At 68.7% G+C, this 55,168-nt stretch carries 59 protein-coding genes (1 of these 59 cut by a window edge); 39 read left to right on the forward strand and 20 right to left on the reverse strand.

Features of this window, described 5'->3' with window-relative positions:
- Window positions 1-278 precede the first annotated feature (278 nt).
- From AC36XV_RS00450 to AC36XV_RS00470, 5 genes are all read left to right on the forward strand, one after another.
- Window positions 279-986 carry a hypothetical protein gene (locus tag AC36XV_RS00450; protein ID WP_492201711.1) on the forward strand — a complete coding sequence of 236 codons (708 nt, stop codon included), beginning with the start codon at window positions 279-281 and terminating at the stop codon, window positions 984-986.
- Window positions 987-1,117: 131 nt separating this feature from the next.
- Window positions 1,118-2,512: an FAD-dependent oxidoreductase gene (locus AC36XV_RS00455; protein WP_492201712.1), complete on the forward strand. Its 1,395-nt coding sequence runs from the start codon at window positions 1,118-1,120 to the stop codon at window positions 2,510-2,512.
- Window positions 2,513-2,516: 4 nt separating this feature from the next.
- A complete protein-coding gene (locus tag AC36XV_RS00460) occupies window positions 2,517-3,395 on the forward strand; it encodes an aldo/keto reductase (protein WP_492201713.1) in 879 nt (292 codons plus the stop codon).
- Window positions 3,396-3,419: 24 nt separating this feature from the next.
- Window positions 3,420-3,851 carry a hypothetical protein gene (locus AC36XV_RS00465; protein WP_492201714.1) on the forward strand — a complete coding sequence of 144 codons (432 nt, stop codon included), beginning with the start codon at window positions 3,420-3,422 and terminating at the stop codon, window positions 3,849-3,851.
- A 25-nt stretch (window positions 3,852-3,876) separates the two neighbouring features.
- Window positions 3,877-4,665 (forward strand): SDR family oxidoreductase, encoded by a 789-nt coding sequence (locus AC36XV_RS00470; protein ID WP_492201715.1) that lies wholly within the window; start codon window positions 3,877-3,879, stop codon window positions 4,663-4,665.
- A gap of 49 nt (window positions 4,666-4,714) precedes the next feature.
- Here AC36XV_RS00470 and AC36XV_RS00475 read toward each other — a convergent pair whose 3' ends face one another.
- Genes AC36XV_RS00475 through AC36XV_RS00485 form a run of 3 tightly spaced genes read right to left on the reverse strand, consistent with a single transcriptional unit; the run spans window position 4,715 to window position 8,411 of the window.
- Window positions 4,715-5,410: a cyclase family protein gene (locus tag AC36XV_RS00475; RefSeq protein WP_492201716.1), complete on the reverse strand. Its 696-nt coding sequence runs from the start codon at window positions 5,408-5,410 to the stop codon at window positions 4,715-4,717.
- A complete protein-coding gene (gene kynU / locus AC36XV_RS00480) occupies window positions 5,407-6,717 on the reverse strand; it encodes a kynureninase (protein ID WP_492201717.1) in 1,311 nt (436 codons plus the stop codon). The genes AC36XV_RS00475 and kynU overlap by 4 nt, the downstream gene beginning before the upstream one ends.
- Complete coding sequence (locus AC36XV_RS00485; protein ID WP_492201718.1) at window positions 6,714-8,411, reverse strand: N-acyl-D-amino-acid deacylase family protein; 1,698 nt, start codon at window positions 8,409-8,411, stop codon at window positions 6,714-6,716. The genes kynU and AC36XV_RS00485 overlap by 4 nt, the downstream gene beginning before the upstream one ends.
- Before the next feature lie 251 nt (window positions 8,412-8,662).
- Between AC36XV_RS00485 and AC36XV_RS00490 the strand changes: the two genes are divergently transcribed.
- From AC36XV_RS00490 to AC36XV_RS00510, 5 genes are read left to right on the forward strand one after another with little or no spacing between them, the layout of a single operon-like run.
- Entirely contained in the window at window positions 8,663-10,252 is a 1,590-nt protein-coding gene (locus AC36XV_RS00490) for a M20/M25/M40 family metallo-hydrolase (protein WP_492201719.1), read from the forward strand.
- Between the two features lie 34 nt (window positions 10,253-10,286).
- Window positions 10,287-11,480 carry a nicotinate phosphoribosyltransferase gene (locus AC36XV_RS00495; RefSeq protein WP_492201720.1) on the forward strand — a complete coding sequence of 398 codons (1,194 nt, stop codon included), beginning with the start codon at window positions 10,287-10,289 and terminating at the stop codon, window positions 11,478-11,480.
- Window positions 11,473-12,501: an isochorismatase gene (locus tag AC36XV_RS00500; RefSeq protein ID WP_492201721.1), complete on the forward strand. Its 1,029-nt coding sequence runs from the start codon at window positions 11,473-11,475 to the stop codon at window positions 12,499-12,501. Before AC36XV_RS00495 ends, AC36XV_RS00500 begins: the two co-directional genes overlap by 8 nt.
- A gap of 5 nt (window positions 12,502-12,506) precedes the next feature.
- Window positions 12,507-13,280, forward strand: coding sequence for a class I SAM-dependent methyltransferase (locus AC36XV_RS00505; RefSeq protein ID WP_492201722.1), 774 nt, complete (start codon window positions 12,507-12,509; stop codon window positions 13,278-13,280).
- A 7-nt stretch (window positions 13,281-13,287) separates the two neighbouring features.
- Complete coding sequence (locus AC36XV_RS00510; protein WP_492201723.1) at window positions 13,288-13,839, forward strand: GNAT family N-acetyltransferase; 552 nt, start codon at window positions 13,288-13,290, stop codon at window positions 13,837-13,839.
- On the opposite strand, the gene amrS is transcribed toward AC36XV_RS00510, so the two are convergent.
- Window positions 13,830-14,954 carry an AmmeMemoRadiSam system radical SAM enzyme gene (gene amrS / locus AC36XV_RS00515; protein ID WP_492201724.1) on the reverse strand — a complete coding sequence of 375 codons (1,125 nt, stop codon included), beginning with the start codon at window positions 14,952-14,954 and terminating at the stop codon, window positions 13,830-13,832. The two genes, AC36XV_RS00510 and amrS, sit on opposite strands and share 10 nt — an antisense overlap.
- A gap of 125 nt (window positions 14,955-15,079) precedes the next feature.
- On the opposite strand from amrS, the gene AC36XV_RS00520 reads away from it, so the two are divergent.
- Complete coding sequence (locus AC36XV_RS00520; protein ID WP_492201725.1) at window positions 15,080-15,538, forward strand: GNAT family N-acetyltransferase; 459 nt, start codon at window positions 15,080-15,082, stop codon at window positions 15,536-15,538.
- 66 nt (window positions 15,539-15,604) lie between these two features.
- Window positions 15,605-15,880, forward strand: a complete 276-nt coding sequence (locus AC36XV_RS00525) for a helix-hairpin-helix domain-containing protein (RefSeq protein ID WP_492201726.1) — start codon at window positions 15,605-15,607, stop codon at window positions 15,878-15,880.
- Window positions 15,881-15,940: 60 nt separating this feature from the next.
- Here the strand turns inward: AC36XV_RS00525 and AC36XV_RS00530 are convergent, their stop codons facing one another.
- Together AC36XV_RS00530 and AC36XV_RS00535 are read right to left on the reverse strand one after the other, a co-directional pair.
- Complete coding sequence (locus AC36XV_RS00530) at window positions 15,941-17,362, reverse strand: FAD-binding oxidoreductase (protein WP_492201727.1); 1,422 nt, start codon at window positions 17,360-17,362, stop codon at window positions 15,941-15,943.
- Window positions 17,363-17,562: 200 nt separating this feature from the next.
- A complete protein-coding gene (locus AC36XV_RS00535; protein ID WP_492201728.1) occupies window positions 17,563-18,243 on the reverse strand; it encodes an O-methyltransferase in 681 nt (226 codons plus the stop codon).
- Window positions 18,244-18,353: 110 nt separating this feature from the next.
- Between AC36XV_RS00535 and AC36XV_RS00540 the strand changes: the two genes are divergently transcribed.
- The 6 genes from AC36XV_RS00540 to tpiA all read left to right on the forward strand — a co-directional run bounded on the left by AC36XV_RS00540 (window position 18,354) and on the right by tpiA (window position 22,813).
- Window positions 18,354-18,719 (forward strand): cupin domain-containing protein, encoded by a 366-nt coding sequence (locus tag AC36XV_RS00540; protein WP_492201729.1) that lies wholly within the window; start codon window positions 18,354-18,356, stop codon window positions 18,717-18,719.
- Between the two features lie 70 nt (window positions 18,720-18,789).
- On the forward strand, window positions 18,790-19,875 hold the full coding sequence (locus AC36XV_RS00545) for a bifunctional transcriptional activator/DNA repair enzyme AdaA (RefSeq protein WP_492201730.1): 1,086 nt from the start codon (window positions 18,790-18,792) through the stop codon (window positions 19,873-19,875).
- A gap of 135 nt (window positions 19,876-20,010) precedes the next feature.
- The gene (locus AC36XV_RS00550; protein ID WP_492201731.1) at window positions 20,011-20,493 is read left to right on the forward strand and encodes a nuclear transport factor 2 family protein; all 483 of its coding nucleotides are present in this window, start codon (window positions 20,011-20,013) and stop codon (window positions 20,491-20,493) included.
- Window positions 20,494-20,528: 35 nt separating this feature from the next.
- Window positions 20,529-20,792, forward strand: coding sequence for a hypothetical protein (locus AC36XV_RS00555; RefSeq protein ID WP_492201732.1), 264 nt, complete (start codon window positions 20,529-20,531; stop codon window positions 20,790-20,792).
- Window positions 20,789-22,030 carry a serine hydrolase domain-containing protein gene (locus tag AC36XV_RS00560; RefSeq protein ID WP_492201733.1) on the forward strand — a complete coding sequence of 414 codons (1,242 nt, stop codon included), beginning with the start codon at window positions 20,789-20,791 and terminating at the stop codon, window positions 22,028-22,030. The genes AC36XV_RS00555 and AC36XV_RS00560 overlap by 4 nt, the downstream gene beginning before the upstream one ends.
- Before the next feature lie 12 nt (window positions 22,031-22,042).
- Window positions 22,043-22,813 carry a triose-phosphate isomerase gene (gene tpiA, locus AC36XV_RS00565; protein WP_492201734.1) on the forward strand — a complete coding sequence of 257 codons (771 nt, stop codon included), beginning with the start codon at window positions 22,043-22,045 and terminating at the stop codon, window positions 22,811-22,813.
- Here the strand turns inward: tpiA and AC36XV_RS00570 are convergent.
- The 11 genes from AC36XV_RS00570 to AC36XV_RS00620 all read right to left on the reverse strand — a co-directional run bounded on the left by AC36XV_RS00570 (window position 22,810) and on the right by AC36XV_RS00620 (window position 30,361).
- On the reverse strand, window positions 22,810-23,082 hold the full coding sequence (locus tag AC36XV_RS00570) for a EutN/CcmL family microcompartment protein (protein WP_492201735.1): 273 nt from the start codon (window positions 23,080-23,082) through the stop codon (window positions 22,810-22,812). The two genes, tpiA and AC36XV_RS00570, sit on opposite strands and share 4 nt — an antisense overlap.
- On the reverse strand, window positions 23,082-23,402 hold the full coding sequence (locus AC36XV_RS00575; RefSeq protein WP_492201736.1) for a EutN/CcmL family microcompartment protein: 321 nt from the start codon (window positions 23,400-23,402) through the stop codon (window positions 23,082-23,084). The genes AC36XV_RS00570 and AC36XV_RS00575 overlap by 1 nt, the downstream gene beginning before the upstream one ends.
- Window positions 23,399-23,983: a BMC domain-containing protein gene (locus tag AC36XV_RS00580; RefSeq protein ID WP_492201737.1), complete on the reverse strand. Its 585-nt coding sequence runs from the start codon at window positions 23,981-23,983 to the stop codon at window positions 23,399-23,401. Before AC36XV_RS00580 ends, AC36XV_RS00575 begins: the two co-directional genes overlap by 4 nt.
- 43 nt (window positions 23,984-24,026) lie before the next feature.
- A complete protein-coding gene (locus tag AC36XV_RS00585; RefSeq protein WP_492201738.1) occupies window positions 24,027-25,493 on the reverse strand; it encodes an aldehyde dehydrogenase family protein in 1,467 nt (488 codons plus the stop codon).
- Between the two features lie 2 nt (window positions 25,494-25,495).
- Complete coding sequence (locus AC36XV_RS00590; RefSeq protein ID WP_492201739.1) at window positions 25,496-25,795, reverse strand: EutN/CcmL family microcompartment protein; 300 nt, start codon at window positions 25,793-25,795, stop codon at window positions 25,496-25,498.
- 112 nt (window positions 25,796-25,907) lie between these two features.
- Window positions 25,908-26,234, reverse strand: coding sequence for a BMC domain-containing protein (locus tag AC36XV_RS00595; protein WP_492201740.1), 327 nt, complete (start codon window positions 26,232-26,234; stop codon window positions 25,908-25,910).
- 51 nt (window positions 26,235-26,285) lie between these two features.
- Window positions 26,286-26,924 carry a beta-carboxysome protein CcmP gene (gene ccmP / locus AC36XV_RS00600; RefSeq protein ID WP_492201741.1) on the reverse strand — a complete coding sequence of 213 codons (639 nt, stop codon included), beginning with the start codon at window positions 26,922-26,924 and terminating at the stop codon, window positions 26,286-26,288.
- Between the two features lie 10 nt (window positions 26,925-26,934).
- Window positions 26,935-27,606 (reverse strand): deoxyribose-phosphate aldolase, encoded by a 672-nt coding sequence (gene deoC, locus AC36XV_RS00605; RefSeq protein WP_492201772.1) that lies wholly within the window; start codon window positions 27,604-27,606, stop codon window positions 26,935-26,937.
- 185 nt (window positions 27,607-27,791) lie between these two features.
- Window positions 27,792-28,544: a ribose 5-phosphate isomerase B gene (gene rpiB, locus AC36XV_RS00610; RefSeq protein WP_492201742.1), complete on the reverse strand. Its 753-nt coding sequence runs from the start codon at window positions 28,542-28,544 to the stop codon at window positions 27,792-27,794.
- A gap of 49 nt (window positions 28,545-28,593) precedes the next feature.
- Window positions 28,594-29,325 carry a TetR/AcrR family transcriptional regulator gene (locus AC36XV_RS00615; protein ID WP_492201743.1) on the reverse strand — a complete coding sequence of 244 codons (732 nt, stop codon included), beginning with the start codon at window positions 29,323-29,325 and terminating at the stop codon, window positions 28,594-28,596.
- A 295-nt stretch (window positions 29,326-29,620) separates the two neighbouring features.
- Window positions 29,621-30,361, reverse strand: coding sequence for an SOS response-associated peptidase (locus tag AC36XV_RS00620; protein WP_492201744.1), 741 nt, complete (start codon window positions 30,359-30,361; stop codon window positions 29,621-29,623).
- Between the two features lie 170 nt (window positions 30,362-30,531).
- Between AC36XV_RS00620 and AC36XV_RS00625 the strand changes: the two genes are divergently transcribed.
- On the forward strand, window positions 30,532-31,119 hold the full coding sequence (locus AC36XV_RS00625) for a hypothetical protein (protein WP_492201745.1): 588 nt from the start codon (window positions 30,532-30,534) through the stop codon (window positions 31,117-31,119).
- A 22-nt stretch (window positions 31,120-31,141) separates the two neighbouring features.
- On the opposite strand, the gene AC36XV_RS00630 is transcribed toward AC36XV_RS00625, so the two are convergent.
- The gene (locus tag AC36XV_RS00630; RefSeq protein WP_492201746.1) at window positions 31,142-33,751 is read right to left on the reverse strand and encodes an AsmA family protein; all 2,610 of its coding nucleotides are present in this window, start codon (window positions 33,749-33,751) and stop codon (window positions 31,142-31,144) included.
- A gap of 295 nt (window positions 33,752-34,046) precedes the next feature.
- Between AC36XV_RS00630 and AC36XV_RS00635 the strand changes: the two genes are divergently transcribed.
- The 14 genes from AC36XV_RS00635 (at window position 34,047) to AC36XV_RS00700 (ending at window position 45,337) form a co-directional block, all read left to right on the forward strand.
- On the forward strand, window positions 34,047-34,601 hold the full coding sequence (locus AC36XV_RS00635) for a sigma-70 family RNA polymerase sigma factor (protein WP_492201747.1): 555 nt from the start codon (window positions 34,047-34,049) through the stop codon (window positions 34,599-34,601).
- The gene (locus AC36XV_RS00640) at window positions 34,598-34,888 is read left to right on the forward strand and encodes a zf-HC2 domain-containing protein (protein ID WP_492201748.1); all 291 of its coding nucleotides are present in this window, start codon (window positions 34,598-34,600) and stop codon (window positions 34,886-34,888) included. The genes AC36XV_RS00635 and AC36XV_RS00640 overlap by 4 nt, the downstream gene beginning before the upstream one ends.
- A 169-nt stretch (window positions 34,889-35,057) precedes the next feature.
- Window positions 35,058-36,128, forward strand: coding sequence for a zinc-binding metallopeptidase family protein (locus AC36XV_RS00645; RefSeq protein ID WP_492201749.1), 1,071 nt, complete (start codon window positions 35,058-35,060; stop codon window positions 36,126-36,128).
- 31 nt (window positions 36,129-36,159) lie between these two features.
- Window positions 36,160-36,867 carry a metal-dependent transcriptional regulator gene (locus AC36XV_RS00650; protein WP_492201750.1) on the forward strand — a complete coding sequence of 236 codons (708 nt, stop codon included), beginning with the start codon at window positions 36,160-36,162 and terminating at the stop codon, window positions 36,865-36,867.
- 1 nt (window position 36,868) lies between these two features.
- Window positions 36,869-37,108 carry a hypothetical protein gene (locus tag AC36XV_RS00655; RefSeq protein ID WP_492201751.1) on the forward strand — a complete coding sequence of 80 codons (240 nt, stop codon included), beginning with the start codon at window positions 36,869-36,871 and terminating at the stop codon, window positions 37,106-37,108.
- Between the two features lie 8 nt (window positions 37,109-37,116).
- Window positions 37,117-37,938 carry a PHP domain-containing protein gene (locus AC36XV_RS00660; RefSeq protein ID WP_492201752.1) on the forward strand — a complete coding sequence of 274 codons (822 nt, stop codon included), beginning with the start codon at window positions 37,117-37,119 and terminating at the stop codon, window positions 37,936-37,938.
- 68 nt (window positions 37,939-38,006) lie between these two features.
- Window positions 38,007-38,978: a thioredoxin-disulfide reductase gene (trxB, locus tag AC36XV_RS00665; RefSeq protein ID WP_492201753.1), complete on the forward strand. Its 972-nt coding sequence runs from the start codon at window positions 38,007-38,009 to the stop codon at window positions 38,976-38,978.
- Window positions 38,979-39,114: 136 nt separating this feature from the next.
- Window positions 39,115-39,477, forward strand: a complete 363-nt coding sequence (locus AC36XV_RS00670; protein ID WP_492201773.1) for a HesB/IscA family protein — start codon at window positions 39,115-39,117, stop codon at window positions 39,475-39,477.
- A gap of 93 nt (window positions 39,478-39,570) precedes the next feature.
- Window positions 39,571-40,227, forward strand: coding sequence for an MBL fold metallo-hydrolase (locus AC36XV_RS00675; protein WP_492201754.1), 657 nt, complete (start codon window positions 39,571-39,573; stop codon window positions 40,225-40,227).
- A gap of 178 nt (window positions 40,228-40,405) precedes the next feature.
- Window positions 40,406-41,554 carry a DHH family phosphoesterase gene (locus tag AC36XV_RS00680; RefSeq protein WP_492201755.1) on the forward strand — a complete coding sequence of 383 codons (1,149 nt, stop codon included), beginning with the start codon at window positions 40,406-40,408 and terminating at the stop codon, window positions 41,552-41,554.
- Window positions 41,551-42,837, forward strand: a complete 1,287-nt coding sequence (gene coaE, locus AC36XV_RS00685; protein ID WP_492201756.1) for a dephospho-CoA kinase — start codon at window positions 41,551-41,553, stop codon at window positions 42,835-42,837. The genes AC36XV_RS00680 and coaE overlap by 4 nt, the downstream gene beginning before the upstream one ends.
- An 11-nt stretch (window positions 42,838-42,848) precedes the next feature.
- Window positions 42,849-43,838 (forward strand): DHH family phosphoesterase, encoded by a 990-nt coding sequence (locus tag AC36XV_RS00690; RefSeq protein WP_492201757.1) that lies wholly within the window; start codon window positions 42,849-42,851, stop codon window positions 43,836-43,838.
- Window positions 43,839-43,956: 118 nt separating this feature from the next.
- On the forward strand, window positions 43,957-44,481 hold the full coding sequence (locus tag AC36XV_RS00695) for a hypothetical protein (protein WP_492201758.1): 525 nt from the start codon (window positions 43,957-43,959) through the stop codon (window positions 44,479-44,481).
- A 118-nt stretch (window positions 44,482-44,599) separates the two neighbouring features.
- The gene (locus AC36XV_RS00700; protein ID WP_492201759.1) at window positions 44,600-45,337 is read left to right on the forward strand and encodes a cytochrome c biogenesis CcdA family protein; all 738 of its coding nucleotides are present in this window, start codon (window positions 44,600-44,602) and stop codon (window positions 45,335-45,337) included.
- Between the two features lie 27 nt (window positions 45,338-45,364).
- On the opposite strand, the gene AC36XV_RS00705 is transcribed toward AC36XV_RS00700, so the two are convergent.
- Complete coding sequence (locus AC36XV_RS00705; RefSeq protein WP_492201760.1) at window positions 45,365-47,119, reverse strand: ABC transporter ATP-binding protein; 1,755 nt, start codon at window positions 47,117-47,119, stop codon at window positions 45,365-45,367.
- Window positions 47,120-47,331: 212 nt separating this feature from the next.
- Here AC36XV_RS00705 and AC36XV_RS00710 point away from each other — a divergent pair, with 212 nt between their 5' ends.
- Window positions 47,332-48,147, forward strand: coding sequence for a hypothetical protein (locus AC36XV_RS00710; protein WP_492201761.1), 816 nt, complete (start codon window positions 47,332-47,334; stop codon window positions 48,145-48,147).
- 34 nt (window positions 48,148-48,181) lie between these two features.
- On the opposite strand, the gene ggt is transcribed toward AC36XV_RS00710, so the two are convergent.
- Window positions 48,182-49,939 (reverse strand): gamma-glutamyltransferase, encoded by a 1,758-nt coding sequence (gene ggt, locus AC36XV_RS00715; protein ID WP_492201762.1) that lies wholly within the window; start codon window positions 49,937-49,939, stop codon window positions 48,182-48,184.
- A gap of 137 nt (window positions 49,940-50,076) precedes the next feature.
- On the opposite strand from ggt, the gene AC36XV_RS00720 reads away from it, so the two are divergent.
- The 5 genes from AC36XV_RS00720 to AC36XV_RS00740 form a co-directional block, all read left to right on the forward strand.
- Window positions 50,077-50,736 carry a porin family protein gene (locus AC36XV_RS00720; RefSeq protein ID WP_492201763.1) on the forward strand — a complete coding sequence of 220 codons (660 nt, stop codon included), beginning with the start codon at window positions 50,077-50,079 and terminating at the stop codon, window positions 50,734-50,736.
- Window positions 50,733-51,692: a hypothetical protein gene (locus AC36XV_RS00725; protein ID WP_492201764.1), complete on the forward strand. Its 960-nt coding sequence runs from the start codon at window positions 50,733-50,735 to the stop codon at window positions 51,690-51,692. Before AC36XV_RS00720 ends, AC36XV_RS00725 begins: the two co-directional genes overlap by 4 nt.
- Before the next feature lie 22 nt (window positions 51,693-51,714).
- The gene (locus AC36XV_RS00730) at window positions 51,715-52,485 is read left to right on the forward strand and encodes a potassium channel family protein (RefSeq protein ID WP_492201765.1); all 771 of its coding nucleotides are present in this window, start codon (window positions 51,715-51,717) and stop codon (window positions 52,483-52,485) included.
- A 70-nt stretch (window positions 52,486-52,555) separates the two neighbouring features.
- Complete coding sequence (locus AC36XV_RS00735) at window positions 52,556-53,458, forward strand: cation diffusion facilitator family transporter (protein WP_492201766.1); 903 nt, start codon at window positions 52,556-52,558, stop codon at window positions 53,456-53,458.
- Window positions 53,446-55,168: the 5' portion of a sigma-54 interaction domain-containing protein gene (locus AC36XV_RS00740; RefSeq protein ID WP_492201767.1), read on the forward strand. Its footprint extends 413 nt past the window's final position; 1,723 of the gene's 2,136 nt are visible here — the first part of the coding sequence; its start codon is at window positions 53,446-53,448; its stop codon lies off the right edge, out of view. Before AC36XV_RS00735 ends, AC36XV_RS00740 begins: the two co-directional genes overlap by 13 nt.

A 55,168-nucleotide genomic window follows, 5' to 3' on the forward strand; every position in this document is an offset into this window, starting at 1 on the left:
AGATCGGTCGCACGTCCCACTACGTCACGGCCAGCGTGGAGAACTTCACGGATGAGCTGTACGCCGAGTTCTCGAATGCGGCGTTCTTCCGTCCCCAGCCGCGAAGGACCGTCCTGATCGGTTGGTCGACGACCTTCTGAGCCGGCTGGCCGAGGTCGGCATGTAGAGACGCCGGGTCCCGCCCCCGGGGCGGGGCCCGGTCTCACGCTTTGCCGCGAGGGCGGACGACCCTCCGCTCGCATGCGGCGCGGAGCCCTCGAGAAACGAGGAAGAGATCCATGCGCAGCTTCGTTCACTTCATTCCGATCGCGACCAGCGTGTTCTCGATCTGGTTCGGCTTTCTGCTGGTCCGCCGGTACCGGGAGCGCGGTGGCATGCACCACTTCTGGTGGGCGATCGGCGCCTTCGCGTACGGGGCGGGGACGATCACGGAGTCCCTGACGACGCTGATCGGGTGGCACGAGCCGATCTTCCGCGCCTGGTACATCTCGGGGGCGCTGTTCGGCGGTTTCCCGCTCGCCCAGGGCACCGTCTACCTTCTGTTCAACCGGAAGACGGCCGATCGCCTGACGGCCGCCGTGCTGAGCGTAGCCCTCGTGGCTTCGGCGTGCGTGCTGCTCAGCCCGGTCGACACGGCCCTCGCCGAACCGCACCGGCTCTCCGGTCGCGTGCTGGAGTGGAGCTGGGTGCGCGGCTTCAGCCCCTTCATCAACCTGTACGCGGTGATCTTCCTGGTCGGAGGGGCCGTCTACTCGGCACTGAAGTATCGGAAGGTGCCCGACATGTCTCACCGCGTGATCGGGAATTGGCTCATCGCGGTGGGTGCGATCCTGCCGGGCATCGGCGGCTCCTTCACCCGGTTCGGGCACGTCGAGGTCCTGTACGTGACCGAGCTTCTCGGCATCGTGCTCATCTACTTCGGATACCGGTTCAACGTACGCGGCGGCCGGCAGAGCGTGGCGGAGGGGCAGAAGGCGGCCGCCTGACGGCTCGCTCGGCCGCGTTGACGGGCGAGGGGCGCGAGAAATAGAGTACGACGGTCGCTCGAGCACGCCCCGGGCCGGCGCAGCCGGGCCGCGCGTGCGGTGTCCCTCGCCTGGAAGGCCGCACTCGTTTCGTGAGCAATCCGTCCGGAATTCCCGCACCGCCTCTTCGCGTCGCCGTCGTCGGGGCCGGTCCGGCCGGGTTCTTCACCGTCGAAGCGCTGCTCAAGAACGCGGCGATGCCGGTCTCCATCGATCTGTTCAACCGGCTCCCGACCCCGTACGGGCTCGTGCGCGACGGTGTGGCCCCCGATCATCAGTCCATCAAGAAGGTCACGGACCGCTACGATCGAATCGCCGCCGATCCGGCGGTGCGCTACTTCGGCAACGTGACGTTCGGGGTCGATCTGAGCCGGGAAGATCTGCGAAGGCACTACCACCAGGTGGTCTACGCGGTCGGCGCGCAGGCCGACCGACGCCTCGACATCCCGGGCGAGGACCTCGAGGGCAGCCATCCGGCGACGGAGTTCGTGGCGTGGTACAACGGACACCCCGACTTCGCGGACCGCGCCTTCGATCTGGGCCACGAGCGGGCCGTAGTGGTGGGGAACGGGAACGTGGCGGTCGACGTGGCCCGGATTCTGGTCACGGACCCCGAGATCCTGGCTTCGACGGACATCGCCGACCACGCCCTCGAAGCGCTTCGGAAGAGTGCGGTGCGGGAAGTCGTGATGCTCGGCCGCAGGGGGCCGGCGCAGGCGAAGTTCACCAGCGTGGAGCTCAAGGAGCTGGGCCGTATCCCGGACGTGGACGTGATCGTGGATCCGGGGGACCTCGCGCTGGACGAGGCGAGCGCACGGGCGGCCGCGGCGAGCCGGGTCGCGACCCGGAACCTCGAGATCCTGCACGAGCTGGCGGGCCGGACGCCGTCGGGCTCGGGGCGACGACTGGTGCTGCGGTTTCTCTCGTCTCCGGTGGAGATTCTCGGTCGGGCGGAACGGGTCCGAGGGGTCCGGATCGAGACGAACCGACTGGTGCCCACCGGCACGGGCTACCTGCGCAGCGAGGGGACGGGAACGACGGAGGAGGTGAATGCCGGCCTCGTCCTTCGCTCCGTCGGGTATCGCGGGGTACCGCTCTCCGACGTTCCCTTCGATCCCGAGCGGTGCGTGATTCCGAACGTCGCCGGGCGGGTGACGGAGGCCACCGGAGGAGAGGTCGTGCCGGGGGAGTTCGTGGCGGGCTGGATCAAGCGGGGCCCCAGCGGCATCATCGGAACCAACAAGCCGGATGCCGCGGAGACCGCTTCGTCGATGCTCGAGGATGTGGAGCAGGGCCGGGTCCGGCAGCCGGAAGACCCGGCGCCCTCCGCCATCGAGGCGCTTCTCGCGTCCCGTGACGTGCGCTTCGTGACCTTCGAGGACTGGCGCCGTCTCGACGAGGTGGAGATCGCGGCGGGTGCGGCGACCGGCCGGCCGCGCGTGAAGGTGGTTCGAGTCGAACGAATGCTGGAGATCATGGGGAGGTGAGCGGGTGATACGAGAGGTGCGGCTGGGCCCGGGAGCCCCGGAGGTCACGTGCGTCGGATTCGGCGGGATGCCGCTGTCCACGTCGGGCCGGCCGGAGGCCTCGCAGTCGATTCGCGTGCTGCATGCGGCCCTGGACGGGGGCATGACGCTGATCGACACGGCCGACGTCTACTGCCTGGACGATGACGACATCGGCCACAACGAGCGGCTGATCGCGCGGGCGCTCCGGGAGTGGTCCGGCGACCGCGACGGCGTCGTGGTGGCGACGAAGGGCGGTCTCCGGCGGCCCGGTGGACGGTGGGAGAGAGATGCGCATCCGGATCGGCTGAAGTCGGCATGCGAGGCATCCCTGCGGGCGCTCGGGACGGAGACGATCGATCTGTATCAGCTGCATGCGCCGGATCCCGCCGTGCCGTTCGAGGAGAGCGTGGGCGCCCTGGCGGACCTGCGCGCGGAGGGCAAGATCCGTGCGGTAGGTCTGTCGAACGTCTCGGTGGAGGAGATCGAGCGGGCCCGTCGCATCGTCACGGTCACCAGCGTGCAGAACCGCTTGAACCCGTTCTTCCGGGAAGCGGTCGAGGACGGCGTGGTCGAGCACACGGAGCGCGAGGGAATCGGGTTCCTGGCCTACAGCCCGGTGGGTGGCGGTCGCCTGAACCGCAAGCTGCCCGACCACCCGGTGGTGTCGGAGATCGCGGCGAGGCACGGGGCCTCTCCGCACGCGGTGGTGCTGGCGTGGGTCCTCGCCCGGGGAGAGAACGTCATCGTGATTCCGGGAGCCCGCACGGTGGACCACGCCGAGGACTCGATCGCCGCGGCCGGGCTCCGGCTGACGGCGGACGATCAGCAGGCGATCGAGACGGCAGCGTTCTCGATCGATTGACCGGTTCGAAACAGGGAGGTGGACATGAGACTTCTTCCGATCGTCGCCTGCGTCGTTCTCGGGGCATCGGCGGCCTGCTCCGGGAACCCGATGCCGGGCGACAGCGACTACCCCTACAACCTGTCGGGCGAATACGACGTCTCCTTCGATGCCATGGGCGCCGAGTACGCGGGCCCCGCGAAGCTGACCACCTCGCCGGGGGGGCTCGTGTACGGCGTGCTCGACCTGCAGGGCCCGGAGCGCGTCGCCGGTAACCTGGAAGGAGAGATCTCCGGAGACACCCTCACGTTCAACTCGAATTACGAGCGGGGTGGCGGGTGCACCGGCGTCCTGAGCGGCGAGGGACGGATCACCGAGGGTGGAGCGTCGGTCGCGGGCGTCTCGGTGATCGACGACGACTGCACCGGAGACCTGTTCGACGCGGCCTTCAAGTTCACCCGGCAGTCGACGGAGTGAGGTCCGGCGCACGGAGGAAGGTCGAATGGGGGATCTGAGCGGCAAGAGGGCCGTGGTGTGCGGAAGCACTCGCGGCATCGGCCGTGCATGCGCGGAAGAGCTGGCCGGCCGGGGCGCGGATGTGATCCTGGTGGCCAGGGACGAGGCGGCGTTGCGCGAGGCGGTCGACGCTCTGCCCCGGCCTCACGGGGAGGGGCACTCGTGGGTGAGAGCCGACTTTCGGGATGTCGACGAGGTGCGCCGAGCCGTCACGGAACACCTCGAAGCGACAGGGCCGGCCCACATCCTGGTCAACAACACCGGCGGCCCGCCTCACGGACCGATCATCGAGGCGGACCCCGAGGACTTCCTCGCCGCCCTCTCGGCACACGTGGGCTGCGGTCAGGTCCTGGTGCAGGCGATGCTGCCGGGCATGCGCGAGGCCGGATACGGACGCGTGATCAACATCGCGAGCATCTCGGTGATCGCGCCGATCCCCGGCCTCGGCGTGTCCAACACGACGCGGGCGGCCGTGGCCAACTGGGCACGCACGCTGGCCCACGAGCTCGGTCCCCTCGGGGTGACGGTGAACACGGTCCTTCCGGGGTACACGGCCACGGGCCGTCTCGAAGAGCTGGCCGAGTCGATCGCGAAGGCGCAGGGATCTTCGGTGGAGCAGGTGGAAGCGGGCTGGCAGGGCGGGATTCCCCTTCGACGCCTGGCGCGACCATCCGAGATCGCTGCGGTGGTCGGATTCCTCGCCTCGCCCGCCGCGTCTTACGTGACGGGCGTGAACCTGCCCGTGGACGGAGGTCGCACGGCGGCGTCCCGCTGACGGCCGCCACGATCCGTGGCACCGGGGCGCGGCCGGGCGCTCGGGCCCGTCACGCGCCTTCCGGGGACCGGTGGGGATCGGCCCGGAGCACGGCCCGCACGGGGCTTCCATCGAAGCCCACGAGACGGAGCGGAAGAGCGATGAGCTCGTACCGTCCCGGCGGTACGTGACCCAGCACCACGCCTTCGAGAATGTCCAGATCGTGCCGCCGAGCGGCCGCGTGAGCCGGCAGGTCCTTCGAGTCGGATGGATCGATGCTGGGGGTGTCGATTCCGATCAGCTTCACACCTTCCGTGCCGAGCCAGTCGACGAGCTCCGGGTCGAGGGCCGCGAAGTCCGGGTTGAAGATCTTCGGATCGGGATACGATCCCGTCGAGATCAGGACCCTGGGGACATCCAGGCGGGCACCTTCGGGACGGTCGGGCCCGGCGGCGAGGGCTTCGAGCAGGCGCTCCCGCGTAACGAGACCTCCGGGGCCGACGCTCGGCCGGACCACCCGGCAGCTTCCCACGAACGGCCACAGCGGTCGCGCATCGATCGACTCCCCGTCCGGGTCGTAGTGTACCGGCGCATCGACGTGCGCGCCGAGGTGGCAGGTGGCCCGGAGGGTGGACAGGGTGATCGCGTCGCCCCGGCCTCCATCCAGGAGCACTTCCCGGCTCATCGGCGTGTCTCCCGGAAACACGGCCGTGCCGGGGCTGAGGGGCGGGCTGATGTCGTAGAGTCGCGGCTCCGATGCGCTCACGCGGCTTCCCCCAGGGCCTCTCGAAGCGCCTCCGCGGTGTGCCACAGCTCGCTGAATCGACTGTACAGCGGGGCTGGAGCGAGGCGAAGCACGTCGGGCTCCCGGTAGTCACCGATGATGCCCGACCGGTACAGCCGCTCCAGCACGGTCTTCGCCGTGCCCGCGATCCGCACCGAAATCTGCGACCCTCTGCCCTCGAGCTCGGCTGGCGTGATGATCTCGGCTCCCTCGCCGACCCTCGTCTCGATCAGCCACTCGAGGTAGGTCGTCAGTCGCCTGGACTTCGCGACGATCCGGTCCATGACCGCCTCGTCGAACAGAGACAGGGCGGGCTCGAGGGGGGCCATGGCCAGGACCGGCGGGGTGCTGAGCTGCCAGCCGATCGCGCCCGGACGGGCCCGGAAATCCGGATCCAGCTGCATTCGGAACCGGGTCGACGGATCGTTTCCCCACCAGCCTCCGAGGCGATCGAGCTCGTCGACCCTGTCCGCGTGTCGGCGGTGAACGAAGATCCCGGCCGGAGCGCCCGGTCCGCCGTTCACGTACTTGTAGTGGCACCACACGGCGAAGTCGACGTCCCAGTCGTGAAGCGCGAGCTCGACGTTTCCGACGGCGTGCGCCAGGTCCAGGCCGACCACGGCGCCGTGCCGGTGTCCGGCCTTCACGATCCGTGGCATGTCCAGCCTCTGGCCGGTGAGGAAGTTGACTCCGCCGATCAACACCAGGGCCACCTCCCCGGACCGTGCTTCCAGGGCCGCCTCGATCGCGGATTCGTCGATCCGGCCGGCGTCGTCCGGTGGTCCGACCTCCAGCAGGCAGCGCCCCGGATCGAGGCCGTGCCAGCGAAGATGGGTTTCCACGGCGAAGCGGTCGCTCGGAAAGCAGGGACGCTCGATCAGAATGGCCCTCCGGCCGCCGGCCGGTCGGAAGAAGGTGGCGAGCATCAGGTGGAGGTTTACGGTCAGGCCGTTCATCACCGCTACTTCGCTTGCCGATGCTCCCACCAGCCGGGCGAGCGGCGGTCGAACTCGCTCGTCGAGGTCGTACCATCGATCCGGTTCCTCGAACCAGCCATCCACCCCCCGCTCCGCCCACCGCGTCAGGGCTCGCTGCAGTGCGCCGCGAGCCTCGAGCGGGAGGGGCCCGAGAGAGTTGCCCGCGAGGTAGATGAGCGGCCTGTCGTCCCGAGACGGGAGCTCGAAGCGCTCCCTGAACCCGGCCAGCGGATCCGAGGCATCGAGCTCGCGGGCGAAATCCAGCCCCTCGCGGAACGGCGGACCCGAGGGGCTCGGGACGTCAGACCTCACTCGCCCGTCCAGCCGGGACCCCGCACCACGCGGCCGGCGAGGGCGCCCGTGTGCTCTCCGTCGCGAACGGTCAGCACCCCGTTCACCAGCACGAAGCGGACGCCTTCGGCGAGCTGGTGAGGCTCGGCGAAGGTGGCGCGGTCCACCACCGTCTCCGGATCAAAGATCACGACGTCCGCGAAATACCCGGGGGCGAGCCTGCCCCGCCGCTCGATGCCCAGGTGGGCGGCCGGTTGAGAGGTCAGTTTCCGTATCGCCTCCTCGAGCGGAAGGATCTCCTCGTCCCGTACGTACCGACCGAGCAGACGGGCGAAGTTGCCATAGGCCCGAGGGTGCGGGTTCGATTCCAGAAAGACGCCTTCCGGCGCCAGCGCTTCCGCATCGGACCCGAAGCTCATCCACGGCAGCGCGATCTTCCTGCGAACGTTCTCTTCGGACATGAGGAAATAGACGGTCCCCACGTCGGCCCCGTTCTCGATCAGCAGATCCATCGCGGCCTCTTCAGGCGTGGTGCCGCGCTCCTCGGCCACCTCCGCCAGCGTTCGGCCGGTCAGGGGCTTCAGGTCCGGATTCCGGAACCCGACCAGGAGCACCTTGTCCGCCGATCCCGCCGCCAGATACAGATTCTCCCATTCGTCGGTCGGGGTCGTCATCTCGACGGCCACGCGGCCGCGGATCTCCGGATCCTGCAGGCGCTCGATCCAGGCCTGATCCCCGCCCTCCTGCACCCACGGGGGCATGGCGGCGTCGAGACCCGTAGCGCCGGCCGTGTAGGTGTACATGTCGGCGGTGATTCGAAGTCCCTCCGCGCGAGCCGCCTCGATCCGATCGATCACCTCCTGGAGGCGCGGCCAGTTCTCCCGACCGGCGGCCTTCAGATGGTAGATCTCCGCGGGTACACCGGCTTCCCGGGCGATGGTGATCAGCTCCTCGACCGCCGGGAGAATCGAATTGCCCTCGCTGCGGATGTGCGAGATGTACATGCCTCCGTACTCGCCCGCAGCCGAGGCGAGCTCGACCAGCTCCTCGGTGCTCGCGTAGAACGCCGGTGCGTAGATGAGCGAGGACCCGAGACCGAGGGCGCCGCCCTGCATCGCCTCGCGCACCAGCGCCTTCATCCGTTCCAGTTCCTCCGGCGTGGCCGGACGGTCCTCGTAGCCGACCTCGTGAATCCGGACGGTGGTCGCGCCCACGAACGAGGCCACGTTGGGCGACACTCCGCGCTCCGCGAGGTGGTCCAGGTACTCGGCCAGGGTGGTCCAGGCGACCTCGAAACGGACGTCCCCCTGGTCTTCCCGCATCTCGGCCTTCATGGCCTCGTTGAGGGGGCCCATGGACCACCCCTCTCCCATGACCTCGAGCGTGACGCCCTGCACCAGGTCGCTCAGGCCACGGCCGTCCTCGAGGAGCGACTCGTTGGCCCAGGAGAGCATGTTGACGAAGCCGGGAGAGACCGCCATCCCCTCGGCGTCGATCTCCGTGAGACCGCGCAACTCGGTCTCGCCACCCGCTTCCCTCGCGACGATCGCGGTAATCGTGTCTCCGTCGATCGCCACGTCGGCCGCGTACGGCGCGCTCCCGGAGCCGTCGTAGACCCATCCGCCTCGAATGACGATCTCGTGAGCCGGCGGATTCGAGCACGATGAGAGCACGAAGAGCAGGGCCAGCCATGGGAAGGCACGCCGACCGAACATGAACACCTCGGGGCCAGGGAATCGGAACTGGACGTCGAACCCGTCCACCGAGGACGGGTGACGCACGGCTCCGGCAAGGTAGCCCCGCGAAGCCGAACGGCGCGAGGGGCGGAGCCCGCTCGCCGCGGGCCTTTTCACTGGACGCGCAACCGGCTTGGATCTATTCTGCGTCGTTTCACGGCCGGTACCGCTCCTCCCCGCGTGGCGCGGACGGCCGATCCAGCGAGTTGAGTGAGACAGTGGAGTCGATAATGCATGTGAAGAGGGCGGTTTCGGCCAGCTTGGCGATCGCGGCGTGGATGGCCGCGGCACCGGTCGCGGCGCAGGATTTTCCGACCGACGATCCGGTGCTCGAATCGATCTGGGCGGAGGGGATGGAAGACTCGAACGCCTGGAGCATCGGCCAGGCCCTGCTGGATTCGATCGGTCCGCGGCTGACCGGCACCCCGGCGGTGGACCGGGCCAACGATTGGGCGGTCGAGATGCTGGCGGGGTGGGGGGTCGAGGCCCGGGTGGAGGACTACGGCACCTGGAAGGGATGGGAGCGGGGCACCACCCACGTCGACCTTCTCGAGCCGCGCGTGCGCTCGCTCGACGCCATGCTCATGGCGTGGAGCCCCGGCAGCGGCGGGACGGTCGAGGGGGGTGTGGTGGCCTTCCCCGACGTTGCGGATGCGGCCGGATTCGACGCGTGGCTACCGTCCGTGGAGGGTAACTTCGTCGCCCTCGCCATGCCTCAGCCCTCCTGCCGGCCTCTGTCGAGCTACGAGGAGTACGGCAGCGAGGATCTCGTGGAGTCGGTGCGGGAGAAGCGGCGCGAGATGCAGGTCGCCTGGGGAACGCGGATGGAGGCGACGGGCTACGAGCCGGCCGAGATTCTCCAGGCGATCGAGGAGGCCGGGGCGCTGGGCGTGCTGTGGTCCGACTGGAGCGGCGGCTGGGGCGCGCGTCGGGTCTTTGCCCTCAATACGCGCTTCGGGGCCGCCACACGGACGATCCCCGCCCTCGATCTGAGCTGCGAGGACTACGGGCTCGTGTGGCGGCTGGCGAGCCAGGACCAGGCCCCCCTGCTGAGGGTCGATGCGGAGGCCGAGCTCAGGGCCGACGTGCCGGTGGGGAACGTGATCGGGGAAATTCCGGGAGCCGAGCTGCCGGACGAGTACGTGGTCCTCTCCGCGCACTTCGACTCGTGGGATGGTGCCTCGGGTGCGACGGACAACGGCACGGGCAGCGTCGTGATGCTGGAGGCCATGCGCATCCTGTCGGAGGTGTATCCGGCTCCCCGGCGAACGATCCTGATCGGACTGTGGGCCAGCGAGGAACAGGGTCTGAACGGATCCCGCGCCTTCGTTCGCGACCATCCGGAAGTCATCGAGGGTCTGCAGGCCGCGTTCAACCAGGACAACGGCACGGGCCAGATCGTCAGGGGCTCACCGATGGGCATCGTGAGCGCGTCGGCCAACCTGGCCGACTGGATGGCCCGGGTCCCGAGGTCGATCAGCGGCGAGGTCGATCTGTCCTTCCCGGGATCGCCGAGCGGCGGCGGGAGCGATCACGCGTCGTTCATCTGTGCTGGAGCTCCGACGTTCGGTCTCGGCTCCAGCAGCTGGGACTACTTCGCCTACACGTGGCACACCAACCTGGACACCTTTGACAAGATCGTCTGGGACAACATCCGGGCGAACGCGACCCTGGTGGCGATGCTGACGTATCTCGCCTCCGAGGACGATCGCGTGCCCAGGGACGAGAGGGCCACCGTCGTCGACTTCCGGACCGGCGAGCCGCGCGAGTGGCCGGCGTGCGAGGACGGTGCCAGGGAGACCACGGAGCGGTATCGCTGAGCCCGACGAGGAATAGCGAGGACGTGAGCGAGCCATGACGGAAGACCGGGCCCTGCTGTTCCACGAGGAGCTCACCCGCTTCCCGGCGGAGCTGTTCCAGTTCGATCCCCGAATCCGGGACGGGTGGCTGTCGGACCGCTACTTCGTGCGAACCGCTCGCACGCTGGAGCACGCCGGCCTCGATCCGATCGTCAACCTGCAGTTCTTCGCCAAGCGCCACGGCATGCTCGCGGGGACCTTCGAATGCGTTCGCATGCTGCAGTCGCAGCTCGCGGCCGGGTTCGACCATCGCGACCTGGTCGTGGAGACGCTGCACGACGGTGATCGGATCGAACCCTGGGAGGTCGCCTTCCGCATTCGTGGGCGATACCGGGCGTTCGCTCACCTCGAGACCCCCCTGGACGGGGTGCTCGCCCGGCGCAGCCTGATCGCGACCAACGCGGCGCGTGCCGTGGAGGCGGCCCGAGGGGTGCCGGTCATCTATTTCGCCCCGCGTCACGACGACTGGCGCATCCAGACGCCCGATGGGTACGCCGCCCGGGTCGGAGGAGGCGGCGACGTGTCGAGCGACGCCGGCGCCTCGTGGTGGGGCGGTGAGGGCGTGGGCACGATGCCTCACGGGTTGATCGCGGCGTTCGGTGGCGACGTGGTGGGCGCCACGCTGGCGTTCGCCCGCTACGTGAGGGATGAGGAACCGCGCGTGCCGATCGTCAGCCTGGTGGACTACCGGAACGACTGCGTTCGGGACTCGCTCGCCGTGGCGAGAGCCATGCGTGAGGAGTTCGGGGACGGAGTGCTGTACGGGGTGCGCCTCGACACGAGCGGAAAGCTGGTCGACCGGGCCCTGATGGAAGATCCCGACCTGTGGGGCAAGGAAAGCCTCGCCGGGGTCAATCCGCACCTCGTCCGCAAGGTGCGGGGGTCCCTCGATGCGGAAGGCTTCGACTACGTCGGCATCATGGTCTCCGGAGGGTTCACGCCCCGCAAGATCCAGCGCTTCGCCGATCTCGGACTCCCGATCGCGGCGTACGGGGTGGGCAGCTCGATCCTCGGCCACGGTTGCGAGGAGGATGGGGTGGTCACCGACTTCGACTTCACCGCGGACGTGGTCGAGGTGGACGGCCGTCCCGAGGCCAAGGTGGGTCGGGGCGTATGGGAGAACCCGCGGCTGATCCCGGTGGACTGGACGCTGCTCGAGCGGCTCGATTCGGAGGTGAACGGTGGCTGAACTGCCGATTCCGGGACATTTCGACGATTCCCGGACGGGCGAGATCTGGCGTGTCGACTATGCGGCCAGGGCCGCGGAGGCGGAGGCGTGGGCGGAGGCCCACGGGATCGGGCACCCGTCGGACGACGACCCGACGATCGGCCTCCTCCTCGTCGATTGCCAGAATACGTTCTGCATTCCCGAGTACGAGCTCTTCGTCGCGGGTCGGACGGGGCGAGGGGCCGTCGAGGACAATACTCGACTCTGCCAGTTCATCTACCGCAACCTCGGTGCGATCACGGAGATCACGGCGACCCTGGACACGCATACCGCGCTCCAGATCTTCCACCCGGTCTTCTGGCTCGACGAAGAGGGGCATCACCCGATCGGAGGACAGACGGAGATCACGGTCGCCGACGTGGAGCAGGGGCGGTGGCGGCCCAATCCGGCCGTGGCCGGATCCCTGGCGGGCGGGGACGAGGAGTGGTTGAACCGGTACGCACGGCACTACGTGCGACGGGTCACCGAGGGACGCTACCCGCTCATGATCTGGCCCTACCACGCGATGCTCGGAAGCATCGGGCACGCGCTCGTCTCGGCGGTGGACGAGGCCGTGTTCTTTCACAGCATCGCGCGCCAGACGGCGGCCCGGTTCGAGGTGAAGGGAGACACTCCGCTGACGGAGAACTACTCCGTGTTCAGCCCCGAGGTGACGCTCGGCCCGGCCCGCGAGCGGATCGCCTCTCCCAACCTCGAGCTGTTCGACCACCTGATGTCGTTCGATGCGATCGTCGTGGCGGGGCAGGCGGCCAGCCACTGCGTCGCGTGGACGCTGCACGACCTCCTCACGGCGATCCAGGCGAGGGACCCCGAGCTGGCCGGGCGGATCTACATCCTCGAGGACTGCATGTCGTCCGTCGTGGTTCCCGACGTGGTGGATTTCACGGAGGATGCCGAGGAAGCGCTCGAGCTGTTCGAAGGGCATGGAATGCACCTCATCCGGTCCACCGAGCCGATCCACTCCTGGATGGAGCGGAGCTAGCCGACATGGAAGATCGAGATCGGGCCGCTGCGGGCGATGATTGGCATGCGGAGGATCGCTTCTGGGAGGCCGCCGCGGCCTCCCTGTTCGACGATCAGGCCTGGCAGGCGGCGGACGCGGACGCGGAGCGCCTGTTCGAATGGCTCGGGCTGGAGCCGGGATCGTCGGTCCTGGATCTCGGGTGCGGGCCCGGACGCTACGCGCTCCCCCTGGCACGCCTCGGCTGCGACGTAACGGGGGTCGACCGGACGGAGGCCTACCTCGCGGAAGCGCGCAGGAGAGCAGAGGAGGGCGGGTGGAACGTCGAGCTCGTCCGGGCCGACATGCGGGAGTTCAGCAGACCCGGGGCGTTCGACGTCGCCATCAGCATGCGGACCTCGTTCGGGTACTTCGAGGACCCCGGGGACGATCTCGAGGTGCTCGAGAGGGTCCTCGAGAGCCTGCGTCCGGGCGGGATCCTGTTGATCGACACGATCGGCAAGGAAGTGCTGGGTCGGATCTTCCAGGCGCGGGACTGGAAGCGTGTCCACGATGAAGTATGGCTGTTCGAGCGCCGCCCGGTGCGGGCCTGGTCGTGGATGGAGAGCACCTGGATCCGGATTCGGGAAGGGTCCAGGGAGGAGTTCGAGATCGGACACCGCCTCTACTCGGCTTTCGAGCTCGGCACCCTGACCCGGGCCGCGGGCTTCGCGGAAAGCGCGGCGTACGGGGACTTCGAGGGCGGGCCGTACGACGAGACCGCGTCCCGTCTCGTCGTGCTGGCGCGGAAGCCGGAGTGAACGACCCGTGTATCTCGAGACCCCCCGACTCCGGCTGCGCGAGCTGAGGGAAGAAGATGCCGGGCGGCTCGCCGACATCTTCGCCGATCCGACGGTCGTGGAGTACTCCGGAGGTCGGTCGCCCTCCTTCGATGAGGTGCGCGACGGCATTCGCCGGCACATCGCCGGCTACGAAGAGCGGGGCTTCGGCCTGCTCGCCGCGGAGCTCCGGGAGACCGGAGAGCTGGTGGGCCGGGTCGGCTTCCTGGGCACCGACGTGGATCCCTCGGCCGACGCCGAGCTGCACTATCATCTGGCGCCCGCGGCGTGGGGAAACGGACTCGCCACCGAGGCGGCACGCGCGGTGCTCGAGTGGGCGTTCGAGACCGGGCGCCTGAGACGGGTGGTGGCGGTGATTCATCCCCGGAATCACGCATCCCGTCGGGTGGCGGAGAAGTGCGGCCTGCGGTACTGGAAGGAAATCCACCTGGCCGATTCGACCCTCTTCCACCTGTATCGGCTCGATGCCCCCGCCAGGAGCGGGCCAAGCACGGTCGCGGTTTCGGAGGGTCAGCGGTAGGCGGAGACCCGGACCGGTCGCCGCCGGTTTCCCCACCTGCCGGGCCGCGCCTCGAACACGCCGGGACACCGGACGCCGCACCGGTCACAGATGCCGTCGGCCTGCAGTGCCCACGTGACGATGTCGTACCCTCGCCTGCCGATGATCTCCGAGCCACAGCGCGGGCAGCGGGTGGACTGCCCCGATCGGTCGAGTACGTTTCCCGTGTAGGCGAAGCGGATGCCTTCCTCGAGGGCAATCCGGCGAGCGCGGAGCAGGGTGGCCGCCGGAGTAGGAGGGGTGTCCCGCATTCGCCAGTCGGGGTGAAAGGCGGTGAAGTGCATGGGCACGTCCGGGCCCAGCTCCTCCCTCACCCAGCTCGTCATCGCGTGAAGCTCCCGGTCCGAGTCGTTCTCTCCCGGAATCAGCAGGTTCGTGATCTCCAACCAGGTGTCGGTCTCGTGACGAACGTACCGCAGGGTGTCGAGAACCGGTGCCAGCCGTCCGGCGGCCAGCTTCCGGTAGAACGCGTCCGTGAACCCCTTGAGGTCGATGTTGGCGGCGTCCATCCAGCGGTAGAATTCGGCCCGGGGCGCCTCGCACACGTAGCCCGCGGTCACGGCCACGGTACGCACGCCCCGATCGCGGCAGGCGGCGGCCACGTCGATCGCGTACTCGTGGAACACGACCGGATCGTTGTAGGTGAAGGCCACGGAACGGCATTCGAGGTCGCACGCCGCCCGCGCGATCGCGCGCGGACTCGCCTCCTCGGCGAGGGTGTCCATCTCCCGTGACTTGCTGATGTGCCAGTTCTGACAGAACGAGCAGGTGAGGTTGCATCCGGCGGTTCCGAAGGACAGAACGGCCGTTCCCGGAAGGAAGTGGTGGAGCGGCTTCTTCTCGATCGGGTCCACGCAGAAGCCGCTCGAGCGGCCATACGTGGTCAGCACGATCTGGCCGCCCCGGTGGGCCCGCACGAAGCAGAGGCCGCGCTGGCCCTCCCGCAGCCGACACAGACGTGGGCAGAGGTCGCACCGGATGCGGCCATCCTCGAGCCGCGCCCAGTGACGCGTGGCCACCCCCGTCGTCACCCCGGGCGACCCGTTCGTGCTCACGTCGTGCGGCTGACTGTCCATACGCTCTCAACGTAACCTCCGGCCGGTTCGAGGGCCTCTGTTGGACCGGCGGCGATTGTGCGACAATGACAGCCCGTACCTCCGGAGGCGGGGGAGAACAGGGACCGCGACAGGAAAGAGGAGTCATGGCCAGGGCACCCGGCGAGATCCGCATTCGGAACGCGACACCCGACGATGCGGGGTCCATCGCCAGGCTTTCGGGCGAGCTGGGCTATCCCACGACCGCCCCGGATGCCCGTCGACGTCTGTTCGACATCAAGACGGCCGAGCATCACGCGGTCATGGTGGCCGAGGAGCCGGGAGGGCAGGTCGTGGGGTGGGTCCACGTGTTCCGGTCGCCTCGACTCGGTGGAGATCCGTTCGCCGAGCTGGGAGGGCTGGTCGTTACCGAGGCCCTTCGAGGGCACGGGATCGGAAGTCAGCTGGTGGCGGCGGCCGAGCGCTGGACCGCGGAGAGGGAGATCGCGACCCTCCGCATCCGGACCCGGACGACCCGGAGCGATGCCCGGCTCTTCTATGAGGATCTGGGCTTCGTGCTCACCAAGACGCAGGTCGTGTTCGAACGTCAGATTCTGCCCGACTGACCCCCGGGCTTGCCGCCGCCTCCGTGTTCGGTTTATCTTCGGTTTTCACCTCGACCGGAGGATGCGGTGGCGGCACGACCACCCACGGACCTGCGCACGATCCCGGGCGTCGGTCCCAGCATCGAACGTGACCTCCTGGACCTCGGAATCGCATCGATACCGGAGCTTCGGGGCCGGGATCCGGACCGGCTGTACAGGAAGCTCTGCGACCTGAGGAGCGAGCGCATCGACCCGTGCGTGATGTACGTGTTCCGGTGTGCGGTCTACTTCGCCTCGAACGAGGTGCACGAGCCGGCGCTTCTGCAGTGGTGGAACTGGAAGGACAGGCCGCCGGGCGCCTGACACGCTCCGGTTCCCGGCGGCGCCTGCCGATGGCGGCGGGCCTGGCCCGCCGCTTCGCTCTTACGGCCGCACGTTGAGATTGGTTCGGAAGACGTTGTCGGGATCGTACCTGGCCTTCAGCTGCCGAAGCCTCTCGTAGTTGCTCCCGTACGCGGCGGACACCCGGGCCGCGTCCTCCGCTTCGCTCACGAAGTTGAGGTAGACGCCCCCCGTCGCGAAGGCGCCCGAAGCGTCGAAGAAGCTACGCGCCCACGACACGCAGCGGTCGTCGTTCTCCGCGCCCTCCCAGCGCGTATGCACGTTCATCACGAACGCGGCATCCCGGTGGGGGTAGGCGGAGGACTCCGCGGGGACCCGGGAGGCGGCGCCGCCCACCTGCGCCACGAAGATCTCGGACTGCGGGCTCGGGAGCCCGGCCGCCGATTCCACCAGCAGGTCGATCAACCCATCCTCCAGCGAGGCGAAGTTGTGCGACTTCCAGTAGTTCCGTGCGCCCGGCGTCAGGAGAGGGTCGAACGCCTGCTGGAACTCGACGAACGGCATCGGGCCCATGTGGATCGCGTGCGGGTCGCCGAAGGCGGTGACCGGCTCGATCACCCGCTGGCCCTCGGCGGGGTCTCCGGCGTACACGAAGGCGAGCACCAGCACGTCCGTGCCATGAACGTCCTCGGGAAGGAAGGGGAGCGGAGGAGCGGCCCTGAGGACCGCCCACAGGGTCATCTCATCCGGCGCTCCCGCCGTGAATTCCCGATAGTAGCGCAGGACGTCACCGGCGGCCGAGTGCGGGTGCACGATCAGGCCGCACAGCAGCTCGGGCCCGGCCGGGTTGAGCCTGAACTCGAACGAGGTGACGATCCCGAAGTTGCCTCCGCCCCCCTTCAGCCCCCAGAAGAGATCCGCGTTCTCGTCCTCGCTCGCCCGGATCTCGCGGCCGTCCGCGGTCAGCACGTCGGCGGAGATCAGGCTGTCGATGGTGAGACCGTACTTCCGGCTCAACCAGCCGAATCCTCCCCCGAGGGTGAGCCCGGCGATCCCCGTCGTGGAGTTGATTCCCACCGGAATGGCCTGGCCGTGCGGAAGCGTGGCGGCATCGACGTCCCCGAGCGTGGCCCCCGGCTCGACGCGGGCCGTGCCGGCGTCGAGGTCGAGCTCGACCGCTCTCATCTGCGACAGGTCGATCGTCAGGCCTCCCTCAACGAGGGCGCTTCCGGCGATGTTGTGTCCGGCCCCGCGCACCGAGAAGAGAAGGTCGTGACGACGGGCGAAGTCGAGGCTTCGCTTCACGTCCGCGGCGCTCTCGCACCGGGCGATGAGGGCCGGCCTCTTGTCGATCATCGCGTTCCACACGGCGCGGGCCTCTTCGTATCCCGCGTCGTCTCGACCGATGAGTGAGCCGTCCAGGCTGGAAGACAGGCCCTCCAGGGTCGCTGCGTCCAGTTCGGTGAGGCCTCCAGCCAGGGTCGCTACGGAAAGAACAGCCATCCTCGCCTCCGTTCGAAGTGAAAGCCCATCGTACCCGTCCGACATCGCCGTCCACTCGCCGGGGCCCGGAAACGTCACGGTCGATGTCGCGGTCCTCAGCAGGGAATGCGAAACGGGTGTCCCAGAGAGGACAAACCGGTGGAGCCTGTCAAGGCGTGGGCTGGCGGCGATCGCTCAACCGGCGGGCTCGCGGCGATCGCTCAGCCGGCGGGCTGATTCGCGCGGATGAGGGTGAGCCCATCGGCGAACGAGAGCACCACCTGTTCGGTTCGCGAGTCCTCTGCCACGTGCCGGTTGAAGGAGCGGATGGCCTCCGTGGTCTCGTCCACCGCCTCCGGGTTCGTCACCTCCCCCTCCCAGAGCGTGTTGTCCGCCAGCAGAAGGCCTCCGGCGTTCATTCGGGGCACGAGGGTCTCGTAGTAGTCGACGTACGCTTCCTTGTCGGCGTCCAGGAAGGCGAGATCGAACCGCAGGTCCTCCGGCAGGCCCTCCAGGGTCTCCCGTGCGGGGCCGATGCGGAGGTCGATCCGGTCCGCGACCCCGGCTTCCTCCCACGCCTGACGGGCGATCGCGGTCCACTCCAGGCTTCTGTCGCAGGCGATCAGGCGCCCCCCGGGCTCCAGGCCGCGTGCGATGGCGAGAGCGGAGTATCCGGTGAAGGTGCCGATCTCGATCGCCGTGCGGGCACCGATGGCCCGGGTCAGGAAGGTCATGAACACGGCCTGCGGGTGTGCCACCTGCATGCGCCTGCGGTCTCCGAGCTCGCGGGTGCGCTCGATCAGGCCCGTCTGGACCGCGTCGGGAGGCGTCGTGTGGTCAGCCACGTAGTCGAACAGCGCGTCATCCATTCGCAGGTACTTCCGGTATTCGGTCTCGGTCACTTGAATCGGCCTCGCTTCGACTGGTGTTTGCCCTTCCCGGATGTCGCAGCCATGCTTCATCCCACGGAACACGAGAGGGGTGTCTCGGTCAAGGAAGCCACGGAGGCGTCATGCAGGGCAAAGTGAACCTCGCGGAGAGCCTCGCTCGCATTCGGGAGCCGTGGAGTCCTCGAATCGTGGGCACCCTCAACGGGCAGCACGTGAAGCTCGCCCGGCTGCGGGGAGAGTTCGTGTGGCACCGGCACCCGGAAGCGGACGAGCTCTTCCTCGTCCTGTCGGGTGTGCTGCGGATGGAGCTCCGCGACCGGGAGGTCGAGATTCGACCGGGGGAGTTCCTGATCGTGCCGCGCGGTGTGGAGCACCGGCCGGTGGCCCCGGAAGAGGTCGAAGTACTGCTGTTCGAGCCCGAGGGGACGCGGAACACGGGAGACGCGGAGGACCCGAGAACGATCGAGAGTCCCGAGTGGCTCGAGTGAGACCGCGCACGCACATTCGGTGCGAATTTTCCGGTAGCCCCGGGGCGCCGGACCGGCGATCTTGGCCTCCATGACCGAGAACCGAGCCGCCACGCTGCCCGCCCGGGCCGAGATGATGCGGGCGTTCCGGAACCGGAACCCGGCCTACGACGGGGTCTTCTTCACCGGAGTCCGGACGACGGGCGTGTTCTGCCGGCCCGTTTGCCCTGCCCGCAAGCCGAAGCCGGAGAACGTGGAGTTCTTCGCCACTGCGCGCGACGCCCTGTACTCGGGATACCGACCGTGCCTCCGGTGCCGACCGCTGGAGCCGAGCGGCAGCCCTCCGGAGTGGCTGCAGGGGCTGCTGACGGATCTCGAGGACGATCCGACCCGGCGTTGGTCCGACCGCGAGCTGAGGCGGCGCGGGCTGCAGCCGGACCGCGTCCGCCGATGGTTTCGCAAACACCACGGTATGACGTTTCACGCATACTGCAGGGCCCGGAGGCTGGGCCTGGCTCTGGAGACCATAAGGGAAGGGGAAGGCGTGTCCACGACCGCGTACCGCCACGGCTACGAGTCACTGAGCGGCTTCAACGAGGCCTTTCGCCAGCTCATCGGGGCTCCACCCACGGAGGCCGTGGAAAATGGGGATCGAGTGATCCGGGTCCACCGCGTCCTCACCCCCCTCGGACCGATGATCGCGGGAGCGACGGACGAGGCGCTCTTCTTCTTCGAGTTCTCGGATCGGCGGCGCCTCGAACGACAGCTGGATCGGCTGCGCGCGAGATTGCAGTGCACGCTCGTCCCGGGCGAAAACGCGTTGCTCCGCAGCGTCACGCGGGAGATCGAGTCCTACTTCGCCGGAGACCTTCGGGAGTTCTCGGTACGGCTGGCCGCGCCCGGCACCGACTTTCAGGAGGCGGTGTGGGCCGAGCTCCGGCGGATCCCGTACGGCGAGACGCGGAGCTATGCCGACGTCGCTCGCTCGATCGGTCGTCCCTCCGCGGTACGGGCGGTCGCCCGGGCCAACGGTGACAACCGCCTCGCCATCTTCATTCCCTGCCACCGCGTGGTGGGGAGCGACGGGACCCTGACCGGATACGGCGGAGGGCTGTGGCGGAAGCGGCACCTGCTCGATCTGGAGTCGCGCGTCGCACCGGGAGGCCTGTTCGCGTAATACGGAGCTTTCCTCCGGCGCCCGCCCGGCCCATGTTTCCTGCGAGGCGGCCCCGAAGCCCCGGGGCCGCCTTTGCCGTACATTGGGTCCTCGCGACCTGAATCGGCTGACCCGACCCTTCGATTGAGAACATAGATGAGCAATGGACTGAGACAGGAAGACCCTCTCCGGAGGCTCCTGGAGAAGGACGCCGTCATCGATACCGTGAATCGCCTGTTCCGGAGCGTCGATGAGCGGGACTGGACGCGCGTCGAAACGTGCCTGGCCCCCAGCGTGCACTTCGACATGACCTCGGTGAGCGGCGAGGAGCCGGCCGTCCTCGAGGCGGCCGAGATCGTGGATGGCTGGCGCGGAGGATTGAGTCACCTCGAGGCGCTGCACCACCAGGCCGGCAACTACGAGGTCGAGATCCGAGGCGAGGAGGCCGACGCCTTCTGCTACGGGATCGCGGTCCATTACCTGCCGAACGACACCGGTGGCTCCACCCGTACCTTCGTGGGCACCTACGACCTGCACCTTCGGAAGCACCGGGGCGCGTGGCGGGTCGACCGCCTGCGGTACGATCTGAAGTTCCTGGACGGCAACGCCGACCTGGAGGGGGCCGCGGACCCCGACTGATCCGCGTCGGGCCCACGGCCTACCGGGAGGGGAGAATGGCGGCCCCGAAGGACATCACGCTGAAGCTCGGCGAGGAAGAGAAGCTGCGCGGCACGTTCGCCGGCGGATGGTGGCTGGTGTACGCCGGAATGCCGAACCGGGACACCTACTCGGTGGTGATCCGGTGGGCGAGTGGAAACACCTCGGCCGCCTACAATCTCTTCCTGTCGACGGGGCAGGCGGAGTTCACCGCGGCGAAGGGATGGATTCGCGTCCATTCCGTCTCGCCGGGCGAGATTCGGCTCCGGTACACCCGATGAAGCGGCGGTGCCGGTCGACGGGTTCCCTTGCGCGGGCGATCCGGTCACCCGGCCTTCGTCCCGGTGTGTATCTGGCTGCGGCGTTCTGCGTCGGAATGTCGCCCGGGGTGGCGGCGCAGGAGGCGTGGCCGAAAGCCGATCCGGTCGACGTCGGCCTCGATGCACTTCCCCTGAATCGGCTGGCGGAAGACGCCGCCAGGGGGGAGTTCGGGAACGTGGACCGGCTGATCGTGGTCGCTGACGGCAAGCTGGTGTTCGATCGCCGCTTCGACCTCGACTACGCCGAGATCTCGAGCGGGCACACCGGGGCCATCGGCTGCGGCTTCGGTTCGTGCGGCTCTCCGGATGACGTCCACGACTTCAACTATCTGCACCCGGACCGCCACCCCTACTACCGGGGCGGCGAGGTGCATACGCTGCAGTCGGTGACGAAGTCGGTCACCGCCACCCTGATCGGCATCGCCATGGGACGCGGGGACCTTCCCGGCGTCGACACGCCCGTCTTCGAGCTGCTCACCGACTTCGACCTCGGCGAGGTCGACCCGCGGGTACGGGAAGCGACGCTGGAGGATCTCCTGACGATGCGGCTCGGCATCGAGTGGCACGAGACGGACCGGCCCCTGGACGACACGAACACCACCCTCCAGCTGGAGAAGAGCGACGACTGGGTGCGTTTCACTCTCCGGCAACCGGCGGATGCGGATCCCGGAACGAGGTGGGCATACAACAGCGGTGCCAGCCACCTGATGTCGGCCATGCTCCTCGAGGCTACCGGCATGACCGCGGCCGAGTACGCGGAGCGGTATCTGTTCGGCCCGCTGGGCATACGGGACTACTACTGGAAGAGAGACCCCCAGGGGCTGCCCGACACCGAAGGCGGTCTGTACCTGAAGTCAGAGGACCTCGCGCGGATCGGTTGGCTCTACGCGCGGGACGGCCTGTGGGAGGGGGAACGGGTGCTTCCCGAGGGCTGGGTGGAAGTGGCCACGGCCCGTCACGTCGATGACGTGGCGCCCGGAAATCCCGGCTGGAACTGGGGCTACGGCTACCAGTGGTGGAGGCTCGACACGTCCGGGGTCGACGTCTGGGCCGGACTCGGGTTCGGCGGCCAGTACCTCCTCGTCATCCCCTCCCGGGGCCTGGTCGGAGTTGCCAACTGCTGGAACGTCTTCGATGAGCGCCCCTCCATCCTGGGGCCGCTCATCGATGCGATGATCGTGGCCTCCGGCGGCTCCTGACCGGGTCCAACCATGCGCCGCCCGCTGATCTGCGCCAACTGGAAGATGAACCTGGGTCGGCTGGAGGCGGCCCGGTCCCTGGTGCGCGGCCTTCGTCCTGCGCTTTCCGGCCAGGACGCGGTCGAGGTGGTGATCTGTCCTCCGCTCACGGTGCTCGCGTCCCTCGCGGATGTGCTCCGGAACTCCCCGATCGGCCTCGGGGCGCAGACGATGCACTGGGCCGAGGCCGGTGCCCACACGGGCGACGTGTCCCCGGCGATGCTCGTGGGGCTGTGTGACTACGTGATCCTCGGGCATTCGGAGCGACGCGCGGCGCACGGGCCCAGCGAATCGGACGAGGCCATTCGCCGGAAGGTCCGTGCCGCCCTCGACCACCAACTCGGACCGATCGTCTGCGTCGGCGAGACCGCCGATCAGCGAGCCGCCGGGGCGACCGACGACTTCGTGGGAGGCCAGGTGCGGATGGCTCTCGAGGGCCTGGAGCCGAGGGAGGTCGAGCGCTGCGTGCTGGCGTACGAGCCGATCTGGGCGATCGGGAGCGGGGAAGCCGCCACGCCGGCGGAGGCGAACCGGACGATCGGTCTGACGGTGCGCGGAGCGGTCGCGGCTCTCGCCGGGGAGGCCGCCGCCGAGCACATCCGGGTCCTGTACGGAGGCAGCGTCGACGCGGAGAACATCGGCGCCTTCATGCGCCTGCCCGAGATCGACGGTGCTCTGGTCGGCGGGGCCAGCCTGAGGCCGGACTTCGCCGACCTGGTCCGGCGAGCGGGGTCGGTACCCTAGGTCTCGATCGCCACCTCGTCGACCACGCCGACGATGACGGCCCGGATCGCCCCCGGATCGAGGCCGAGGATCTGCCTGGCCCCGTTCCCCTCATCCAGCACGAGCACCGTGTCCCCGGGACCCGCCCGCGCCACGTCCACGGCGACGTCGTATTCCCCGGTCGGTTCGGCCCCGGGGCCGAGCTGATCCACGAGGAGCAGCCTCCGTCCTGCGAGGTGCGGGATCTTCACCGTGGCGACCACCGGGCCGATGACCCTCCCGATGTACATCAGGGGGCTCCGGCCGGCTCGGACCACAGCGCCGTGGGCCGACGCCCGCCTTCCGGTCGCTCCACGTCGTCCACGATGCCGGTGATCGCCAGATCGACGGGGACGAAGGTCCGGGGCAACGCCTGCGCCGCTTCACGGCTTCCGACGACCAGCACCAGGTGGCCGTGGCCCGCCTGGGCCGTCGCGTCGGCCGCCACGGCCGGGGACCCGCGCGGACGTCCGTCCCGGTCCAGCGGCTGGACGGCCAGGAGCTTCACTCCTTCCAGCCCTTCGTACCGGGCGGTCGCGACCACCGTGCCGATGACCCGGGCGAGCTTCACAGCCCCTCCAACCGGGAACGGAAGCGGGTGTCCGCCGACAGGTTCGCCCACACGTCAGGGTGGAGCCGGGAGATGACCACCCGGCGCACCAGCAGCCCCGGCCGGACCACCGTCGAGCCGATGTCCACCGCCGCCTCGACGTCCGCCACCAGGCCGGAGTACGTGACGATCCCCTTCCCACCGAGGCCATCGGCCATCCGAATCTCCAGCAGACGGACCTCCGCGCCCTTGATGCCCGCGTCGGCGGCCCGGATGGCCGCGGCGACGGTGGTGGTCTCGATGACGCCCACGGCGTCGACCGGTCGCTCGACTCTCTCCCCGCCGATCGCCTCCACGACGGCCGGGTGGACGTGAGGCAGGAAGACGTGGTCCAGGACCGAGTCGCCTCCCATCGCCCGCCCCGCCGCCAGCGCTTCCTCGACCTCCGCGACGGTCCCCCCCACCAGGACCAGGTAGCGCCCCGGCTGAACGGTGCCCGAGCGGATCACGTCCAGCTGGGCCCGCTTGACCATGGCATCCGCGGCCTCGATTCCGGCCGCGATGCTGCTGAAGTCGATGAGGGCGAGCGCCGGCTCGATCATCGCCTGCCACCCCTTCCCGGCCCTACGGTAGTCGTCATGTCGCTCACACGATTCTGAAGGAGTCCTTCAGCACGCACCGCCGAATACGGCTGAAGCTGATCGGGTTGGTGATGCCCTCACCGGTCGGGCTGGCGATGGTGAAGGAGCAGTATCCCTCTCCTCCGTATCCGAGTCCGTCGTAGGAGACGCCGTTCTTCACGAAGATGCTGCAGTCCATCACCCGGGCCATGCGGCTGAGGTGGTCCAGGTGCTTGGAGTGCATGACCGCCGTGTGGCGGAACCCGTGCTCGGCCGCCTTCGCGAGCCCGATTCCCTCCCGGGCATCCCGGACGCGCGCGATGGGGAGAACGGGCATCATCTGCTCCGAGAAGATCAGCGGATCGTCCGCTTCCACTTCCGCGATGACCAGGCGGACCTCGTCGCCCGCCTCGATCCCGATCGCACGCAGCAGGATCGCCGCGTTCCGTCCGATGAAGTCCTTGTTCATGGTGCCGTGACGGCCGCGCTCCGGACGATCGGTGAAGATCGACCCGCGAAGGTCGTCCAGCTGCCTGGCGTCGATCTCCACCGCACCGTGGGCGCGCATGGCGGCCTTGAGGTCGTCGGCGATCGAGGCGACCGCGAACACCTCCTTCTCGTCCGTGCAGATGATGTTGTTGTCGAACGAGGCGCCGCGGACGATGTCACGTCCGGCCTGTTCGATGTCCGCCGTTTCATCGACCACGACCGGCGGGTTGCCCGGACCGGCGCACACCGCCCGCTTGCCGGAGGCCATGGCGGCACGGACCACACCGATCCCGCCCGTGACGGTCAGCAGGTTGACGCCCCGGTGCGCCATGATGGCGCTCGCGGTCTCCAGCGTGGGCTCGGAGATCGCGCAGACGAGGTTCGCCGGTCCGCCCGCCTCCACGATGGCGTCGTTCACCAGCTGGACGGCCCGGTTGGAGCACTGCCGGGCCCCGGGGTGCGCGTTGAACAGCACGGCGTTGCCGGCGGCGACCATCGAGATCGAGTTGCACGCCACCGTGGAGATCGGATTGGTGCTCGGGATGATCGAGCCGATGAGCCCGTACGGGGCATACTCGACCACCGTCAGCCCGCCGTCCCCGCTCCAGGCGCCGGTGTCGAGGAATTCGTGTCCGGGGGCCTTGTTCGCGTTGAGGAGGATCTTCTCGATCTTGTCCTCGTAGCGGCCCATCCCCGTTTCCTCCCAGGCCTCGTAGGCCAGGGGCTGCGCGTTCTCCCGCAGGGTCCGCCGGATGTGGGAGATCATCCGTTCCCGGACCGAGACCGGGAGCTCCTGGAGCTCCTCGTACGCCTTCCGGGCCGCGGCCACGGCGCCGTCCACGTCGGGGAACAGGTTGTCGCCGTGCCGGGGAACGGCAGCGGGCGCCGGCCGCTCCACCACCGGCGGGCGACGGGGAACGCCGGCTCCCCGCGCCGGCGCCTCCGCGCGTCCGAGCTCGGACATCACCCGGTCGATCACCCCCTGGATCTCGGAGTCCCGCATGATCAGCCGTCCCGTGACTTGTCGTACTTGAGCTCGCCGTCGATGGCGAGCGAATCCACGATCGCCATGATCACCGCGTCGCACGGCCGCTTGTCCGTCACGGCCGTCTGACGCGCCGAGCTACCGGTGGCGTACAGCACCACCTCGCCGAGCCCGGCGCCGACGGCATCGGCCGCCACCCGGTACCCGGAGGCCTCGCTCCCGTCCACGTCCAGCTGGCGGAGCACGAGGAACTTGAGCCCCTCGAGGGACGCTTCCTTGTTCGTCGAGACGAGCGTTCCGACGACTCTTCCTAGCAGCATGACCGGCTCCGTATCCCCGAGCGTCGCAGACTTGAATGATCACTCAACTTCCGTCGTCTCCGGCCCCGATGGGCGGCCCGGAGAGGGTCCGGGCGCGCGTACGACCGCACCGTCAGCGCTTGGTCGACTTGGATCCGGCACCCGCCTGCCGCCCGAGCGGAAGGGCGACGTCCACGTTCGCGTGCGGTCGCGGAATGACGTGGATCGCGACGAGCTCGCCGATCTTCTCCGCGCCCCTCGCTCCGGCTTCCACGGCCGCCTTCACCGCGGCGACGTCTCCGCGTACGACGGCCGTCACGTAGCCGCCGCCCGTCTTCTCGTAGGCGACGAGCTCCACACGGGCCGCCTTGACCATCGCATCGGCCGCCTCGACCATCGCCGGGTAGCTCCGGCACTCGATCATTCCGAGTGCGTCGACCGCGCCGTACTCTTCAGCCATTCTCTCCTCCTGGTGAATCCGGAAGCGCCCCGCGCTCCACAGGGAAAACGCCTAGTCTCTTCTTCCTGCGGCCGCCTCGCGGCCGCTCACGCCCTCGATCGCGGCCACCGCCGCGCCGTAGCCCGCCATGATGTCCCGCTCCTCGCCTCCGAGGTACACCCGCCCGAAACTCCCGAATGCCCGGACGTCGAGTATGTTGATGTGCGCCGCCTTTTCCGCCTCGTTGGCAGCCAGCGCTGCGTAGCCCGCCGGCTCCACTTCCAGCACGTACAGGGTCTGACCCGCGAGCAGCATGTGTCCGTAGCGCATCCGGTTCACGAGCTGGACCTGGTGGGCGTCGATGTGACGAATGATCTGGCTGGACACCACGCGCGGCTTGATCCGATCGGATTCCTGCACGTCCAGCGCGTCGAGGATGGCCGCTCCGGCCGCCCGCACCTCCGACTGCTCCGCGTGGTGCACCTCGAGGAGGCCGAACAGCCGCTCCACGATCTGCATCCCCGGCCGCACGCGCGTCGACTTCAGCGCGATGTCGGTGATGCGGTTGATCTCGATCCCGGGTGAGATCTCGATCCACAGGGACGCATCGCCCGGAAGCGGCAGGAAGCCGCGGGCGACCGTGCCGAGATACGCCGCGTGCTGCGGCTGCAGGCTGTCCAGAAAGCAATAGGTCCGAAGATCCACGGTCATGTCGTCACCCTCACGAGTCGGCTTCCTGCGCGATCTTCACGCTCGCGCTCGCTCCGATGCGGCTCGCACCGGCGGCGATCATCTTCTTCGCATCCGCGTAGCTCCGGATCCCACCCGACGCCTTCACGCCCATCCCGCTGCCCACCACGCGCCGCATGAGGGCGACGTCTTCCGCCGTCGCTCCGCCGGGGCCGAATCCGGTGGAGGTCTTCACGAAATCCGCTCCGGCCACCTTCGCGAGCTGACACGCGGCCACCTTCTCCTCGTCCGTGAGGAGGGCGGCCTCGATGATCACCTTGAGGATCGCTCCCCCGGCGTGCACCGCCCGCGCCACGGCCGCGACGTCCCGCTCGACGAGCTCGTAGTCGTGCGACTTGAGGCCGCCCACGTTGATCACCATGTCGACTTCCGTGGCCCCGTCTCGGAGCGCCTTCTGGGCCTCGAACACCTTCGTCTCTGTCGAGGTGGCCCCGAGCGGAAAGCCGATCACCGTGCACACGATCACCTCCGAGCCCTTGAGGAGATCGGAGCACAGCTTCACGTGGGACGGGTTCACGCACACGGACGCGAACCCGTATTTACGGGCTTCGTAGCACAGCTGCGCCACCTGGTCCTGCGTGGCGTCGGGCTTGAGCAGAGTGTGATCGATCAGATGGCTCACCCGTCCGTCCGTCGGAGCGATTCCGAGGGTGCTGGCGAGTCGGTCCGCTCCCGCGTCCACGAACGGCTGCACGCGGTCCGAGTAATTGCCCGTCGACAGCTCCGCCGCTGCCCCGAGCCCATCGCGCTCGCGCTGTACCAGGATCATCACCTGGTGGGTCACCTGCTCGATGATCCTCTCGAGCGTCTTCTCGTCGAGCTCCATGCTCATCCCTTCGAGTACCTGCGCTCGATGTCCATGATCTTCGCCACGCGCCTGGCGTGGCGTCCACCGGCGTGGGACGTGTCGAGCCACGCGTCCAGGATACGGACGGCCAGCGCCGGGCCGATCAGGCCGGCTCCCAGCGTGAGGACGTTGGCATCGTTGTGCTCGCGGCTGTTCACGGCGCTGGCCTCGTCGTAGCACAGGGCGGCGCGCACTCCCGGGACCTTGTTCGCCGCCATGCAGGAACCGATGCCGGCTCCGTCCACCACGACAGCCGCCCGGGCGGTGCCCCGGGCGACGAGCCGGGCCGCCGCGAGGGCGAAATCCGGATAGTCCACCGAGGCAAGACCGTCCGTGCCGCAGTCGAGCACCTCGAATCCACGCTCCCGGAGATGCGCGGCGAGTCGCTCCTTGAGATCGAAGCCCCCGTGATCGGCGGCGACCGCCACCGTGCGAGCCCGATCGGTTTCCGCAGGCTGGACCGCATGGGAGGCCTCGGAGAAAGACCCGCCGATGACGGAGATCCGTCGCTCCAGCGCCGCCTGACGGGCGAGAGGGGTCAGCATCGCATCGGCCTCGACGTCGAGGCGCGAGCCTGCCGGCAGCGCTTCGATCTCGGCTGCGGTCACGAGCCGGCGCCTTCCCGACGCCGCATCCGGGGCCTCGGAGGCCGCCTGCACCGTCCGCAGCACGACTCGCCGGACCATCTCCCGGATCTTCTGCTCATCGATCACGAGATCGCTCCCGCCGCGCACTCGCCGTGCATCGAAGGCATCGATGCTGCGGTGTCCATCGCCGGCACGCTCACCAGGCCCTCCACCACGCCGCGTCCCCCGCCGCGACCGAGCTCGAGTCCTCGGTCTCCGGCGGCGCAGCGGGAGCCGGGGAGGCTTTCACAGCCCTGCGGGCCCTCGGCTCCGGCTCGACCGCCCCCGCCACCGGGCGCGTCGCCGGTTCGCGGCGGGACGGTCGAGGACGAATCGCGTCGCCCGTCGAGATGCGATCGATCAGAGTCCGGAGCTGATCCACGGAGTGATCGAGGGGGGCGATCGAACGGAGGGCCCGGGACTGCATCACGCTTCCCTGCAACGTCGAGAGGAAGTGCTCCGCCAGAGACCGTCGATCCACGCGAGGCGGAAAGCGGTCGCCGGCTTCCGCCAGCCAGCTCTCTACGCGCTCGGCCCATCGCTCGAAGTAGAGGCGGATCGGCGTCGCCGCCTCCGGTATGCGGCTTCCGACCTCCAGCGACAGGTCGCCGACCGGGCAGCCCCGCGTGAACCGGGACACCAGCAGCCGACCCCGGTAGAGCTCGATCAGCGCGAAGACCCTCTCGACGGGATCGTCGGCCGCGCGCTCCGCCGCCTCCAGCAGTCCGGGTTCGAGCGTGTCGACGTACTTCTCGAGGACGGCCACCAGCAACGCGTCCTTGCTCGGGAAGAAATGGTACAGGCTGCCGCTGTTGACGTCGGCCTCGCGCAGAATGGAAGCCACGGTCGTGCCCTCGAAGCCATCCGCTTCGAACCGCCTCGCCGCCACGCTGAGTATCCGGTTGCGGGTATTCGTAGCCATTTTGACCAAACATTCAACGATCCGGACCCCGCTGTCAAGGGCGTGAGCACAAGGACGTTCCGGACACGCGCAAGATCGGCGAATTCCGTGGCCCAAAAAGTTGATTATATGGTCAAGTCCGGCTCAGCTTCGAGAGGGCCCTCGGTTTGGTTGCCGGCGTCCGCCGCGATCGGCGAATCGAGTTGATTGTTTACTCAACGGAGCGCCACTGGAGGCGGGGGATCCGATGGCGGTCGTGGCCGCGAAGGGCAGAGGCGGGGGGTCAGAACAGCTCGGTCTGCGTCTGCATCGGTTCCATGCAGGCGGAGTCGTCGTGCGCGACGTAGTTCACCCGCGTGGAGACGGGATGGAATCGGAGGTCATCACGCTCGTATCCCTCGAGAACCGGTTCAAGCTCCCACGGGATCGTGTCGGGGTCGAGCCACAGGTCGAAGTGCTCCGGCTCGACGATCACGGGCATTCGATCGTGCAGGGGGCGGAGCGCCTCGTTCGCAGCGGTCGTGAGGATCGCGCAGCTCTCGATCGGCTCTCCCTCGTCGGGCTTCCACCGATCCCACAGCCCGGCGAACCCGAACGGTCGGCCATCTTCCATTCCGATCCAGTACGGCTGCTTGCCGCGTCCGGTGGTCTGCCACTCGTAGAAGCCGTCCGCTACCACCAGGCACCGCCGGTCGCGATAGGAATCCCGAAAGGAAGGTTTCTCGGAAACCGTCTCGGAGCGGGCATTGATGAGCGGCTGCCCGGAGCCCGGCTCCCGTGCCCAGCGGGGAATCAGGCCCCACCGAAGGCGGGCGGTCTCACGAGGCACCGCGGAGCCTCCCGGAGCCAGTCCGAGGCCGGCGTGCTCTCGAAGGCCGACCGGAGCCCGCACGACCGCGACGTCCTGCGTGGGCGCGATGTTGTATCGCGGTTCCACGTCCGGGATCTCGCGGAGCCCGAACAGGGCCGCCCATTCGGCGGCGGGTGTAGCCAGAGTGAAGCGTCCGCACATGGGGCCGAACATACGACGCCCTCGGGCACGGCGCGAAATCGGCCTGTCGCGGGACGTTCCGCGGGTCCGGAGAGGTACCGGAACCCGCACGCCACCGGCGGGTTTGAACAGAGGTCGAGGGCGGAGTACATTCGAGTCGGGCCGGCCACGGCAGGTCCGCACGAATCAACCGGGAGCGTCGGATGAGCGAGAAGCTGGGGGTACGATCGCGTTATCGCGCGGCACTCGTGGGCGGGCTGGCCCTGTTCGTGATGCTTCAAGCCGCCCTGTTCGCATGGACGCGAGGCGGCGACGCCGGTGAGGCAACCCCCCGCGAGGCGGCCCGGCTGGTGAATCTGCCCGAGACGAGCGCTCCCCTGGCCGATGTGTCACAGGCTCCGACTCCCGCTCCGATCGAGGAGGCGGCTCCTCGGAGGGCCGAGGTGGAGACGCTCGCGGACATCCCGGCCGTACCGAGGCTGTCGGCAGCCGCTTCGGCAGCCCAGCCCGTCATGTTCATGGAGAACCTCGACGAACCGGAGTCCGAGCAGAATCCGGCCGTGTCGTACGCCACGGTGTCCGACTTCCTGGTGGCTTCGGGCGCCGATGCTCAGCCGCTCCGGCCGATCGATGACCGGCCCGTCTCGGTGCTCGCCGCGATCGGCGGCTCGGGGCGCGGGATCGGCATCGGCGCCGATGGCCCGCACTGCGTTCCGGGGCGTCCGGCCATGTTCCAGAGAAGCCCGGTCGTGTCCGGCGCGCCGTCGCTGCTTCGCTCGCCTCGCATGTAGGACTCGGGCGACCGACTTCCGTTCAACTTCCTCCTTCGCCCGTCGTGTCCGACGCGGCGGCTCCCGTGTCGCCGGGCGCCTGAGACGGATTCCCGAGCAGCCCCCGCACCGCCTCGGCGCCTAGCCTTCGCACCTCGGCCTCGCCGGCCTGCCGGGCCCGGCCAGCCGCCTGGTCGACCACGTTCTGCGAGGATTCCCGCATGGCGGCCGGGTCGAGAGCGAACCTCGGGTTCGCCGCCTGTCCCGTCAGCCGAACGCCCAGCTCGACGGCACCGCCGGCTCCGAGGTACCGGTCGATGACCTCTCCGGCGGCTCCAGCCGCCGACACGGCGGCCCGGGTGAGAGTTGAATCCGGCCGCAGGAGAGCCCCGAGGTCGAGACCTCCACCGAACCCGATGGCCCCGCTGGCCTGTGCCACCAGCTCCTCCCCGTTCAGCGAGCTCGCGTCGAGGAGGATCCGGCCGTCCCGGATCGCGAACGGCGACGTCCACCGATCGAAATGCAGATCCCGCACGCTCCCCAGCTTCAGGAACCGGACGAGCCCGTCGGTCAGAGGGTTGGAGGCGATGCGGCCGTCCCGGATCTCGAACCGCCCCAGGCCGGTCAGCAGCCGGGTGACGGGCAGCACGAGCGAATCGAGTCCTCCCTCGAGGCTGAGATCCATGGTCAGAGATCCGGAGACCAGCGTTCCGAGGGGCGTGTTCTGCGCCAGATACCGTTCGGCCCGCACGCCTTCGAGAGCCAGGTCGAGTCGGAACGGCTCGGCGTCCACCTCCCCGAGATCGAGGGATCCGTTCGCGGAGCCGATCCCTCCGTACGCGGCGAAGCGGGCGTCCACCAGCTCGACCCGGTCCGGCCGAAGGAGCAGGCGGCCCTCGACACGCGAGAGTCGGTAGGGAAGTCGGAGCACGGAGTCGAGGCGGAACCCGATCCGTCCGCTGACCGGAAGAGGTCCCGGACGTCTGAACTCTCGCTCGGCGGCCCACTGCTCGGGCGAACGTCCCTCCAGGTTCCGATCGGCCAGTCGAGCCCAGGCGATGCGCCCGTATCCGACTTCTCCACCGGACGTACCGAGCAGGGCATCGAGATCGAGCCTTGCTCCCCGGGCCATCGCCCGTATCGAGGGCGTACGCGGTTCCGCCGCGAGCCGACCCAGGACATCGGACAGGGTACCCTCGATTTCCAGCGGATCTCCGGCCGCGAATACGGGCGTTGGCGTCCACCGTGCGTCGGTTCCTTCGAGACGGACCACGGCCGCCGGGATCTCGACCGGACGTGCGAGGGAGCCGCCCTCGATCGCGAGCCCCTCGATCTCCAGCTGCCCGGAGAGTCGGGCGGCGTCCAATCGATCGATCGAGCCGGCCGCGGCGACATCCCACCGCAGGAGGCCCTTCGAGGGCGCCGCCTCGTCGGCTCCCCCTGCCGAGAATGCCTCGAGCAGCTCCCCGGCGTCGGCGCTCCCATCCACCGCGGCCTCGAACGCGAGGGTCGAGTCGAGCGCGAAGCGTCCGCGGCCGCTGATCTGTCCACCCGGGAGACGGGCTCGCAGCGTCGACACCTCCATTCCGCGGTCGACGATCCTGAGGTCGGCGTCCAGGTCGTCGAGCCCGGCCGGTTCCTCCGGTCGTCGAGCCCCGCCCCCCCGGATCGTCACCATGCCCTCCACATCCGGCCACTCATCCGGTCCGAGCGCCCCCTCGACCCGGACGTCCACACCGAGGGCTCCCCACAGGTCGACGGGCAGCGCCGCTCGGAGCGAATCCGGCACCGCCGTCACGACCTGCGAGAGGTCCACGTTCTGGCCACGGATCGCCAGGTCCACGAGCCGGCGCGGCTCCTTCACGGAGTCCACTCGACCGCTCACCGAAAGGTCGAGACCGTTGAACGTGGCCGTTCCCGAGGCGATCTCGATCCAACCCATCCGGGGCCCGGCGACGGCCTCCAGATCGAGCTCGACTCGGAGACCCCGCACGCCGCGAGGCCAGGCCGGGGGAAGGGCGAACCGAAGGCTGTCGAGCCCCGACTCCAGATCGAGGTCGAGTCGGCCTGCGGCGTCGCGACGCACGGATCCCTCGATTCGTACACCGTCGGCCTGCACGGAGCGGCCGCTCACGGCATCCCGGTAGCCGAAGCGGCCTCCGACCAGCTCGATCCGGTCGATCTCCAGGCTCATCGACGTTCGGGGCGCTTCGTCCTCCTCCCGGGAAGCCGGCACGAAGTCGCCGAAATTCGTCTTTCCCTCGGAATCGATCTGCAGGAGGACGCGCGGCCTCACCACCCGCACCCGGTCGATTTCCACCCTCCGCTTCAGGAGCGGCAGCAGCCTCGGACGAAGCTGGAGCTCATCGACGGAGGCCAGCGGCAGGCCCTCGAAGTCCGGCAGGTTCTCCACCCTCACCGTATGCAGCCGCACCTCGGGCACGGGGAAGATCTTCAGGTCCGCCGATGCGATCGACACCTGGCGATTGAGCGCCGCCGACAGGTGGGGCTCGGCCCGATCTGCGAGCGATGCGGGGTCGACGACGGCGCGGAGCACCAGCACGAGGGCGAGAAAGAGCACGAGTCCCGCGGCCAGCAGTCCCGCCAGGATGAGGCCCAGTCGACCGGGCCACTTTCGCTTCGGAGCGTCCATTCCGTCCTATCCCGGGATTCGGTTGCGCCGGACCTGGTTGCCGCGTCGGGGAACCGACCGCGCCGCGGAGGCGTTCACGATGCAGGGTTCCGGCGTGATCATCGGAGCGCCGAGCATAGTACGGTCGAGGGTGTCCGGACGTTCCGACGCGCTCGTTCCGGGGCCGAGCCGAGGACCCGGACGGGCGGGGGTCGCAGCCGGCCCGGAGCGGTTGCACGGATTCGCGAGTTCGGGATACCGTGGTCGACATGTGCAGACGACAGGCTGCCAGCCTGCCCCCTCTCGGGCACGGGCGATGAACGTTCCGACCGACTCCAGGCGACGGGAGTTCGAGGACGAGGCGCTGGTGCACCTCGATGCCCTGTACGGCCTCGCCCTGCGGCTTTCCGGCGGCGACGAACCCCGGGCGGAAGACCTCGTCCAGGAGTCCATCCTGAAGGCGTTCCGTGCCTGGGACCGGTTCGAGCGCGGGACGAACAGCCGGGCCTGGTTGATGACCATCCTGAGGAACACCTTCATCAACCAGTTCCGGCGCCAGAAATCCCGTCCCGTGCCCGTCGAGCTGGACGAGGTCGAGGCCTCCGCGGCGCGATCCCTATACGAGGCCGATCCGGCCGGTCGCCTGTTCGACCACCTCCTGGACCGGGAAGTAGTGGGAGCGATCGACGAGCTGCCGGAGGAATTCCGGGTTGCGGTGGTGTTGATCGATCTCGAGGGGCTCAGCTATCAGGAGGCTTCGGAGCTGATGGGCGTGCCCGTCGGCACCGTCAAGTCGAGGCTCTTCAGGGCCAGAAAGCGCCTCCAGCAGAGGTTGTACGCCTATGCGGTCGAAATGGGGTACCTGAGATGAGCGAGATGGAGAACGGCCACGACCGCCTCCGGGGGAGTCCCGGCGGAACCGAGGACCTCGGCTGCGAGGAGGCACTGGCCCGGGTGTACGAGTACCTGGACGGCGAGCTGGACTCGGCGACGCACGAGTCGGTGCGGCGTCACATCCAGACCTGCCGTCGATGCTACCCGTACTTTGATTTCGAGCGCCTGTTCCTGGACTACATCCACGAGCTCGGTGCGGGAGAGGAACGTCGCTCCGGGCTCGCGGAGAAGGTCCGTGCCATGCTCGCGACCGAGCCTGAATGAACCCGCCGGACTTGTTGCTGCCCGGGCGCTTCGGCAGTACCGTCAGGGCGGTCAAATGCCTGCGCCGGGGGGCGACGATGCCAGGCAGTGGACGGAACGCCCGCGCCCCGCTTCCGGTCGACCCGAGTCAAGCGATCGCCCACCGTTCAGTTACGATCACCGGATGACCATGAACGCCCAAATGCGAGACCTGATCAGCCGCCTTCTGGATGCCCGCGGGCCCTCCGGGTTCGAGACGCGCGCCGCCGCCGTCTGGCGGGAAGAGGCCCAATCCTTCGCGGATGACACCTGGACCGACGTCCACGGGAACAGCTTCGCGGCCATCAACGCCGGAGGAGGCCCCCGGGTCATGCTCGCCGGCCACGTCGACGAGATCGGACTGATGGTCCATCACATCGACGAGCAGGGATACCTCTGGGTGAAGAGCGTCGGTGGCTGGGACGCCCAGGTACTGGTCGGCCAGCGGGTCGAGATCCTCGCCGACTCCGGCCTCGTGTCCGGGGTCGTGGGGCGGCGCGCCATCCACCTGATCCGCGGAGACGACAGCGACAAGGCGGTCAAGCTCAAGGACCTGTGGGTCGACATCGGGGCGACGAGCGGCGATGAGGCGAAGGAGCGAGTGAGCATCGGCGACGTCGCCGTGATCCGGTCCGACACCCTCGACCTGAGCGATGATCTCGTGGCGGCTCGATCGATCGACGATCGGGTCGGGGCGGTGGTCGTGCTCGAGGCGCTGCGTCGGGCTCGGGAGAAGGGGTGCACGGCCCACGTGGTGGCGGTGGCCACCGTACAGGAAGAGATCGGGTACATGGCGGCGGGCGGCGCCCGCACGGGTTCCTTCGGGCTGGAGCCGGACGTCGGCGTCGTGGTCGATGTGACCCACGCCACGGACCATCCCAGCGTCGAAAAGAAGGAGCACGGAGACATCCGGCTCGGCGCGGGGCCGGTTCTCGCCCGGGGCGCCGCGATCAATCCCGTCGTGTACGGCCGGCTCCTCGATGCCGCCGGGAAGGCCGGCGTCGACGTGCAGATCCAGGCCATTCCGGCGATGACGGGCACCGATGCGGACGCCATACGGATGGCCCGGGCGGGGGTGGCGACCGGTCTCGTGTCCATCCCGAACCGGTATATGCACTCCCCCAATCAGCTCGTCAGCCGCCGGGACCTCGACCAGGCCGCCGAGATCATCGCGCTCTTCCTGATCGGACTGTCGGACGGAGACAGCTTCCTGCCGGGTTGACCGTGTCTTCCCGGGCAGGAGCCGAGGATCGATGAGGACGGGGCGCGTGGGATCCGGGCCGGCGCACAGCCGGGCGGTCGAGGACTACCTGAAGGCGATCTTCAAGCTGCAGCAGGCGGCGGGGTCGCCGGTGTCCACGACGGCGCTCGCGAGCGACCTGGGGCGTTCCGCCGCGTCCGTGACCAACATGGTCAAGGGGCTCGCGGAGCAGGGCCTCCTCGAGCACGAGCCGTACCGGGGCGTTCGTCTGACGCAACGGGGTGAGGCGACGGCCCTCGCCATCATCCGGCGTCACCGGGTGATCGAGACGTACCTGATCGAGCGGCTGGGATACACCTGGGACGGTGTTCACGCCGAGGCGGAGCGGCTCGAGCACGCGGCTTCCGACGATCTCGTGGAGCGCATGGCCCGGGCGCTGGGCGACCCGGTCGAAGACCCGCACGGGGCCCCGATCCCCACCCCGGACGGGGTGATGGAGAGACGCGACCTGGTCTCCCTCTCGGAGCTGGAGGTGGGCGCGAAGGGGGTGGTGCGCGAGGTTCCCGACGAAGACCCGGAACGCTTGCGTGAGCTGGCAGCGGCGGGTTTCTTGCTCGGCACGCGCCTAGTGGTACGGGAGCGATCCTCGACCACAGAGAGTGTGGTCGTGAGGGTCGGAGGCCTCGACCGCGAGCTGGACGAGGCGGCGGCGGAGCAGATCCTGCTGGAACGAATCGAAACGTCACCCGCGGATGACTGAGATGACATCGATCAAGGCGGACAACGACACGTGGCGCGCCGAGCTCGGCGGCTCGGAGCGCGAGGGATACAGGACCGTCGTCTTCTTCTGCGCCAGCAACGGGCAGAGACCGTACCGGGTCGCCGAGGTCCCGGCCGACCGTTTCGCATCTCAGGACGATCTCGACCGGTTGTCCGCCGATGAGCTGCGGGAGCTGTTCGGCAGGACGGTCTCGATGGGCGCCCCGCGCGGATACGACTGACCTTCCCGGTGGGCTACGTAGATCTCCATCTACATTCCACGGCATCGGACGGCGTCCTGTCGCCGACCGCCGTGGTTCGCGAGGTCGCCGCCCGCGGGCTGCGGGGATTCTCTCTCACCGATCACGACACGGTGGATGGCCTCGAAGAAGCGGCGGCGGAGGCCGAGCGCCTGGGGCTGGACTTCCTGATCGGTGCGGAGCTGTCGGCGAACGCGCCCGGCCGCTCGATTCACATCCTCGCGTACGGGTTCGATCCGACGGACCCGGGAATGCGGTCCTTCTTCCGGGACTTCAGGGCGGACCGCCTGCGGCGCACCGATGAGATCGTCCAGCGGCTGCGCGACCTCGATGTCGGCATCACGCTGGACGACGTGATGGCGGAGGCCGGCGAGGGCGTGCCTACCCGAGCCCACGTGGGACGCGCCCTGGTGGCCGGTGGATGGGTACGCGGCGAGGAAGAGGCGTTCCGCCGCTACATTGCCCGGGGCCGACCCGCGTTCGTCGAGAAGAGGCCCAGCCCTCCCGAAGAGGTTTGCCGGTACGTCCGCCGGGCAGGGGGCGTGACGATTCTCGCGCACCCGGGCCGTGACTTCTCGCAGGCGGAGCTGTCGCGGTGGATGGGGGAGGGGTTCGACGGGGTCGAGATTCTCCACCCGCGGAACGATCCGGGGGTGCGGCGCGTTCTGGAGAAGCTCGCCGAAGAGAAAGGGCTCCTGCGGGGTGGTGGGTCGGATTGGCACGGGACAGATTTCGGGGCTCCGCCGGGTTCCCAGCGGGTCCCGGCCGAGTGGATGCAGGCCATCAGGGATCGTTGCGGAGCGGCCCCCTGAGCCGGGAACCTGCAGGTGTTTCTCTCTTCGGGAGTAGCGGACCGCCGTCGAGCATGGAGTGGTGAGGCATGTCAGAGATACGTCGAGAGACGCTGGTGATCGTGGGGTCGGGACCTGCGGCCTGGACGGCGGCCATCTACGCCGCGCGGGCCGATCTCGACCCGATCGTCTACGAAGGGTCCTTCAGCCGCACGATGATCCCGGGCGGACAGCTGATGTTCACCACGGAGGTGGAGAACTATCCGGGCTTCCCCGAGGGCGTCACCGGCCAGAAGATGATGATGGACTTCAAGGCGCAGGCCGAGCGGTTCGAGACGCGGGTGGTGACGGAGGACATCGTGCGGGTGGACTTCTCCGGTCGACCGTTTCGTCTCTGGTCGGGAGCCGGCGAGGAGATCGAAGCGAAGAGCGTGATCCTGGCGACCGGGGCCAACGCCCGCTGGATCGGCCTGCCGAACGAAGAGCGGCTGGCCCAGACGGGCGGCGGCGTCTCCGCCTGCGCGGTGTGCGACGGCGCGCTCCCGTTCTTTCGTGACCGGGTGATCGCGGTCGTCGGCGGTGGGGACAGCGCGATGGAGGATGCGCTGTACATGACGAAGTTCGCGTCCGAGGTCGTGGTGATTCACCGCCGGGACGAGTTGCGCGCCTCGCAGATCATGCAGCAGCGGGCGCTCGAGAACGATCGGATCCGGTTCGAGTGGAACACGGTCGTGACGGAGGTCCTCGGCGACGAGGAGATCACCGGCCTCCGCCTCCGCGACACGATCACCGGGGAGGAGCGCGAGCTGGAGGTCGGGGGCCTGTTCGTGGCCATCGGCCACACTCCGAATACCGGGTTCCTCGGCGACCAGGTCGAGCTCAAGGACAACGGATACGTCTCCACACCCGTTCCGTGGCGAACGGTGACCTCGGTGCCCGGCGTGTTCGCGGCGGGCGACGTGATGGATGACTACTACCGGCAGGCGGTGACGGCGGCCGGCACGGGGTGCATGGCGGCCCTCGAGGCCGAGAGGTGGCTGGCGCACGGCGCGGAGGGCTGACCGGGGAACCGGGCGCCGCCGGCCCGGTATACGTCGCGTTCGGGTCGTTGACGGAATCGACGGCCGGTGACTACAGTGATGAAGGCCGTGGCCCCGATCGAGCGGGGGCGGTCCGACGCCAAGGGAGCAGCGAGTGATGAAAGAGACCATGGCCGCGGAGGATGTGACGATCACCCTCACGGAGGAGGCCGCCGAGCAGGTGCGGCACTTCTTCGCGGCCGAGAATCTGGACGAGAACACGGCCGCCCTTCGGGTCAGCGTGATGCCGGGGGGCTGTTCGGGCTTCGAGTACGCCCTCGAGGTGGACGAGGAGGACCCGGCGGACGACGACTACGTGATCGAATCGCAGGGCATCCGTCTCTTCATGGATCCGTTCAGCGGACAGTACCTCTCCGGCGTCAGGATCGGCTACCACAGCAGCTTTCAGGGGCAGGGGTTCACCTTCGAGAATCCCAATGCGACGGGATCCTGCGGCTGCGGAACGTCGTTTTCGGTCTGACCCCGCGATGACGCTTCCAGGGCGTGACTCATGGCCCGGCCCGGTTCGATCGCCGGGGCCGGGCTTCTCCGATTTCACCGGCGAGCACCGGGGATGAACTCCCAGGGGCTGGAGGTCCGGTGCGTGCCCGTGGGTCCCTTCCAGGCCAACTGCTTCCTGGTCCGCTCGGGCCCGGACAGCGTGGTGGTCGATCCCGGCGCGGAGCCGGAGCGCATCGCCGCCCTTCTCGACGTCTGGGGTGCGACGCCGCACGCGATCCTCCTGACGCACGCGCACGTCGACCACGTGGGCGGGGTGGCCGGCCTGGTGCGACGCTACGGAGCGCCCGTCTACCTGCACGCGGCCGACCTGCCGCTGTACGAACGCGCCGCGGAGCACGGGGCGATGTTCGGTGTGAACGTGGAGGCGCCGCCTCCTCCGGATGCGCGTCTCGAGCACGGGCAGACGCTGGCGTTCGGGACGATCGCGTTCGAGGTGCGTCACGCCCCGGGACACTCGCCGGGCGGCGTGGTCCTCGTGGGGGGCGATGAGGCGTTCGTCGGCGATTGCATCTTCGCGGGCTCGATCGGCCGCACGGATCTGCCGGGAGGCGACACGGAGACCCTCCTCGGCTCGATCCGCGAACAGATCCTCACGCTCCCGGCCGGGACCACCCTGTACAGCGGGCACGGCCCGGCGACCACGGTCGCCGTGGAAGCGGAGTCCAACCCCTTCGTGGGGCGGGCGGCCCGCCCGGACGGATGGCGATGACCGCCCCCCGCGTCCGGCGCCCGGAGGATCCGGTCCGGCCGGGCGAACGCATGACCGGGCGGCCCGATGCTTCCTGTCTGCGCTGCAACGTCGAGCTGCCGCTCCGCAACATGGGGTGTCGCGCCGGCCACTGCCCGAACTGCAGACACCCGTACCCTCATGGAGACTGCTCCGACTGATGCTCTCTCCGGACGAGTCGCGGCCGGCTTCGGACGGCGAAGACGGCGCCGAGATCGAGGCGGGACCCAAGAACCCGCCCCGCCCGAAGGCCGAGGTGACGGAGAGGCTCTCCGAGATGCGGTGGGTTCTCGGGGCGGCGGAGCGGGCCCTCGTGCTCACGCACGACAACCCGGACCCCGACGCGATCGCGTCCGCGGCCGGGCTCGGCTTCCTGATCGAGCGCCTGTCCGGGATTCCCGTCACGGTCGCCTTCGGCGGGATCATCGGGAGAGCCGAGAACCGTTCGCTCATGGAGGAGCTGGGCGTGCCGTTCGAGAGGATCGAGACGGTTCAGGTGGCCCCGGGCACCGCATGGGCCCTGGTCGACACCCAGCCGGGAACGGGGAACAACTCCCTTCCGCCGGGTGAGAAGGCGACCGTGGTCCTCGACCACCACCCGCCGAGGGAGACCAGCGAGTCGGCGGACTTCGTCGACATCCGACCCGACTACGGAGCGTCGGCGACGATGATCGTCGAATACCTCCGCGCGGCCAGGCTGGAGCCGGATCGGAAGCTGGCCACGGCGCTCTTCTACGGCATCCAGTCGGAGACCATGGACCTCGGGCGCGAGGCGTCGGAGGCCGACGTGGCGGCGAGCATTTTCCTGTACCCGAGAACCGACCCGGCCTCGATTTCGAAGATCCGCCACGCCCGGGTGCCGCGCGGTGTGTACCGTGCGGTTCACGAGGGGCTGGAGCGTGCGTGGAGCCGCGGTGGCGCGGTCTTCGTCCCTCTGGGAAGCCTGGAATACCCGGACCTGATCGCGGAGCTGGCGGACTTCTTTCTCAAGGTCCATGGCGTAGACTGGGTCATCGCCGCCGGTCCGTACCAGGACCGGGTCCTGATTTCCGTGCGGGCCCACGGCGACAACCCGTATGCGGGAGATCTCGTCCAGCGCGTGGTGGGCGATCGCGGGTCCGCCGGGGGCCATGGGGAGATGGCGGGAGGTCGGATCCGGCTTCCGGGAGCGGAAGGCGGAGCTTCGGCCGCGCAGGTGGACGAGGCGATCGAGACGCTGCTCGACGAGTTCGCCACGGCCCTCGGCGTGGATGGAGAGCCCCGGGAGTCGTTGATCCAGGCCTCACCCGGGTCCGGGGACGAGGCGTGATCCGCATCGGACTCACCGGCACCATGGGCGCCGGCAAGAGCACGGTCGGTGATCTGTTCGAATCGTGGGGAGCGTTCAGGATCGACGCCGACGGTCTCGCCCGGGAGGCGGTCGAGCCGGGCCAGCCGGCGCTCGGGAGAATCCGGGAGGCGTTCGGGGCGGGGATGCTGCGCGAGGACGGTACCCTGGATCGTGCGGCGCTCCGATCGGTGGTGTTCGCGGACGCCGACGCCCTGAGGCGACTCGAGGCCATCATCCACCCCGAGGTGGATCGCCTCAGGGAGGATCTGCTCGACCGTGCGGAGCGGGAGGGAGCCGCGGTGGCGGTGCTCGAGATCCCGCTCCTGTTCGAAAAGGACCTGCGGGCGGAGTTCGACGCCGTGGTGGTGGTGGATGCGCCGACGGAAACGCGTCGACGGCGTGTGGAAGCGTCCCGGGGGCTGACGGGAGAGGAATTCGCCGCCATGGATGCGGCGCAGTGGTCGGGGCAGCGCAAGCGCGAGGCGGCGGATTACGTGATATGGAACGATGGTGAGCGCGCGGAGCTGGACGAGCAGGCGCGAGAGGTGTGGGATGCGGTCACCGGGGCCAGCGCCGCCTACGAAGGGCGGGCGGAGGGCATCCCGGTCGAGTGGAGCCTCGATCTGCACATGCACACCCGCGCCTCCGCGGACTGTCGGAGCGACCCGGCGGACGTGGTTCGCCGGGCCCGGGAGGCGGGGTTGCACCGGATCGCGATCACCGACCACAACGAGATCGCCGGTGCGTTCGAGGCGCGGGACGTCGACCCCGAGCTGGTGATCGTGGGCGAGGAGGTGAGGACCGCCGAGGGTCTGGACCTCATCGGCCTCTTTCTCACCGACCACATTCCGCGCGGAGGCACGTTCCGGGAGGTGGCGGACGAGATCCGGCGCCAGGGAGGGGTCGTGTACCTCCCGCACCCCTTCGATTCACACCGGGGGACCAACGAGCGTTTCCTCGAGGGCGTCCGCGACTGCGTGGATGTCGTCGAGGGCTTCAACGCGCGGATCCACGATCCGAGGCGAAACCGCAGGGCCGAGAGCTGGGCCGCAGCCAACGGACTGCCCGTCGGAGCGGGAAGCGACGCGCATACGCTGGGGGAAATCGGCCGCGCGCGCGCCGTCACGCGACCGTTCACGGATGCAGCCGATTTCGTGGCCGCCCTGTCGTCCGGACGCATCGAGGGCAGGTCGTCGAGTCGGCTCGTGCACCTCGCGTCCACCTGGGCGAAGATCGCGAAGAAGTTCGGGGGCAGACCGTGACCGGATCTCGAATGGCCACGCAGGCCGGGCTGAGCCGGATTCTGGAGGAGCTCGAGCCCGGGCGCCGGGTCGTCCTCTCCACCCACCTGAACGCCGACGGCGATGGAGCCGGCAGCGAGTCCGCGATCGCGCACTGGCTGCTGCGCAGGGGGCTGGAACCGTCGATCGTCAATCCGACTCCGTTCCCGGAGCTGTTCCGGTTCCTGCTTCCGGCAGGCCTGGTGCCGCACACTCCGGCGGACGAAGAGGGTCGGACGGCGATGCGCGACGCGAACCTGTTCCTGGTTCTCGACACGGCAGAGCCCTCGCGGCTCGGTGCCGTGCTCCCGGGGGCGGAGGGACGCCGGGTCCTGGTGATCGACCACCACCCCGCCACGTCCTCCTCCATCGGGGACATCGTCGTGTGCGATCCTTCTGCCTGCGCCACCGGGGAACTGGTCTTCGAGCTGATCCGGCTGGCGGGGGACGAGGTCGAGACCGGTGAGGCCGAGGGCCTGTACGTGGCGATGGCGACGGACACGGGCTCGTTCCGCTTCGCCAACACCACGGCCCGCACCCACGAGATCGCGGCCGAGCTGCTGCGGGCGGGTGTCGATCCGGAGGCCATGTACGAGCGCATCTATGCGCAGTACACGCCGGCGCGCCTCGAGCTGCTGCGTCGGGCGCTCGGGAAGCTTCGGGTGGCCGACGACGTGCCGGTCGCCTGGATCTCGCTCGGGCATGCCGACGTGGCCCGGACGGGCGCGGTGAAGGAGGACCTGGAGGGGATCGTCGAGTACGCCCGCCGGATCCGCGGCGTACAGGTGGCGCTGCTGCTTCGCGAGCTGCACGACGGAAGCACCAAGGTGTCCCTGCGCTCCACGGGAGACGCGGACGTCGCCGCGGTGGCCCGGCGCCTCGGGGGTGGGGGACACACGAAGGCGTCCGGCGCCGTCGTGCCCGAGGGACTCGAGGCGGCCGAAGCCCGGGTGCTCGAAGAGGTCCGGAAGGAGCTCCGCTGATTCCGCCTGGCGTCGACCCCTGTACCGTCGGGCTCGGGATGCTTACATTTCTGTCGTCCTGCCCGTCCACCGCCGGCTACGGCGGCTCGGATACGTTTCTCCTCTCGGCGAGGGAGTGATGGAACCGGACAGGACAGAGGCCCACGAAGACACCCACCTGGAGGTCGCCACGCGCCTCCGCGATCTCGGCCAGCGCATCGCGCCCGCGGAGATCAGCGACGTGTGGGTGTTCCCCCCGTTGTCGCACCTCGAAGGCTCGGCCGAATTCCTCCTCTTCACCCGGATCCTGCCGGACGAGATGCGCCGGGTGTGCGGAGCGGAGTTCGGCGAGGCCGGGAGCGACGGGCCCGCGAGGGCCAATGGCGGTTCCGTCGGCCGCGCCAACGGGAACGGCATCGGAAATGGCAACGGGAACGGCCACCGTAATGGCAATGGAAACGGGGGCGACCCGGCGGCGCGGGCGAACGGCGCCTGCCGGCGAATCACGGAGTACGGGGCCGTCCCGACGCACCGCGTGCCCCGGGTCATCGCCGGCTTCCGAGAACGTCTGGGAGATCACCGCGAACCTCTCCACCTGGAGATCGGCGGCAGTGCCGAAAGCTGGCACCGACTCACCGAGCCGGAGGAGCCGGTTCCCGATTGATCGAGGGGTTCCACGGGGTTAGCTTCGGCCCGCGGTCGAAGGTCGGCGCTCGTCGCGGCACCGCGACGGGCGCCTTTGCTTGCGGAATACGGGTGTCCGGGCCGGACGGGGAGCTGGGATGAACGAACTGGAGATCGGGGTCGCGGTCGCCTTCACGGCGGGCGTTCTATCCTTTCTCTCGCCTTGCGTGCTCCCGCTCGTGCCCTCCTACCTGTCGTTCGTCAGCGGGGTGGGGATCGAGGAGCTGGAGGATGGCGGAGGCGACGTCAAGCGCACCGCGTTCATCCACTCGCTGTTCTTCGTGCTCGGGTTCAGCCTGATCTTCCTCGCGCTCGGCGCGTCGGCCACCTTCGTGGGCCGGCTGCTGCGAGAGTACCAGATCTGGATCGCCCGCATCGGAGGCCTCCTGATCATCTTCTTCGGGCTGTACCTCGTCGGCGTGAGACCGTTCAAGGGGATGGCCCGGGAGCGCCGCATTCACCTGCGCGACAAGCCGCTCGGCTACCTCGGGTCGACACTGGTGGGGATCACCTTCGGCGCCGGCTGGACGCCGTGCATCGGGCCGATTCTGGGCGGAATTCTGACCTTCGCGGCGACCCGGCACACGCTGACGGACGGCCTGGTCCTGCTCGGCTTCTACTCGCTGGGGCTCGCGGTGCCGTTCCTTCTCAGCGCGCTGGCTCTCTCGTGGTTCCTGTCCACCTTCGACCGCTTCAAGCGGTGGATCCCGTGGGTGGAGCGGATCAGCGGAGTGCTGCTCATCGCGGTGGGGGTGCTGCTGGCGAGCGGCCGGTTCACGGCGCTCGCGGGCTGGGCCACGCAGTTCACGCCGTCGTTCATTCTGGAGCGCATCTGATCGGAGGCCGGTATCGCCGGCCGAGGCTCAGACGGCCTCCTCCCTCTCGATCTCCTCTTCCAACAGCTGGCGCTCGAGCAGCCGTGCGTACACGCCCGCCCGGGCGATGAGTTCGGCGTGGGTGCCGGTCTCGGCCAGCCGACCTTCCTCCAGCACTAGGATCAGGTCCGCCCCTGCGACCGCCGTGACGCGGTGCGACACGACGATCGAGGTGCGATCCGCCATGTAGTCCTTGAGGCCGTTCAGGATCGCCTCTTCGGTCACCGTGTCGACGGCCGACAGGGCGTCGTCGAGGATGAGGATCGGGGTTTCCCGGTACAGGGCCCGGGCGATGGTGGCTCGCTGCTTCTGTCCGCCCGACAGGTTGATCCCGCGCTCTCCCAGTCTCGTGTCGATCCCCTCCGGCAGCACGTCGAGGGTGGCGCGCAGCTGGGCGATGTCGATCGCGCGCTCGAGACGCTCGGGCACCGCCGCCTCCGGGTCGCCCATGGTGAGGTTCCGGCGGAGACGCATGCTGAACAGGAAGGGCTCCTGCGGCACCATGCCAACGGCGTTCCGGAGATCCTCCAGCCGCAGGCGCCGCACGTCGATCCCATCCACACGGACCGTACCGGCGACCACGTCGTACAGGCGCGGGATGAGCCGCACCAGGGTCGTCTTGCCGCTCGCCGTGCCGCCCACGACCGCCACGGTCTGGCCCGGCTCGATTCGGAACGAGACGTTCCTCAGCACCCAGCGATCGGTCCCCGGGTAGCGGAACGACACGTCGTCGAACTCGATCGCCCCATGGAGCTGTCCAGCCTCCGCCGGTTCGTCCGGATCGTCGATCGAGGCCGTCTCCGCGAGCAGCGAGTTGATCCGCCCCATGGACGCGGCGCCGCGCTGGATCTGGTTCGTGACCCACCCCACCGCGATCATCGGCCACATGAGGAGCACGAGGTAGAAGCCGAACGCGACGAAGTCGCCGACCGTAATGGCGCCTTCGATCACCTCTCGTCCTCCGATCCACAGGACGAGCACCGAGCCGAGCCCGCCCATGAAGGTGAGAACGGGGAAGAAGGCGCCCCAGATCCGGGCCAGGTCCATGTTTCTGCGCCGGTACTCCGCGTTCAGATCCGCGAACGCCTCCGATCGATCGGCTTCCCGACCGTACGCCTTCACGATCCGGATCCCCGCCAGGTTCTCCTGCGCGAAGTTCGAGATCTCGGAGAACTGTTCCTGAATGCGCTCGAACCGGACGTTGATCCTCCGTCCGATCCAGATCACCAGCGGAGGCATGAGGACCATGGGGATCATGGCGATGAGCGTGAGCCGCGGGCTGATCCAGATCATCAGCCCGAGGGCGAGGGTCCCGATGGTGAGCGTGTTGACCAGGTACATGATCGACGGCCCCGCCACCTGCCGTACCGCCTGCACGTCGTTGGTGGCCCGGCTCATCAGGTCTCCGGTGCGCCACCGGTCGTAGAACTGGGGCGGCAGGCGCAGGAAGTGCGAGAACAGATCGTTCCGGAGGTCGGTCTCGATTCGGCGGCTGATTCCGTTCAGGAGCTCACGCATTCCATAGCGGGCGGCGCCCGCCACCAGCGCGGCCCCGACCAGGAAGAGCGCGTACCGGATGATCCGTTCCCGCGTCACCTCCTCGGTCAGTCCGTCGATCGCCAGCTTGAGGATGAACGGGCCGAGGATCGTGAACACGTTCGAGATCACCACCAGCCCCATCCCGGCGAGGACCCCCCGAAGATACGGACGGTAATACGGCAGCAGGGTGCGGAGATGTCTCATGCGCGCCCCGCAGGCGTCGGGCCGGAGGTATCGTTACGAGCAGTCATGGAACACCAGAGTACGCAGACGTGCAGGGCGAGGTCCACCGCGGCCCCGAGGGAGTCGGCTTCGATGCGGCCCGGAATGTGCGCCTGCAGCGGTGCAGGCGACCGCCGCGTGAAGGCGGACATACCGATACAGGCGAAACACGTACGGATGGAACGGAGGGGGACATGCGCAAGAAGTTCAGGTTGATGTCACGGCTTTTCGTGATGGGAGCGGCTCTGTGGGTCGCCGGCTGCGGACCTTCCGACGACGAGCCGGACCCGCTGGACCGGGAACTCGACCTGGCCATGTCGCAGGACTCGGCCGCCCTGCCGGGCGACACCGCGCTCGGGGCCGAGGCGGAGAAGGTTCCGGAGAAGGCCCCTGAGACGGCGCCGGCCCGGACTCCAGAGACGCGTCCGGCGACGAGCACCTCCGCGCGGCGTGATCCGGCCGCGGCGCCCACCTTCCACGAGGGAACGGTGGCCTCGGGCACGCTCCTCGAGGTGTCGCTGGACGAGGAGCTCAGCACGGAGACGAGCAACGTCGGCGATGTGTTCACGGTGACGCTGCTCTCGCCCGTGACGGATGACACGCACGTGCTGATTCCCGCGGGCACCCGGATCCAGGGCAAGGTGACGGCGCTCGAGGTGTCCGGCGGGGCCGGCCAGCAGGCGGTGATCCGGGTCGACTTCGGCCAGCTTCTCCTCGACGGCGAAGCGCGCCCCGTGATGATGACGGTCGCGGAGGCGAACCCGACCACGCGCGGCCGAAAGAGCACCGAGGAGAAGGCGGTCACCATCGGGGCCGGGGCGGTGGTCGGAGGGATCCTCGGCCGCGTGATCGGGGGGAACGCCACCGGGACGATCATCGGCGGTGCGGCCGGAGCGGCCGCCGGGACGGCGATCGCGCTCGGCACGGGAGACGTGGACGCGGTCCTGGAGGAGGGCTCCGCCATGAAGCTGCGGGTGGAGCAGCCGATCTCGGTGCGGCGACCTCTCTGACCGGACCGCGGCCGGCAGGGGCGGGTCACCGGAGTCAGAATCCGAGCGCCTGCCCTCCCCGCCGGTGATCCGACGCGCCGAGCCGGGCGCCGTCGTTCAGCTGGATCGACTGCACGTCGCCGCTGTACTCGGTCCGTTCTTCCAGCAGATGCCCGCGCCGCTCGAGCTCGGAGACCACGGCCTCGGGCAGACCGGACGGCTCGTAGAACACGACGTCCGGCAGGTGCTGGTGGTGGAACCGGGGTGCGTTCACCGAGGCCCGAACCGGCAGTCCGAAGTCGACGAAGTTCGTCACCGCCTCGAACATCGTCGTGATGATCGTCGGTCCGCCCGGCGTTCCCGTCACCAGCCGCGTCGCGCCGAGTGAATCGACGACGATCGTGGGGGTCATGGCTGACAGCATGCGCTTTCCGGGCTCGATCGCGTTCGCTTCCCCCTGGACGAGACCGAACTGGTTCGGCACGCCGGGCTTCGAGGTGAAGTCATCCATCTCGTTGTTGAGGAGGTAGCCGGCCCCGCGCACCACGACCTTCGACCCGAACCAGCTGTTGATCGTGGTGGTCACGGCGACCGCGTTACCCTCCGGGTCCACGATCGAGTAGTGCGTGGTCTGCGTGGATTCCTCGGGCACCCGGTTGAACGCGCGGGAGTCCGAGGCGAGTCGCGGGTCGATCGTGCCGGCCAGCGAATCGGCGTATGCCTGGGACAACAGCCTCTCCACGGGGATGTCCACGAAGTCGGGATCGCCGAGGTAGTAGTTCCGGTCGGCGAACGCCCGACGCATCGCCTCCACGGCCACGTGCACGTGGTCCGCCGACAGCCAGCCCATGTCCGCGAGGTCGAAGCCCTCGACGATGTTGAGCATCTCGCCCAGAGTGATGCCGCCCGAGGAGGGGGGAGGCATGGTGATGATCTCGTATCCGCGATAGTCGAGCGTCACCGGGTCCCGCCACACCGCTTCGTACGCCGCCAGGTCCTCATGCGTGATGATCCCGCCGCCCCGTTCCATCTGGGCCACGGTCGAGTCGGCGATCCACCCCTGGTAGAAGGCGGCCGCGCCCTCGGCCGCGATCGATTCGAGCGCCCGCGCGAGATCGGGTTGCCGGAACACGGAACCGCTCGGAGGCGGCTCACCCCCCGGCAGGAACACGGCAGCCGTGGACGGAAACCGTCGAAGATCCTCCGCCCGCGAGGGGACGCCCGAGAGTCGCGGTCCCCGGATGACGAATCCGTCGCGTGCCAGGCGGATGGCCGGCTGCAGGAGGTCCGACCAGGGAAGGGTGCCGAATCGCCTCCAGGCCGCCTCCATCCCGGCCACGGATCCCGGCACGCCGGAGGCCAGGTGCCCGATCACGCCCCGGTCGGTGACCCGACCGTCCGCGTCCAGGTACATGTCCGGGGTGGCGGCCAGGGGCGCCTTCTCCCGGAAGTCGAGCGCGACGCGCGCATCATCCGCACCCGCCATGCGCGCGACGAGGAAGCCTCCGCCCCCGATGTTCCCGGCTTCGGGGTTGACCACGGCGAGAGCGAAATGCGTGGCCACCGCGGCGTCCACGGCGTTTCCCCCCGCCCGGAGCACGCTCAGGCCCGCGGCGCTGGCCAGCGAGTCGGTGGAGACCACCATGCCCTGAGCGGCGCGCACCGGGGCCTCCGTCGAGGAGTAGCGCCAGCCGGGCGGGAAGTCGGGGTTGAGGGGGCGCTCGGAGTTCGCGTCGGGGGCCGCGCAGGCGGCCCCGAGAATCGCGACGGCCACGATCGACAGGCTCGGAGTGCGGCAGGATCGAATCATCATGACGCCCAATGTACAGTGGGGCCCGCTGCCGGGCATTCGCGCGGGGTGCGCCGGTTGCCTGCATCGCTGCCCGCCAGCACATTCTCATTCCTCGGGACCCGGTGTTCGCGACGAACGGCCCCTCCCTGGAGAGCCACATGAAGATCCTCCGTTCGCTGCCGCCCCTCCTTCTCTTCACCCTCGCCGCAGCCGCGACGGCCCCTGCGCAGGTGAAGATCGGTGCGTTCGGCGACCTCAACCGCTCGAGCCTGAGCGGGGACGCTCCGCAGGACTTCTCGTATTCCGTCCGGACGGCGATCGGTGTCGGGCTCGTCGGCGAGTTCCACCTCGCGAACGACGTGTGGCTGAGCGTACAGCCCACGATCCTGCCAAGAGGGACCGGGCTCGAGTACGAGTTCGAAGACGAAGAAGACCCGGTGAAGATCGGCACGCTCGAGCTCAGCTACTTCGCGGTCCCGGTGCTGGCCAAGTTCGTCACCGCGGGGGGAAAGGTCTACGTGACGACCGGGATCGACGTCTCCTTCCTCACGGGGGCGGAGATCGTTCCCGAAGACGGGGAGGGCGACCCGATCGACGTGAAGAGCGACTTCGACGATGTCGATCTCGCCGTGGACTTCGGGGTCGGCGGCCAGCTTCCCGTGGGTCCGGTGGAGATCATGCTCGAGGCGCGGTACGAACAGGGGATCTTCAATACGCTTGGGGATGGCGTGTCGGAGGAATCGCTCAACGCCCGTCTGCGCTCCAGCGGCCTCCAGCTGCTGGCAGGGGTGCTGCTGACGCTGGGAGGTGATCGATGAGCGTCCCGAACCGGTTGCCCGGCCGGGCGGCTCTCGCCGCCCTCGCGATCGTCGCGCTCACGGCGCCACTTGCGGCGCAGGAGACCGGTGGCGAATGGAAGGTGCCCCACCTCAAGGGCCACACGTTCAGTTCCATCCCCGGCATTCCCGACGCCTTCGTGCGTTCCTACGTGCGCACGAACCTGGGCGTATCGAAGACGGCGAGCGTCGACTTTCCGCTGGGCATCATCAACGGCGACACCCTGGTCGCCTCGGCCGGGAACCTGGTCTTCGCGGACCTGGGCCTCGAGTACCAGCAGACGATCCGGGACTGGATCGCGTTCCGGGTCAAAGGTAAGGTCCTCGGCCGGCTCGGTACGGGCACGACCGCCCTGCTCTCGAGCGGAGTCTCGGCGACCACGGGCTTCGAGATCGGCTGGCTGATCCGCCTTCTCGAGACGGAGAGCAGCTACCTGTCACTCAACGCCGATGTGAAGAACAACAGCTTCACCACCATCAACATCGCAGACTTCGTGAACGACTGGCTCGAAGGCGAGGAAGCGGAACTCGTCCAGACGACGCCGTCCATGCGCGCTGGCGTCGGAGCGCGTTATACCTATGCCATCAGTTCCCTCGTGGGTCTGGTGACGTTCGCCGAAACCGGGTTCGGCGAGCCGGTGGACGAGAGCGAGAGCGATGAGTGGTTCCTGCGCTTCGGCGGCTCGTTCGACTTCGACCTCGCGGCCGCGGGATGGCTGCCGATCGGGCTGGCAATAGGCTATACGCAGGACTCCTTCCCGGAAGGGGGAACGGACATCACGAGCGTCGTGAGGTCCTTCCTTTTCCGCGTCGGTTACACGGGACGCCGGGATCTGACACTCGGGCTCAACCTGGGCTACGCGGTGTTTCCGACCGAGGCGCTGAGCGAAGACCTCAAGTCGTTCGGAGGCACGTTCGAAATGCGCTATTACTTCTAGCCGCGGATCCGGGCGCAGGAGGTTGATCGTCAACGGTTCGGGTCGGGTCGGTATCTTCCGAGTGCTCACTTCGGGGCGCTTCGGGGTCCTGTTCTGGTTCCTCGTGGTGGCGCTGGCCGCGCCTCTCGTGGTTCCGGAAGGCCCGATCCTCCGCCGGATCATCGCGGGGCTGATGTTCGTGGTCCTGCTGTCAGGCCTGAACGCCGTCTCGGATCAACGGGGCGGGTTCCTGTTCGGCCTGTGTCTCGCTCTCCCGGCGGTGGCGCTGAACTGGGCGGGCGCGGCTCTCGACCGGATCCTGCTTCACTCGATCAGCCAGGTACTCTACCTCCTCTTCTTCGCCTACGTGGCGCTGGTGACGCTCCGCTGGACGCTGAAGCGGCAAGAGGTAGACGTGGAGACGATCTACGGGGCGGTCAGCGTCTACCTGCTCATGGCCCTGATCTGGGCGCTCGCGTTCTACACGCTCGCCCTGGTGGACCCCGGTGCGCTGCAGTATCCGGAGGACGACCCATTCGGAGAAGTCCAGCGATCGCGCCAGGCGGGCCAGGGGGTCTCCGTCGACTGGCGGGACCTCTCCGTCAGGGCACAGGGATCGATGGTCTACTTCAGCTTCGTCACCCTTACCACGCTGGGGTACGGCGACATTCACCCGAAGAGCGAGGCCGCGCGGATCCTCGCCATGCTCGAGGCGGTACTCGGTCAGCTCTACCTGGTGATCCTGGTGGCGCGAATGGTGGGGCTGTACACGTCGCAGGAGACCGAGAGGCGGAGAAGCGAGAGCCCGCCGTAGCCGCCGCTGTCAGCGCCGCACCGCCGCCCGATCGCACAATATCAGCACGAACGAGACGCCGGAGACCGCCATGCCAGACGAGACCAGGGCCCTGCGGCTCTCCGTTGCCATGAATCTCGTCATGGCCGCGCTCGGGCTCGGCTTCGGGTGGCTCTCCGGCTCTCAGGCCGTCCTGCTCGACGGGTTCTTTTCCCTGGTCGGCTTCGCGATGGCTGTCGTCACCATCCGCGTGGCCCGGCTGGTGCATCAGCCGCCCGACGAGCACTTCCATTTCGGGTACGCCCAATTCGAGCCTTTCCTGAACACCATCAAGGGTCTTCTGATGCTGGGGGTGGCCGGTTTCGCCCTGGCCGGGAGCATCGGTGCGATCCTGAGCGGTGGCCGGGAGGTCCGGCCCGGGCTCGGAATCGTGTATGCTGTGATCGCCCTGGTCGGCTGCCTTCTGGTGGGCGCGGCTCAGCGCCGGGCCGCCCGGCGGCTCGTCTCGCCCCTTCTCGAGGTGGACTCGAGGAACTGGCTCATCGACGGGCTGCTCAGCGGCGTGGTCGCCGCCGTGTTCGTTCTCGCCCTGGTCATGGGGCGTACGAGGTTCGCTTACCTGGTGCCCTACGTGGATCCGACGCTGGTCGTGGTCCTCGTTCTAGCGATTCTCGCGGTACCGATCCGTACGGTTCGCGAGGGCGTTCGCGAGATACTGGCCTTCGCTCCGGATCCAGCGATTCAGGAGGAAGTGCGGCGGAGGGTGGGCGGCGCCATCGAAGACGTGCCGCTCCAGGTCTCGCACGTGCGTATGATGAAGGTGGGGCGGTTCCTGTACGTGCTGAACCAGCTTGTAGTGAGTTCCGAGTTCAGGCCGGACCGCGTGGCGGAGCTCGACGCCGTGCGCGAACGGATCGCGAAGGCCCTTCGGGACGTTGAGCCGACGCCCGTTGTGGACACCGTGTTCACCGAGGATGAGCGGTGGACCAAGTAAGCCCCCTGATCGTCGCGCTGTATATGGCGTCGGCTGCCAGCCTCACCGTTGGCTTGCTGTCGGGGGCCGTCTGGATGATCCGCCGGAGTCACGCGTACTACGGGTGGTTCGGACTGGCAGCCATCGCCTCGGGAGTTGCGAGTCTGGCGGAAGCGCGTCTCTACGTGGCTGGTGGCATCGACACCTATGTCTCGGCCCTCCGATGGCAGGTCGCGTTCCTGGCCGTATTCCTGGCCGGCTTCGCCTGGTTCATCAAGGAGTACGGGCGGGTGGAACGCAATCGGCTCGCGTTCACGGTTCTGGTCCTCGTGACGGCGCTGCTGATCGTCAACTTCCTGTCTCCGTTCACGCTCCTGTACGATGAGGTCACGGGACTGCGCGCGATCGAGTTGCCCTGGGGCGAGGTGATCGCGTTCGCCGAAGGCCGTCCACAGGCGATCTGGCCCCTGGCGACCCTGCCTGGTGCGCTGATCGTGATCCTCTTCGTGATCGGAGCCCGGAAACTGTGGCACGCGGGTGAGCGACGGCGAGCATCCGTACTCAGCGCCGCCTTCGCTCCGTTCGCCGTTGCCTTCTGGGTCATAGGACCGCTGTCCGAGTTCGGTGTGGTCGACGCACCGTACCTGTTCTCCTTCGCCTACCTGGTCCTCGTGTTGTTCGTTGGATCCGAGCTGGCGCTGGACGTGGCGCGAGCGGCCGATCTGTCGGAAGAGATGAGGGAAAGCCAGCGTCGCTGGCGGGCGCTCCTCGATCACGTGGACCTGTTCGTGACCGAGGTCGATAACGCGGGGCGTATCGCCTACGTGAACCCCTACTTTTCGCGCGTGACGGGCTGGTCCGAAAGGGACGTGGTCGGACGCCACATCGCCGACCTCGTCTCCGACGAAGATCGTACGCAGTTGGAAGAACTGTACTCGGCTCCCGAACGGGCGGATGCTCCGCTCGAGGTAGCGTTTCGCTCCCGGGACGGACGCAGGCGTGCCGCCATGTGGGTGAAGATTCCCCTGCTCGACCCGGCGGGCGACATGACGGGGCTCGTGAGTCTCGGTGTGGACGTTACGGACCAGCGAGAAGCAGAAGTCGCTCGGGATGAAGCGATTCGGGAGCTGGAAGAACTCCGTCGGCAGCTCGAGGAGGAGAACCTGTTTCTTCGCCAGGAGCTCGAATCGAGCCACGGATTCGAAGAGATCGTCGGGGACAGCGATGCCCTCCGGTACGTGCTGTTCCGCGTGGAACAGGTCGCGGGAACGGACGCCACCGTCCTGATCGAGGGCGAGACGGGGGTCGGAAAGGGGCTCATCGCGCGGGCCATTCACCGGCGAAGCGCGAGGTCAGAGGGACCGTTCATCACGGTGGACTGTGGCACTCTTCCGCCGAATCTCGTCGAGACGGAGCTCTTCGGCCACGAGCGCGGGGCTTTCACCGGGGCCACCAGGGCCCGGAAGGGGCGGTTCGAGCTGGCCGATGGGGGGACCCTTTTCCTGGACGAGATCGGCGAGCTTTCCCCGGACCTCCAGATCAAGCTCCTGCGGGTGCTCGATACCTCGGAGTTCACTCCGGTCGGCGCCTCGCGGCCGAGACGCGTCGATGTACGGATCGTCGCGGCGACGAACCGTCATCTGGAGACCGAGGTGGAATCGGGACGGCTGCGAGAAGACCTGTTCTACCGCATCCACGTGTATCCGATCACCGTCCCTCCGCTGCGGGAGC

It is taken from the genome of Candidatus Benthicola sp. (genome assembly GCF_058719085.1).

Excerpts from the sequence above, each read along its gene's own strand:
- AC36XV_RS00695 (WP_492201758.1), top strand. The coding sequence starts at position 43,957 with ATGGAACCGGACAGGACAGAGGCCCACGAAGACACCCACCTGGAGGTC.
- AC36XV_RS00625 (WP_492201745.1), top strand. The coding sequence starts at position 30,532 with ATGAGCGAGAAGCTGGGGGTACGATCGCGTTATCGCGCGGCACTCGTG.
- AC36XV_RS00585 (WP_492201738.1), bottom strand. The coding sequence starts at position 25,493 with ATGCGGGACTCCGAGATCCAGGGGGTGATCGACCGGGTGATGTCCGAG.
- AC36XV_RS00635 (WP_492201747.1), top strand. The coding sequence starts at position 34,047 with ATGAACGTTCCGACCGACTCCAGGCGACGGGAGTTCGAGGACGAGGCG.
- AC36XV_RS00590 (WP_492201739.1), bottom strand. The coding sequence starts at position 25,795 with ATGCTGCTAGGAAGAGTCGTCGGAACGCTCGTCTCGACGAACAAGGAA.
- AC36XV_RS00540 (WP_492201729.1), top strand. The coding sequence starts at position 18,354 with ATGCAGGGCAAAGTGAACCTCGCGGAGAGCCTCGCTCGCATTCGGGAG.
- AC36XV_RS00470 (WP_492201715.1), top strand. The coding sequence starts at position 3,877 with ATGGGGGATCTGAGCGGCAAGAGGGCCGTGGTGTGCGGAAGCACTCGC.
- AC36XV_RS00620 (WP_492201744.1), bottom strand. The coding sequence starts at position 30,361 with ATGTTCGGCCCCATGTGCGGACGCTTCACTCTGGCTACACCCGCCGCC.
- ggt (WP_492201762.1), bottom strand. The coding sequence starts at position 49,939 with ATGATGATTCGATCCTGCCGCACTCCGAGCCTGTCGATCGTGGCCGTC.
- AC36XV_RS00710 (WP_492201761.1), top strand. The coding sequence starts at position 47,332 with ATGCGCAAGAAGTTCAGGTTGATGTCACGGCTTTTCGTGATGGGAGCG.
- AC36XV_RS00700 (WP_492201759.1), top strand. The coding sequence starts at position 44,600 with ATGAACGAACTGGAGATCGGGGTCGCGGTCGCCTTCACGGCGGGCGTT.
- AC36XV_RS00675 (WP_492201754.1), top strand. The coding sequence starts at position 39,571 with ATGAACTCCCAGGGGCTGGAGGTCCGGTGCGTGCCCGTGGGTCCCTTC.
- AC36XV_RS00705 (WP_492201760.1), bottom strand. The coding sequence starts at position 47,119 with ATGAGACATCTCCGCACCCTGCTGCCGTATTACCGTCCGTATCTTCGG.
- AC36XV_RS00640 (WP_492201748.1), top strand. The coding sequence starts at position 34,598 with ATGAGCGAGATGGAGAACGGCCACGACCGCCTCCGGGGGAGTCCCGGC.
- AC36XV_RS00725 (WP_492201764.1), top strand. The coding sequence starts at position 50,733 with ATGAGCGTCCCGAACCGGTTGCCCGGCCGGGCGGCTCTCGCCGCCCTC.
- AC36XV_RS00735 (WP_492201766.1), top strand. The coding sequence starts at position 52,556 with ATGCCAGACGAGACCAGGGCCCTGCGGCTCTCCGTTGCCATGAATCTC.
- AC36XV_RS00450 (WP_492201711.1), top strand. The coding sequence starts at position 279 with ATGCGCAGCTTCGTTCACTTCATTCCGATCGCGACCAGCGTGTTCTCG.
- AC36XV_RS00570 (WP_492201735.1), bottom strand. The coding sequence starts at position 23,082 with ATGTACATCGGGAGGGTCATCGGCCCGGTGGTCGCCACGGTGAAGATC.
- AC36XV_RS00505 (WP_492201722.1), top strand. The coding sequence starts at position 12,507 with ATGGAAGATCGAGATCGGGCCGCTGCGGGCGATGATTGGCATGCGGAG.
- AC36XV_RS00490 (WP_492201719.1), top strand. The coding sequence starts at position 8,663 with ATGCATGTGAAGAGGGCGGTTTCGGCCAGCTTGGCGATCGCGGCGTGG.
- AC36XV_RS00680 (WP_492201755.1), top strand. The coding sequence starts at position 40,406 with ATGCTCTCTCCGGACGAGTCGCGGCCGGCTTCGGACGGCGAAGACGGC.
- AC36XV_RS00670 (WP_492201773.1), top strand. The coding sequence starts at position 39,115 with ATGAAAGAGACCATGGCCGCGGAGGATGTGACGATCACCCTCACGGAG.
- AC36XV_RS00485 (WP_492201718.1), bottom strand. The coding sequence starts at position 8,411 with ATGTTCGGTCGGCGTGCCTTCCCATGGCTGGCCCTGCTCTTCGTGCTC.
- AC36XV_RS00580 (WP_492201737.1), bottom strand. The coding sequence starts at position 23,983 with ATGATCGAGCCGGCGCTCGCCCTCATCGACTTCAGCAGCATCGCGGCC.
- AC36XV_RS00560 (WP_492201733.1), top strand. The coding sequence starts at position 20,789 with ATGAAGCGGCGGTGCCGGTCGACGGGTTCCCTTGCGCGGGCGATCCGG.
- AC36XV_RS00595 (WP_492201740.1), bottom strand. The coding sequence starts at position 26,234 with ATGGCTGAAGAGTACGGCGCGGTCGACGCACTCGGAATGATCGAGTGC.
- AC36XV_RS00520 (WP_492201725.1), top strand. The coding sequence starts at position 15,080 with ATGGCCAGGGCACCCGGCGAGATCCGCATTCGGAACGCGACACCCGAC.
- AC36XV_RS00495 (WP_492201720.1), top strand. The coding sequence starts at position 10,287 with ATGACGGAAGACCGGGCCCTGCTGTTCCACGAGGAGCTCACCCGCTTC.
- AC36XV_RS00465 (WP_492201714.1), top strand. The coding sequence starts at position 3,420 with ATGAGACTTCTTCCGATCGTCGCCTGCGTCGTTCTCGGGGCATCGGCG.
- AC36XV_RS00555 (WP_492201732.1), top strand. The coding sequence starts at position 20,529 with ATGGCGGCCCCGAAGGACATCACGCTGAAGCTCGGCGAGGAAGAGAAG.
- ccmP (WP_492201741.1), bottom strand. The coding sequence starts at position 26,924 with ATGACCGTGGATCTTCGGACCTATTGCTTTCTGGACAGCCTGCAGCCG.
- AC36XV_RS00550 (WP_492201731.1), top strand. The coding sequence starts at position 20,011 with ATGAGCAATGGACTGAGACAGGAAGACCCTCTCCGGAGGCTCCTGGAG.
- AC36XV_RS00690 (WP_492201757.1), top strand. The coding sequence starts at position 42,849 with ATGGCCACGCAGGCCGGGCTGAGCCGGATTCTGGAGGAGCTCGAGCCC.
- AC36XV_RS00720 (WP_492201763.1), top strand. The coding sequence starts at position 50,077 with ATGAAGATCCTCCGTTCGCTGCCGCCCCTCCTTCTCTTCACCCTCGCC.
- tpiA (WP_492201734.1), top strand. The coding sequence starts at position 22,043 with ATGCGCCGCCCGCTGATCTGCGCCAACTGGAAGATGAACCTGGGTCGG.
- AC36XV_RS00545 (WP_492201730.1), top strand. The coding sequence starts at position 18,790 with ATGACCGAGAACCGAGCCGCCACGCTGCCCGCCCGGGCCGAGATGATG.
- AC36XV_RS00630 (WP_492201746.1), bottom strand. The coding sequence starts at position 33,751 with ATGGACGCTCCGAAGCGAAAGTGGCCCGGTCGACTGGGCCTCATCCTG.
- AC36XV_RS00650 (WP_492201750.1), top strand. The coding sequence starts at position 36,160 with ATGAGGACGGGGCGCGTGGGATCCGGGCCGGCGCACAGCCGGGCGGTC.
- AC36XV_RS00645 (WP_492201749.1), top strand. The coding sequence starts at position 35,058 with ATGAACGCCCAAATGCGAGACCTGATCAGCCGCCTTCTGGATGCCCGC.
- AC36XV_RS00655 (WP_492201751.1), top strand. The coding sequence starts at position 36,869 with ATGACATCGATCAAGGCGGACAACGACACGTGGCGCGCCGAGCTCGGC.
- trxB (WP_492201753.1), top strand. The coding sequence starts at position 38,007 with ATGTCAGAGATACGTCGAGAGACGCTGGTGATCGTGGGGTCGGGACCT.
- AC36XV_RS00530 (WP_492201727.1), bottom strand. The coding sequence starts at position 17,362 with ATGGCTGTTCTTTCCGTAGCGACCCTGGCTGGAGGCCTCACCGAACTG.
- amrS (WP_492201724.1), bottom strand. The coding sequence starts at position 14,954 with ATGGACAGTCAGCCGCACGACGTGAGCACGAACGGGTCGCCCGGGGTG.